This is a genomic window from Marinobacter pelagius, assembly GCF_900114925.1.
In the GTDB taxonomy this organism is placed as follows: Bacteria; Pseudomonadota; Gammaproteobacteria; order Pseudomonadales; family Oleiphilaceae; genus Marinobacter; species Marinobacter pelagius.
This window is the reverse complement of the sequence record NZ_FOUR01000001.1, coordinates 286,527-341,978: the sequence shown is the minus strand read 5'-3', so window position 1 is coordinate 341,978 and position 55,452 is coordinate 286,527. Positions and strand designations below refer to the sequence as shown.

General features: G+C 57.6%; 58 protein-coding genes and 1 pseudogene (2 of these 59 running past the window's edge). 42 read left to right on the top strand and 17 right to left on the bottom strand.

The annotated features are described in order from the left end of the window. A protein-coding gene (locus BM254_RS01570; protein WP_091997875.1) for a LysR family transcriptional regulator crosses the window boundary here: on the bottom strand, positions 1-666 show its 5' portion. The gene continues 249 nt to the left of window position 1, outside the view; 666 of the gene's 915 nt are visible here — the first part of the coding sequence; the start codon lies at positions 664-666; the stop codon falls past the left edge of the window. A gap of 164 nt (positions 667-830) precedes the next feature. Here BM254_RS01570 and BM254_RS01565 point away from each other — a divergent pair, with 164 nt between their 5' ends. From BM254_RS01565 to BM254_RS01460, 22 genes and pseudogenes are all read left to right on the top strand, one after another. Further along, positions 831-1,628, top strand: a complete 798-nt coding sequence (locus BM254_RS01565) for an SDR family NAD(P)-dependent oxidoreductase (protein ID WP_091997873.1) — start codon at positions 831-833, stop codon at positions 1,626-1,628. An 11-nt stretch (positions 1,629-1,639) separates the two neighbouring features. Next, positions 1,640-2,044 carry a tautomerase family protein gene (locus tag BM254_RS01560; RefSeq protein ID WP_091997872.1) on the top strand — a complete coding sequence of 135 codons (405 nt, stop codon included), beginning with the start codon at positions 1,640-1,642 and terminating at the stop codon, positions 2,042-2,044. A gap of 277 nt (positions 2,045-2,321) precedes the next feature. Next, positions 2,322-4,010: a DUF1302 domain-containing protein gene (locus BM254_RS01555; protein WP_175497183.1), complete on the top strand. Its 1,689-nt coding sequence runs from the start codon at positions 2,322-2,324 to the stop codon at positions 4,008-4,010. A gap of 36 nt (positions 4,011-4,046) precedes the next feature. Next, positions 4,047-5,399 carry a DUF1329 domain-containing protein gene (locus tag BM254_RS01550; protein ID WP_091997870.1) on the top strand — a complete coding sequence of 451 codons (1,353 nt, stop codon included), beginning with the start codon at positions 4,047-4,049 and terminating at the stop codon, positions 5,397-5,399. Positions 5,400-5,479: 80 nt separating this feature from the next. Continuing rightward, positions 5,480-6,577, top strand: coding sequence for a YCF48-related protein (locus BM254_RS01545; RefSeq protein WP_175497182.1), 1,098 nt, complete (start codon positions 5,480-5,482; stop codon positions 6,575-6,577). Positions 6,578-6,581: 4 nt separating this feature from the next. Further along, a complete protein-coding gene (locus BM254_RS01540; protein ID WP_091997866.1) occupies positions 6,582-8,984 on the top strand; it encodes an efflux RND transporter permease subunit in 2,403 nt (800 codons plus the stop codon). A gap of 142 nt (positions 8,985-9,126) precedes the next feature. After that, a complete protein-coding gene (locus BM254_RS01535) occupies positions 9,127-10,806 on the top strand; it encodes a sigma-54-dependent Fis family transcriptional regulator (protein WP_091997864.1) in 1,680 nt (559 codons plus the stop codon). A 553-nt stretch (positions 10,807-11,359) separates the two neighbouring features. Beyond that, positions 11,360-11,647: a phenol hydroxylase subunit gene (locus tag BM254_RS01530; protein WP_091997862.1), complete on the top strand. Its 288-nt coding sequence runs from the start codon at positions 11,360-11,362 to the stop codon at positions 11,645-11,647. A 55-nt stretch (positions 11,648-11,702) separates the two neighbouring features. Beyond that, a complete protein-coding gene (locus BM254_RS01525) occupies positions 11,703-12,695 on the top strand; it encodes an aromatic/alkene monooxygenase hydroxylase subunit beta (protein WP_091997860.1) in 993 nt (330 codons plus the stop codon). A 9-nt stretch (positions 12,696-12,704) separates the two neighbouring features. Next, the gene (locus BM254_RS01520) at positions 12,705-12,971 is read left to right on the top strand and encodes an MmoB/DmpM family protein (RefSeq protein ID WP_091997858.1); all 267 of its coding nucleotides are present in this window, start codon (positions 12,705-12,707) and stop codon (positions 12,969-12,971) included. Between the two features lie 16 nt (positions 12,972-12,987). Beyond that, positions 12,988-14,505, top strand: a complete 1,518-nt coding sequence (locus BM254_RS01515) for a YHS domain-containing protein (RefSeq protein WP_091997856.1) — start codon at positions 12,988-12,990, stop codon at positions 14,503-14,505. A gap of 70 nt (positions 14,506-14,575) precedes the next feature. Beyond that, positions 14,576-14,926 (top strand): phenol hydroxylase subunit P4, encoded by a 351-nt coding sequence (locus tag BM254_RS01510; RefSeq protein ID WP_091997854.1) that lies wholly within the window; start codon positions 14,576-14,578, stop codon positions 14,924-14,926. A gap of 16 nt (positions 14,927-14,942) precedes the next feature. After that, positions 14,943-16,004 (top strand): NADH:ubiquinone reductase (Na(+)-transporting) subunit F, encoded by a 1,062-nt coding sequence (locus BM254_RS01505; RefSeq protein WP_091997852.1) that lies wholly within the window; start codon positions 14,943-14,945, stop codon positions 16,002-16,004. 32 nt (positions 16,005-16,036) lie between these two features. Beyond that, positions 16,037-16,966, top strand: a complete 930-nt coding sequence (locus BM254_RS01500; protein WP_091997850.1) for a catechol 2,3-dioxygenase — start codon at positions 16,037-16,039, stop codon at positions 16,964-16,966. Between the two features lie 186 nt (positions 16,967-17,152). Next, positions 17,153-18,613, top strand: a complete 1,461-nt coding sequence (locus tag BM254_RS01495) for a 2-hydroxymuconic semialdehyde dehydrogenase (protein ID WP_091997847.1) — start codon at positions 17,153-17,155, stop codon at positions 18,611-18,613. 7 nt (positions 18,614-18,620) lie between these two features. Next, the gene (dmpE, locus tag BM254_RS01490) at positions 18,621-19,418 is read left to right on the top strand and encodes a 2-oxopent-4-enoate hydratase (RefSeq protein ID WP_091997845.1); all 798 of its coding nucleotides are present in this window, start codon (positions 18,621-18,623) and stop codon (positions 19,416-19,418) included. Next, positions 19,415-20,212 (top strand): 2-oxo-3-hexenedioate decarboxylase, encoded by a 798-nt coding sequence (dmpH, locus tag BM254_RS01485; RefSeq protein WP_091997842.1) that lies wholly within the window; start codon positions 19,415-19,417, stop codon positions 20,210-20,212. The genes dmpE and dmpH overlap by 4 nt, the downstream gene beginning before the upstream one ends. A 15-nt stretch (positions 20,213-20,227) precedes the next feature. Next, positions 20,228-20,458, top strand: a pseudogene (locus tag BM254_RS01480) (tautomerase family protein); the annotation flags it as partial. Positions 20,459-20,461: 3 nt separating this feature from the next. Beyond that, positions 20,462-21,376, top strand: coding sequence for an acetaldehyde dehydrogenase (acetylating) (locus BM254_RS01475; protein WP_091997838.1), 915 nt, complete (start codon positions 20,462-20,464; stop codon positions 21,374-21,376). Then, positions 21,376-22,440, top strand: a complete 1,065-nt coding sequence (gene dmpG, locus BM254_RS01470; RefSeq protein WP_245777332.1) for a 4-hydroxy-2-oxovalerate aldolase — start codon at positions 21,376-21,378, stop codon at positions 22,438-22,440. The genes BM254_RS01475 and dmpG overlap by 1 nt, the downstream gene beginning before the upstream one ends. 70 nt (positions 22,441-22,510) lie before the next feature. Next, a complete protein-coding gene (locus tag BM254_RS01465) occupies positions 22,511-23,446 on the top strand; it encodes a catechol 2,3-dioxygenase (RefSeq protein WP_091997835.1) in 936 nt (311 codons plus the stop codon). Positions 23,447-23,524: 78 nt separating this feature from the next. Then, positions 23,525-23,836, top strand: a complete 312-nt coding sequence (locus tag BM254_RS01460) for a 2Fe-2S iron-sulfur cluster-binding protein (RefSeq protein ID WP_091997833.1) — start codon at positions 23,525-23,527, stop codon at positions 23,834-23,836. A gap of 114 nt (positions 23,837-23,950) precedes the next feature. On the opposite strand, the gene BM254_RS01455 is transcribed toward BM254_RS01460, so the two are convergent. From BM254_RS01455 to BM254_RS01445, 3 genes are all read right to left on the bottom strand, one after another. Next, positions 23,951-24,997 carry a peptidoglycan -binding protein gene (locus BM254_RS01455; protein WP_091997830.1) on the bottom strand — a complete coding sequence of 349 codons (1,047 nt, stop codon included), beginning with the start codon at positions 24,995-24,997 and terminating at the stop codon, positions 23,951-23,953. Next, positions 24,994-25,722 carry a flagellar motor protein MotA gene (locus tag BM254_RS01450; protein ID WP_091997828.1) on the bottom strand — a complete coding sequence of 243 codons (729 nt, stop codon included), beginning with the start codon at positions 25,720-25,722 and terminating at the stop codon, positions 24,994-24,996. Before BM254_RS01450 ends, BM254_RS01455 begins: the two co-directional genes overlap by 4 nt. Positions 25,723-25,911: 189 nt before the next feature. Then, positions 25,912-26,595 carry a type 1 glutamine amidotransferase domain-containing protein gene (locus BM254_RS01445; protein ID WP_091997826.1) on the bottom strand — a complete coding sequence of 228 codons (684 nt, stop codon included), beginning with the start codon at positions 26,593-26,595 and terminating at the stop codon, positions 25,912-25,914. Positions 26,596-26,795: 200 nt separating this feature from the next. Here BM254_RS01445 and BM254_RS01440 point away from each other — a divergent pair, with 200 nt between their 5' ends. The 3 genes from BM254_RS01440 to BM254_RS01430 all read left to right on the top strand — a co-directional run bounded on the left by BM254_RS01440 (position 26,796) and on the right by BM254_RS01430 (position 29,685). Beyond that, on the top strand, positions 26,796-27,548 hold the full coding sequence (locus tag BM254_RS01440) for a substrate-binding periplasmic protein (protein ID WP_091997823.1): 753 nt from the start codon (positions 26,796-26,798) through the stop codon (positions 27,546-27,548). Further along, positions 27,545-28,927 (top strand): ribonuclease J, encoded by a 1,383-nt coding sequence (locus BM254_RS01435; RefSeq protein ID WP_091997820.1) that lies wholly within the window; start codon positions 27,545-27,547, stop codon positions 28,925-28,927. The genes BM254_RS01440 and BM254_RS01435 overlap by 4 nt, the downstream gene beginning before the upstream one ends. A 74-nt stretch (positions 28,928-29,001) precedes the next feature. Continuing rightward, entirely contained in the window at positions 29,002-29,685 is a 684-nt protein-coding gene (locus tag BM254_RS01430) for a cytochrome b/b6 domain-containing protein (RefSeq protein ID WP_091997817.1), read from the top strand. A 12-nt stretch (positions 29,686-29,697) separates the two neighbouring features. On the opposite strand, the gene BM254_RS01425 is transcribed toward BM254_RS01430, so the two are convergent. Further along, the gene (locus tag BM254_RS01425; RefSeq protein WP_091997815.1) at positions 29,698-30,162 is read right to left on the bottom strand and encodes a c-type cytochrome; all 465 of its coding nucleotides are present in this window, start codon (positions 30,160-30,162) and stop codon (positions 29,698-29,700) included. A 139-nt stretch (positions 30,163-30,301) separates the two neighbouring features. Here BM254_RS01425 and BM254_RS01420 point away from each other — a divergent pair, with 139 nt between their 5' ends. Beyond that, positions 30,302-30,730, top strand: a complete 429-nt coding sequence (locus BM254_RS01420; protein ID WP_091997812.1) for a hotdog fold thioesterase — start codon at positions 30,302-30,304, stop codon at positions 30,728-30,730. 5 nt (positions 30,731-30,735) lie between these two features. Here the strand turns inward: BM254_RS01420 and BM254_RS01415 are convergent, their stop codons facing one another. Further along, positions 30,736-32,070, bottom strand: a complete 1,335-nt coding sequence (locus BM254_RS01415; RefSeq protein ID WP_091997809.1) for a cyclic di-GMP phosphodiesterase — start codon at positions 32,068-32,070, stop codon at positions 30,736-30,738. Positions 32,071-32,193: 123 nt separating this feature from the next. Then, positions 32,194-32,925, bottom strand: a complete 732-nt coding sequence (locus tag BM254_RS01410; RefSeq protein WP_091997806.1) for a sulfite exporter TauE/SafE family protein — start codon at positions 32,923-32,925, stop codon at positions 32,194-32,196. Between BM254_RS01410 and BM254_RS01405 the strand changes: the two genes are divergently transcribed. The 3 genes from BM254_RS01405 (at position 32,879) to BM254_RS01395 (ending at position 34,615) form a co-directional block, all read left to right on the top strand. Further along, positions 32,879-33,451 carry a YchJ family metal-binding protein gene (locus BM254_RS01405; RefSeq protein WP_342714217.1) on the top strand — a complete coding sequence of 191 codons (573 nt, stop codon included), beginning with the start codon at positions 32,879-32,881 and terminating at the stop codon, positions 33,449-33,451. The two genes, BM254_RS01410 and BM254_RS01405, sit on opposite strands and share 47 nt — an antisense overlap. Positions 33,452-33,518: 67 nt before the next feature. Then, positions 33,519-34,409: an EamA family transporter RarD gene (gene rarD, locus BM254_RS01400; RefSeq protein ID WP_091997801.1), complete on the top strand. Its 891-nt coding sequence runs from the start codon at positions 33,519-33,521 to the stop codon at positions 34,407-34,409. Then, positions 34,406-34,615, top strand: coding sequence for a DUF3565 domain-containing protein (locus BM254_RS01395; RefSeq protein ID WP_091997799.1), 210 nt, complete (start codon positions 34,406-34,408; stop codon positions 34,613-34,615). Before rarD ends, BM254_RS01395 begins: the two co-directional genes overlap by 4 nt. Before the next feature lie 17 nt (positions 34,616-34,632). On the opposite strand, the gene BM254_RS01390 is transcribed toward BM254_RS01395, so the two are convergent. Continuing rightward, the gene (locus BM254_RS01390) at positions 34,633-35,001 is read right to left on the bottom strand and encodes a thiol-disulfide oxidoreductase DCC family protein (RefSeq protein WP_091997796.1); all 369 of its coding nucleotides are present in this window, start codon (positions 34,999-35,001) and stop codon (positions 34,633-34,635) included. Further along, a complete protein-coding gene (locus tag BM254_RS01385; protein ID WP_091999103.1) occupies positions 34,985-36,340 on the bottom strand; it encodes a CHAD domain-containing protein in 1,356 nt (451 codons plus the stop codon). The genes BM254_RS01390 and BM254_RS01385 overlap by 17 nt, the downstream gene beginning before the upstream one ends. A 172-nt stretch (positions 36,341-36,512) precedes the next feature. On the opposite strand from BM254_RS01385, the gene BM254_RS01380 reads away from it, so the two are divergent. The 9 genes from BM254_RS01380 (at position 36,513) to BM254_RS01340 (ending at position 45,536) form a co-directional block, all read left to right on the top strand. Then, positions 36,513-37,583, top strand: a complete 1,071-nt coding sequence (locus BM254_RS01380) for a TRAP transporter substrate-binding protein (protein ID WP_091997793.1) — start codon at positions 36,513-36,515, stop codon at positions 37,581-37,583. Between the two features lie 121 nt (positions 37,584-37,704). Then, a complete protein-coding gene (potA, locus tag BM254_RS01375; RefSeq protein ID WP_091997791.1) occupies positions 37,705-38,826 on the top strand; it encodes a spermidine/putrescine ABC transporter ATP-binding protein PotA in 1,122 nt (373 codons plus the stop codon). Then, positions 38,819-39,676 (top strand): spermidine/putrescine ABC transporter permease PotB, encoded by an 858-nt coding sequence (gene potB, locus BM254_RS01370; protein WP_091997789.1) that lies wholly within the window; start codon positions 38,819-38,821, stop codon positions 39,674-39,676. Before potA ends, potB begins: the two co-directional genes overlap by 8 nt. Further along, positions 39,676-40,446 carry a spermidine/putrescine ABC transporter permease PotC gene (potC, locus tag BM254_RS01365; RefSeq protein ID WP_091997787.1) on the top strand — a complete coding sequence of 257 codons (771 nt, stop codon included), beginning with the start codon at positions 39,676-39,678 and terminating at the stop codon, positions 40,444-40,446. The genes potB and potC overlap by 1 nt, the downstream gene beginning before the upstream one ends. Next, a complete protein-coding gene (locus BM254_RS01360; protein WP_091997785.1) occupies positions 40,443-41,483 on the top strand; it encodes an extracellular solute-binding protein in 1,041 nt (346 codons plus the stop codon). Before potC ends, BM254_RS01360 begins: the two co-directional genes overlap by 4 nt. 154 nt (positions 41,484-41,637) lie before the next feature. Further along, on the top strand, positions 41,638-42,717 hold the full coding sequence (locus tag BM254_RS01355; RefSeq protein WP_091997783.1) for an extracellular solute-binding protein: 1,080 nt from the start codon (positions 41,638-41,640) through the stop codon (positions 42,715-42,717). 5 nt (positions 42,718-42,722) lie between these two features. Beyond that, on the top strand, positions 42,723-43,817 hold the full coding sequence (locus BM254_RS01350; RefSeq protein ID WP_091997780.1) for an ABC transporter ATP-binding protein: 1,095 nt from the start codon (positions 42,723-42,725) through the stop codon (positions 43,815-43,817). Continuing rightward, on the top strand, positions 43,814-44,674 hold the full coding sequence (locus tag BM254_RS01345) for an ABC transporter permease (RefSeq protein ID WP_091997777.1): 861 nt from the start codon (positions 43,814-43,816) through the stop codon (positions 44,672-44,674). Before BM254_RS01350 ends, BM254_RS01345 begins: the two co-directional genes overlap by 4 nt. A gap of 4 nt (positions 44,675-44,678) precedes the next feature. Beyond that, positions 44,679-45,536, top strand: coding sequence for an ABC transporter permease (locus tag BM254_RS01340; protein WP_091997775.1), 858 nt, complete (start codon positions 44,679-44,681; stop codon positions 45,534-45,536). Positions 45,537-45,563: 27 nt separating this feature from the next. Here BM254_RS01340 and BM254_RS01335 read toward each other — a convergent pair whose 3' ends face one another. The 6 genes from BM254_RS01335 to BM254_RS01310 all read right to left on the bottom strand — a co-directional run bounded on the left by BM254_RS01335 (position 45,564) and on the right by BM254_RS01310 (position 50,315). Next, complete coding sequence (locus tag BM254_RS01335; RefSeq protein ID WP_091997772.1) at positions 45,564-46,007, bottom strand: universal stress protein; 444 nt, start codon at positions 46,005-46,007, stop codon at positions 45,564-45,566. A 33-nt stretch (positions 46,008-46,040) separates the two neighbouring features. After that, complete coding sequence (locus BM254_RS01330; protein WP_091997769.1) at positions 46,041-47,327, bottom strand: TRAP transporter large permease; 1,287 nt, start codon at positions 47,325-47,327, stop codon at positions 46,041-46,043. A gap of 34 nt (positions 47,328-47,361) precedes the next feature. Beyond that, positions 47,362-47,955 carry a TRAP transporter small permease gene (locus BM254_RS01325; RefSeq protein WP_091997767.1) on the bottom strand — a complete coding sequence of 198 codons (594 nt, stop codon included), beginning with the start codon at positions 47,953-47,955 and terminating at the stop codon, positions 47,362-47,364. Positions 47,956-48,059: 104 nt separating this feature from the next. Next, positions 48,060-49,088, bottom strand: a complete 1,029-nt coding sequence (locus BM254_RS01320; RefSeq protein ID WP_091997765.1) for a TRAP transporter substrate-binding protein — start codon at positions 49,086-49,088, stop codon at positions 48,060-48,062. Positions 49,089-49,323: 235 nt separating this feature from the next. Further along, positions 49,324-49,647 carry a high-potential iron-sulfur protein gene (locus tag BM254_RS01315; RefSeq protein ID WP_091997763.1) on the bottom strand — a complete coding sequence of 108 codons (324 nt, stop codon included), beginning with the start codon at positions 49,645-49,647 and terminating at the stop codon, positions 49,324-49,326. A gap of 128 nt (positions 49,648-49,775) precedes the next feature. Continuing rightward, positions 49,776-50,315, bottom strand: coding sequence for a YqiA/YcfP family alpha/beta fold hydrolase (locus BM254_RS01310; RefSeq protein ID WP_091997760.1), 540 nt, complete (start codon positions 50,313-50,315; stop codon positions 49,776-49,778). 134 nt (positions 50,316-50,449) lie between these two features. Here BM254_RS01310 and BM254_RS01305 point away from each other — a divergent pair, with 134 nt between their 5' ends. Further along, the gene (locus tag BM254_RS01305; protein ID WP_091999100.1) at positions 50,450-50,959 is read left to right on the top strand and encodes a glutathione peroxidase; all 510 of its coding nucleotides are present in this window, start codon (positions 50,450-50,452) and stop codon (positions 50,957-50,959) included. Here BM254_RS01305 and BM254_RS01300 read toward each other — a convergent pair. Both BM254_RS01300 and BM254_RS01295 read right to left on the bottom strand, forming a co-directional pair. Beyond that, a complete protein-coding gene (locus BM254_RS01300) occupies positions 50,926-51,945 on the bottom strand; it encodes an LLM class flavin-dependent oxidoreductase (RefSeq protein WP_091997757.1) in 1,020 nt (339 codons plus the stop codon). The two genes, BM254_RS01305 and BM254_RS01300, sit on opposite strands and share 34 nt — an antisense overlap. An 8-nt stretch (positions 51,946-51,953) precedes the next feature. Next, on the bottom strand, positions 51,954-52,583 hold the full coding sequence (locus tag BM254_RS01295; protein WP_091997755.1) for a metallophosphatase domain-containing protein: 630 nt from the start codon (positions 52,581-52,583) through the stop codon (positions 51,954-51,956). Between the two features lie 94 nt (positions 52,584-52,677). On the opposite strand from BM254_RS01295, the gene BM254_RS01290 reads away from it, so the two are divergent. The 3 genes in view from BM254_RS01290 to BM254_RS01280 are tightly spaced (at most 40 nt apart) and all read left to right on the top strand, a layout consistent with a single transcriptional unit that may run on beyond the window. Then, a complete protein-coding gene (locus tag BM254_RS01290) occupies positions 52,678-53,562 on the top strand; it encodes an Nmad3 family putative nucleotide modification protein (RefSeq protein WP_091997753.1) in 885 nt (294 codons plus the stop codon). After that, complete coding sequence (locus tag BM254_RS01285; protein ID WP_091997751.1) at positions 53,555-54,700, top strand: mechanosensitive ion channel family protein; 1,146 nt, start codon at positions 53,555-53,557, stop codon at positions 54,698-54,700. The genes BM254_RS01290 and BM254_RS01285 overlap by 8 nt, the downstream gene beginning before the upstream one ends. A gap of 40 nt (positions 54,701-54,740) precedes the next feature. Then, a protein-coding gene (locus BM254_RS01280) for a putative 4-mercaptohistidine N1-methyltransferase (RefSeq protein ID WP_091997747.1) crosses the window boundary here: on the top strand, positions 54,741-55,452 show its 5' portion. 47 nt of this gene lie beyond the right edge of the window; the window shows 712 of its 759 coding nt (coding positions 1-712); its start codon is at positions 54,741-54,743; the stop codon falls past the right edge of the window.

The following is a 55,452-nucleotide window of genomic DNA, read 5'->3' as shown; positions in this document are numbered from 1 at the left end:
TTCCTGAGTGATTTCAGGTGTGAAACCTGCCGCATAGCAGAGTGACATCACCTTATCGACAAAATTGGGGCGTGCGCTTGATGAGAACAGGACCATGGGGTAGTCGGCCAGTTCCCGAAGCTTGATGACGGACCGGGTTGCGAGGGGGCTGTTTTCGTTCACCGCCAGTAACAACCTTTCCCTGTTGACCAGTTCAGTTGTGATGTCGGGGAGGGGTTTGAGCATTCTGTTAAAGCCCACCGTGATTCTGTGCTGCCTCAGAGCCTGAATCTGTTCTTCTTTTTCCATCGTGTGCAGAACCACTTTCACCTCGGGATAGTCTTCTTTAAAGCGGCGCAAAACCCGGGGAATGGTGTCCAGAACCCCTGAGCCGAATACAGCCACATCCAGGCGGCCAAGCCTGCCCTGGCTGGCTCTCTGGGTTTTCTCTGATGCCTGCTGTACCAGCGAGAAAATATTCCGCGCTTCCTGTGCCAGTAATGTCCCTGCTTCCGTAAGCTCCATTCCCTTTGGTGTGCGGTTGAACAGTTGCACACCAAGTTCCTGCTCAAGCTGGTGGATTTGCCGAGTCAAAGGCGGCTGCGATATGTGCAGCAAAGCGGCTGCACGCCCAAGATTCCGTTCCTCGGCCACCGTCAAAAAATAGCGGAGCTTTCTCAGGTCCATGGTTTGAACACCTTTGTGGTCATGCAAAAAAGGTATGGATTGCTTTCTGTAACGGTATTAGACGGTATCTTTTTGGGTTTCTAGACTCAAGTCAAACAGGGCAGTCGTGTCTCCCTCGACACCGTGTTCACATCTCCCCGGCAATAAGCGAGAGCAAGGCGATAATGAGTGAGGTAAATGTGGTGGGTTATGCAGGAGGTCCGGAACGTGAAACGTCCGCCGAGACCGCCGTTGTTATTGGGGCTACAGGGGCCTTCGGTCGAGTGATCGTTTCGAAATTGCTGGATCGGGGGCTGGACGTCCTGGCTGTTGCCCGAAGCGAGTCCGCTCTTGGAACTCTTCAGGATGAATTGCCGGGTCTTCGTACCTGTTGCGCTGATGTGGCATCGAAAGAATCGATTGAATATATCTCCCGGGCGGTCAGGGGGCGGGTGAGGGCTGTTGTGCATGGACCGGGTGTTGGTGTTGCCGGCGGCATACTGGATGCGGATATCGATATCCTGAATGAGGCCGTCAACATCAAGGTTGGTGGTCTGCTGCGGGTGGTTCGCGCGACGGAAAAGTACATGACAAAAAACTCAAGAATTATCGCCATTGGTGGTCATTACGGTCTGGAGCCGACCGCTTATGCCGCTTCTGCCGGAGTGGCGAATGCAGCTCTGGTCAATGTCGTTCGTCAGCTCAGCCTGGGATATGGCGCCCGGGGAATTACAGCACATGTTGTTGCCCCTGGGCCCGCGGAGACGGAGCGTTTGCGAAATGTTGCAATTGCCCGGGCGCAGCAGGGTGGCGTGTCGGTCCAGCAAGTGCTGGATGAGATGTTGTCGGAATCATCGATTTCCCAATTTACGACGCCTGAGCAGGTAGCCTGGGCGGTTTCACTCCTGCTGGATGAGGAGGCTGGAGCCATGACGGGGGCCACGCTAATGCTCGATTCCGGACGTCGTCGCGGTTTGCCTTAGGGAGAACTCCTATGCCAGTCGTCAAGTTTCATGTTTCGGGCCCTCGCCATCCGGATCAGGTCGTCAGGAAGTTTCTGAGCGAGGCTTCGGAAAAATACGCCGGTGTTCTTGAGTGCCCCATGGACAGGGTTCGGGCGTTTTATGTATCTCATGCTGATACTGACGTGGCGACCATGGGACAGGTGCCGGGTCCACGTTCTGTGTTCTTCGAGTTCATCGTGCTCGAGGGCCGCTCGCTTGAACAACGGCAGAAGATCGCGCAGGAATTCAGCGAACTGATCGGGCGAGTCCTGGAAGTGGAGGTTGAATTGGTACGTGGGCATTGTATCCGTGTTGAACCTGAGGACTGGTGTATTGGCGGCCGATTTGCCAGTGACCTGCGAAAATCGGAAATTGAAAACCGAAAGCGCCAATAAACGCTAAAGCGAGTGTCTGCAATGGATTTCGGGCCAGGTAAATCCTTTATCCAACCTCAGTTGAGCCTTCACGGGGTCGCGATGGTCTTTTGACGAGTGGAGATTATCGACCTGATGCAAAGAGAGGCTTTAACCATATCAATACCAAAAAGGTATCAGGATGGCCACGAGATAGTATTGGAAGGTAATCATAGCGACGCTTAACGTTTACTCAGAGGCGGATTTCTGAAGTTGCCTCACCAAAAAAACAAAGACTCCCTTACTTGAGGAGAACAAGATGGCCGAGAACAACAAAACCCACAATCAAAAGCATTCAGTGCTGAAACGATGCACTCCCATCCTTTCAACGATCCTGGCCGGAATGGCACTAAGTGGCGGCGCTAATGCCATGACGATTGACAGTGGCAATCGTGACATACGGATGAGCTGGAACAACACGCTCAAGTACAGCGCAGCCTGGCGTGTCGAAGATCAGGATCCGGAAGTCGCTGATAATTCCATTGGTGTCCAGGCAAACACCAACGATGGCGACCTGAACTTTGACAAAGGTCTGATTTCAAACCGCGTCGATCTCCTCTCGGAGTTCAACTTCAATTACAAGCGTCGTTACGGCTTCCGGTTGAGTGGTGCTGCCTGGTATGACTCTGTCTACAACACTGAGCACGATAATCCCGGAGCCTTGGGTGGGGCGTTGTACAACCCGAGATCTGTCGATACCGATGAGTTTACCGATGAAACCGAGAAGCTTCATGGCCGGGATGCAGAGCTTCTGGATGCGTTCGCTTTCGGCAACATATACCTGGGCCAAAAGAGCCTGAATATGAAAGCGGGTCGCTTCACGCAGCTCTATGGTGAAAGTCTTTTCTTCGGATCCAACGGGGTGGCTGCTGGTCAGACATCCCTGGATCTCGTGAAAGCGCTGTCCGTTCCCAATTCCCGTTTTCAGGAAATTCTGCGTCCGATCAATCAGTTTTCTGCTCAGCTTCAACTTAGCCCCAAGGTTTCTTTGGGTGCTTACTACCAATTCGAGTGGCGTAAAACCCAGTTGCCGGCCTCTGGGAGCTATTTCAGTTTTGCCGACTTTGCTGACGAAGGTGGCGAGACAATCATTCTTGGCCCGGGCCAATCAGTGTTTCGTGGCAGTGACCAAAAAGCCAGTGACAGTGGCCAGTTTGGAGCCCAGCTCAAGTTCAAAGCCAGCGATTATGATTTTGGACTTTATGCAGCCCAGTACCACGACAAGATGCCTCAGTTTTATGTTCGCCCGGGCGTGAACGTTCAGGCGGGTAGCATCGGCGACTACGTCCTCACTTATGCCGAGGACATCAAGATGGTGGGGGCCAGTGTGAGCACGCTGATTGGCGAAGCGAATGTGGCAGCCGAGATTTCATTCCGTGATGACATGCCACTGGTTGCTTCCGGCAACACTGTGATCTTGCCAGGAAATACTACTGCAGATAACGGGGACAATGCGGCCTATCCCGTTGGTAGAACATTCCACGCCAACCTCTCGATGATCAACGTTTTTAACGAAAGTGCGCTTTGGGATGGCGCTTCCCTGTTGGCTGAGATGGCATTCAACCGACGCCTGAGTATTTCAGAGAACGGTGACCAACTGGATCCCAGCGCCACCCGTGATGCCACAGCTGTCCAGTTTCTTTTCACGCCTGAGTATTTCCAGGTTGCTCCGGGACTGGATCTGAAAACCCCGATTGGCGCCAGTTATGGAGTTGATGGCCGTTCTTCTGTCAATGGAGCTCTGTTCCCCTCAGAGCATGGCGGGAACGTGAGTCTTGGGATTACTGCTGATTACCAGAGAACCTGGCAGGCCGGGCTCAGCTACACCCATTACTACGGAGCGGCTGGTTCAATCATCAAATACGACACCGCCGTGCCGGAACTTTCCTATGAGAACTTTCACGGTGACCGGGATTTCGTTTCCCTCTCTATTCAACGCACATTCTGATGGTCGGTTACACGCAGGTGTAACGAGGAGTTTGTCATGAAAAAAAATAATATCGTAGCAGTCATCGCCTCTGTTCTGGCTTTGGGAGCGACAGATGCATATTCGGCTGTCTCTGCAGAAAAGGCTGAGAGTCTGAAAAATGAGCTGACCCCGGTTGGTGCAGAGCGCTCCGGAAATGCGGATGGAACCATTCCTGAATGGACGGGCGGCATTGTGGATCCGCTTCCCGGTAAACACATGGGGGATATTCCTGCCCAGATTTTCGAAGACGAAAAACCCCTCTACAAGGTGACCAGGTCCAACATGTCCGAGTATGGGGATTTGTTGTCGGAAGGGGTTAAAGCCTTATTGAATAAATATCCGGACACGTTCTACCTGAATGTATATCCCACGCACCGGACGGGCGCACATCCCCAGTCGGTCTATGACAATGCCTTGGCAAACGCGACTCGCTGTGAGACGGCTGACGGAGGTTATTCGCTGCAAGGATGTGCGGGGGGAACACCTTTCCCCATTCCACAATCGGGCGTCGAAGTGATGTGGAACTTCCTCCTGAGGACCGAGGCGCCTTCCATTGAATATACCTTCAGAAACATCGTCGGCAACTCGGATGGCTCTCACACACTGGCGACACGTAACGAAATTGCCTTCCAGTATCCCCAGTTCTATGAGGGTGTAACACCGGACAGTTGGAGCGGCGAGTACGCCATGTTCCGGTTCAATACTCTGGCACCTCCATTCAAGGCGGGTGAATCTCTCGTTATCAGGGATAGCATAGATCAGGACAAGTCCAGGCAGGCATGGCAGTACCTGCTCGGCCAGCGACGTGTCCGGCAGGCGCCAACCGTATCCTACGATACGCCGGATTTTGTGGCTTCAGGCGCAAACTACTTTGATGAAGTCCAAGGCTTCTTTGGTTCGCTGGATAGATTTGACTGGAAGCTGGTAGGTAAGCGGGAGATGCTCATTCCCTACAACAACAATGGTTTCATTGGCGCGAGTCTGGATGATGCCTACCTCGAGTATCACGCCAACCCTGAAGAAGTCAGGTGGGAGCGTCATCGTGTCTGGGAAATTGAGGCGAACGTGCGTGATGGCATGCGACATGCGGTTCCCAAGAGGACCTACTTCCTTGATGAGGATACATGGCTGATCGCCCTCGTTGACGGCTACGACTCGGAGGGGAACCTCTGGCGAGCGTCCATGACCACGCCCTTTGTTGTTCCAACCGTTCCGGCAACCATGCTCAAGACAACGCTGGTGTTTAACCTCCAGGCCAATACTTTGAGCATCATTCAGGCGCTGCAGGAAGAGTACCTGGAGGTCGTGCCGACCAAACCAGAAACCTACTTTACGGGCGACGCTGTCGCTGCCGAAGCCATGCGATGATCCTTGGCCGCAGGCACCCCTGGCTGGGTGCCTGCATCGGGTTTTGGCAAATGAAATGCTTAATACCGGGTGACGTAAAGATGAAAAAGACGGCTTCTGGATTCGTGGCGCATGGGGCGTTAATGCTGTCGGGCCTGCTGTTGATGCATGCTCCCCTGGGGTTGTGCGCGCAGGAGATCAGTGAGGTTTTGCCTGACCTGACAGAATTGCCTGCGATGCGTGTTGATGACGCCAACCACTCTGTTCAGTTGGCAGTGGCCAGAGCAGGAAATCGGCTGGTGTCTGTTGGAGAACAGGGCATCGTTTTGTTGTCCGATGATGATGGCCAGAGCTGGTCCCAGGCTTCCGGTGTTCCGGTGAGTGTAACGCTGACGGATGTTGAGTTCATCTCGCCGACAGAAGGCTGGGCCGTTGGTCATTCGGGCGTTGTACTGCGAACGGAAACCGCAGGTGAACAATGGGTAAAGGTGATGACCGGTCAGGAGATTGTGGCGACAATTAAGACGGCCGTCGAGTCTTTGCCCGAAAGTGAAGATATGGCCGATGTGCTCAAGCGGAACGCCAGCTACCTGACCGGGGACGAGCCTGTTCTGGATGTGCATTTTTCAGAAAATGGCGAAGGATGGCTTCTCGGCGCCTATGGTATTGCCCTCCATAGCCGGGATGCTGGTCAGACATGGGATTCCGCTTTTTCAATTACGGGCAATCCGAATTCCTATCATCTCTATCAATATATACCTGCTGATTCGCACGATGGTCTCATCGTCGGCGAGCGTGGACTGGTTTCGCGTTCAGCGGAGGAGTCCGGCGTATTTGAATCATCGCCTATTGACTATCAGGGCACGTTCTTTGGTGGTGTTGCGTCGGGTTCAGACCAGTTCGTTTTATTCGGATTGCGGGGGAACGTGTGGGCAGGCGCTGGGGATAGCTGGACACAGATTCCGACAGGCTCCCAGGCCTCGTTCAGTGCTGGAGTTCTGACACCAGTGGGCATTGTTCTCGGGGATGTGACAGGTCGTTTGTTCCTTAAGTCAGGCGATAGTGAACAAGTACGCGAGCTCGCTCAAGCCTCAGACGCGGCGATTACCGACCTGATTGTAAGCCCGGGAGGGCAGTTGGTTATGTCAACTGCCAGAGGACCAAAGCGTCTGGAACTTGATAGCACGGAGTTCAAATAATCAAATGAATATGAGCGTCGACAAGCCGAATCCCGACATCATTCGCCGACTTGAGGATTTTGATACCCGCTCCGGAAATGTCGTTGAGAGAATGTTGTTCAACAACCGCATGGTTGTCGTTCTGTTGTGCCTGGTGATTACACTGTTTCTGAGCTTCCAGGCCCGGAATCTCACCATGGATGCAGCCTTTCAGAAGATGATTCCAACGAATCATCCTTTCATCGTGAACTATCTCGAGAATCGCAGTGAGCTGGCTGGTATCGAGAACTCTCTGCGTATCGCGGTTGAAGCAAGGGAAGGCACCATTTTTGATCAGGAGTACCTGGAAACCTTACGAGAGCTTAGCGAGCAAGTATTCCTCTTGCCGGGTGTTGATCGGCCCTACATGAAGCATCTGTGGGCGCCAGCGGTTCGTTGGTCCGGTGTGACGGAAGTAGGGCTCGACGGTGGTCCGGTCATTCCCTCTGATTATGACGGTTCGGGAGAGAGCATAGACCAGGTGCGCGAGAACGTTGAACGCTCAGGGGAAATAGGGCAACTGGTCGCCGAGGACTATCGTTCCACAGTGATTTTCGTGCCCTTGCAGGAAACCAATAGTGTTACCGGCGAAAAAATCGACTATCACGAGTTAGGTCAGCAGCTTGAGATACTGCGAGACAACTATGAAGCCGATGGTGTAAATATTCACATTACCGGTTTTGCCAAAGTGACTGGTGATCTCATCAGTGGTATGCAGCAGGTACTGCTTTTTCTGGCATTGACGATTGCTATCTGCACACTGGTCCTTTTCTTCTATACCCGATGCCTGCGCAGCACCCTGTTGGTTGTTGCTTGTTCCATGGTGGCCGTCCTGTGGCTGCTCGGCTTGCTGAGCATTCTGGATTTTGGGCTCGACCCCTATTCGATACTGGTTCCGTTTCTGGTTTTTGCAATCGGGATGAGTCATGGTGCCCAAAAAATGAATGGCATCATGCAAGATATCGGACGGGGGACTCACCGTTTGGTAGCAGCGCGGCACACCTTCAGGCGCCTTTTCGTTGCAGGGTTAACTGCACTGGTTTCTGATGCTGTTGGCTTTGCGGTATTGATGGTCATTGATATTCCGGTTATCCAGGATCTTGCGGTGACCGCCAGTATAGGCGTTGCTGCGCTGATATTTACCAACCTTATTCTGTTGCCGATTCTGCTCTCATACACTGGCGTAAACGCGAAAGCAGCTGCTCGCAGTGTTCAGGCAGACATCGCTAACCAGAATGATAAAGACCATGCCAAGCACCCTGTGTGGGCGCTTCTGGACCGGTTTACAGAACGAAAGGTTGCCGGCATTACCATACTGGTGTTTGCGCTTCTTGGTGGCGTGGGGCTGTTCGTGGGAAGCAACGTGAAAATTGGCGACACTGGCATTGGTGCGCCGGAGCTCCGCGCCAATTCACAGTACAACCTTGATAATAAATTCATGGTGACCAACTATGCCGCGAGCAGCGATGTCTACGTGGTAATGGTTAAAACAGAGCAGTACGCATGTGCTCATTACGAAACACTTAAGGTGGTCGATGCTCTTGAACGGAGACTGAAACAGCTGCCGGGCGTTGAGTCGACACAATCGCTGGCCGGCCTCGCAAAGGTTGCCAACGTCGGGATGAACGAAGGCAGTATGAAGTGGTGGGGTATTCCAAACTCCCAGGGAATGCTGAATGCAATTGTTACCCGAGCTCCCCGGGAGATGTTCAATCAGGAATGTGATCTTTTGACGGTGTTCGCTTACCTCAAGGATCACAAGGCCGACACCCTGAATAGCGTGGTCGATGTCACCCAGGAGTTCTCGCAGAAATACAGCACCGACAAGATCCAGTTCCTGAATGCTGCAGGTAATGCGGGGATTGAAGCTGCCACGAACATAGTGGTCGAAAAAGCCAATTTCCAGATGCTTCTGTTGGTCTACACAGCGGTTATCCTGCTGGCTCTTGTGACCTTTCGGTCATGGCGTGCGGTTGTCTGTGCAGTCGTTCCGCTGATGATAACTTCGGCACTGTGCCAGGCCCTCATGGTATGGATGGATATAGGTATAAAAGTGGCCACGCTTCCTGTCATTGCCCTTGGTGTGGGCATTGGTGTCGACTATGCGCTCTATATCCTCTCGGTTACCCTGGCAAGACTCAAAGCTGGTGAGTCTCTTTCGGATGCCTACTATGGGGCCCTGCTGTTTACCGGAAAAGTAGTGATTCTGACAGGGGTTACTCTAGGCGTCGCGGTCATGACCTGGGGCTTCTCGCCGATCAAGTTCCAGGCGGACATGGGATTCCTGCTGGCATTCATGTTCATCTGGAACATGCTGGGTGCGCTCATTCTGCTGCCAGCGCTTGCCCGCTTCCTTCTGGTTCCTAGAATGAAAGCGGTGACAAGCTGAAACCATCGGTATACATTGATTTTACTCAAGGGGCCTGAAGGAGATTGGCCCCTTTATTACAAAAACAGGAGTAGATCCCGCCAGAATAATACTCAGACGAGGACGCTGGGCGAGGATTGATTCTCACGGCCTTGGGGAGACCATGTCTGCGCAAAAACTCATGGAGCAGTTCAATCTGCGGTCCCATCTTCGCTTCAACATTGAAGAAGGTAATATCTGGCTGGATGAGAACCGGATGCTGCTGCTGCATGCATCTGCCCTGGGTGCTTTGCGAAAGGAGCTGATCCAGTCATTGGGTTTGAAGCGGGCGAAAGGCCTGTTGTTGAGAATGGGCTTCGAATCCGGGCAACGGGATGCGGAATTGGCCAGGAAGCTCACGGGCACCGGTGAGCCTTTTGATGTATTCCGGGTTGGCCCGCAATTGCATGCCTTTGAGGGTCTGGTTAAGGCGACGATTACCGAGGCTGACATCGACTGGGATAAAGGCACCTTTTTCGGAACCGTGGATTGGCAGGGCTCATGGGAGGCGGAATCCCACATTCAGCTGTTCGGAATCGGGACGGAAGCCGCATGCTGGACTCTCGCTGGCTATGCCTCGGGATACGTAACACGGTTTTTCAACCGGTTTGTCGTTTTTCGGGAAGAGCTATGCCTGTGTTGCGGTGATGACAAATGTTCGATTGTCGGCAAGCCAGCCGAAGAATTGGACGACCAGGAATACGTCAAACTGTTCAAGCCGGACAATATCGATCTCGAGATTCGGGAACTCAAAGAAGAAGTATCCTCTCTGCGTGAAAGCCTGGGGCTTCAACGTGGCAGAGGCGACCTGGTTGGTGAGTCCCAGGCATTCAGGAGCGCTTTCAATCTTCTCGAGCGTGCCGCAGACAGCCCCATAAACGTCCTTTTACTTGGGGAAACCGGTGTCGGTAAGGAAGTTTTCGCCCATTGGCTCCACAAGCACAGTAGTCGGGCAGAACAGCCTTTTATCGCGGTCAACTGTTCTGCTATTCCCCATGACCTGATTGAGTCGGAGCTGTTTGGCGTTCGAAAGGGAGCATTCACGGGAGCGGAGGAGTCTCGTCGTGGCAGATTCGAGCGCGCTGATGGTGGCACCTTGTTTCTTGATGAGATTGGCGATCTGTCACCTTCAGCCCAGGTGAAATTATTGCGGGTTATCCAGACCGGCGAAGTGGAACGATTGGGTGATGACAAGACCATCAAGGTCAATGTCCGGCTGGTCGCTGCAACCAACGTTAACCTTCAGGACGCCATTGCCTCGGGAAAATTCCGTTCCGATCTCTATTACCGTCTCTCAACCTATCCCGTTCATATTCCTCCATTAAGGGACCGAAAATCGGACATTCCCTTGCTGGTTGACGCCATGATAGCCAAATACGCTCCGGTCTATTCCAAGAAGATCAGAGGCTTGTCCGAAAAAGCAGCCCACGGCCTTCTGGAATACGACTGGCCTGGCAATGTTCGTGAACTTGAAAATGTGATTGAAAGAGGTGTGTTACTTGCGCCTGACGGAGGATTTATCGAGTTGGATCACGTTTTCATTTCAGGGCTGGAGACCCAGGGAGGGGTGGAAGTTGGCAAGGAAGGAATCGTCAGTAGTCAGGCGTCGGAACAGGAGGTGCGTATGGCCGAAAAACTTCTGGAAGGCAGCTTTGATCTTGGCCGACACGAACTGATGCTGATGGATATGGCAGTTAAGAAAGCCGGAGGCAATCTAACCCATGCGGCGAAGTTGCTGGGAGTCTCCAGACGGCAACTGGCCTATAGATTAAAAAACAGCGTCGAGAAATCCCGGGAAAGATAAACTCCTGACGTTGAGTGGCAGGTCGGGAGGGCACAGCTTCCCGACGTGTCATGCAAGTTTCATTTCACTGGTACCCCACTAAATCCCCCGCAATTCTGCTTCTCTGTGGATATTTTCAAATCCGTATCAAGAGCCGCCCTCAGCGAGCTCTTGAGCAAGCCCATGCCCGAACGATATTGAATCGGGGGAGTCCCCCCCCTCTTCCTTTTCCCATTCTCGATGTCACACAAAGCGACGACACCTGATAAGTCCGGGTGTTCAAATTTGTAAGGCGGTCCTGGATGACGTTCGAAAATGTAAGGCGTTACGGGAGCTTATTTGCAGATGTGTGTTGAAAAGCCATTTAAAACAGTTGGTTGAGTAGTTGGCACGCCGGGTGCTTAGTACAAGGTTGATGATGATCAATTTCTGATTGTCATGGTCGGTGTCAGCAGCTGGCGCCGACATGAATAAACAAAAACAAGATGGCATCAAAATCCCCCCGCCCTGCACACCAGGGCAATTGATGTCACCACAAGTTCTGGCCCTGGGGCCAGCGGTTGAGGTGAAGCAAATGACAGAAGCCAGTTACCCGGCAGACATTCCCACTGCCCAGTTGGATACCGAGCGTCGCTTTGTCCGGATTACCGGGGAGCGCGCGGACGGATTTGTGGAGTTCGACTTCGCCGTTGGCGAGCCCGAGCTTTTCGTGGAAATGATTCTTTCGCGTCCCGCCTTTGAGGAATTCTGTGAAATGAACCAGGTGCAGACCATGGGGCCTGCAGAGGATGCAGGTCCGGAAGATCGAATGGCGGATTTCGCCTGGAACCTTCGTGATGCCACTGGCAAACGTTTCAGGTAATTACTGATTACTTTCAAGAATCTCAAGTAATAACAACAGCAGAGGACAACAATAAATGCAGATTGACCTGAGAACAGTAAGTATCGAGCCGGTCAGAAAAACCTTTGACCATCTGGCTCGCCGGTTCGGGGACAAGCCCGCATCCCGCTACCAGGAAGGCAGCTACGATATCCAGGCGGCGGAGAACCTTCATTACCGCCCGACCTGGGATCCGGATCAGGAGCTTTATGATCCCAACCTGTCACGCATCCGGATGAAAGACTGGTACGACCTGAAGGATCCCCGGCAGTTCTACTACAGCACCTACACGCTTGCCCGTTCCCGCCAGCAGGAAAACATGGAGGCCAATTTTGCCTTCGTCGAGGCCCGTGGCCTGCAGGACATGCTCGCCGATGAGCTCAAAGAAACTGCGCTGAGCCTTCTGGTGCCGCTGCGCCATGCAGCCTGGGGTGCAAACCAGAACAACACACTGGTGTGCGGTTACGGCTTTGGGGTGGTCTTCACCCAGCCTTGCATGTACCACGCCATGGATAACCTGGGCATCTCCCAGTACCTCTCCCGTATCGGTCTGCTGCTTGGCGGTACCGACGCACTGGGAAAAGGCAAGGACATCTGGATCAACGATCCTGCCTGGCAGTCGCTGCGTCGTTACGTTGAAGACAGCATGGTTATCCGAGATCCCTTTGAAGTGTTTGTACTGCAGAACGTAGTGCTGGACGGCCTGCTTTACCCCATTGTCTATGAGCGTCTGGTAGACACCTACCTCGCCTCGCAGGGTGGACAGGCGGTGGCCATGTTGACGCAGTTCATGACCAACTGGTTTACCGAATCGAAAAAGTGGACCACCGGAGTGTTGAAGGTTGCTGCCGCTGAGTCTCCCGAGAATGCGCAGGTTCTGGCTGACTGGATCAACCACTGGAGCGATCGGGCGGTTTCCGCACTGCTTCCCATTGTGAATTCTGTGGTGGATGAGCGAGTCGATGAGCTGGTGTCCGAAGAACTGGATGCCTTCCGCGCACGCATCGTCAAAACCGGCATTCCGCTTTAAGGAGAGATCATGTCCACCGTTTTTATTGCCTTTCAGACCAACGAAGAAACACGCCCGGTTATCGAAGCCATCGAACTGGATAACCCTTCAGCAACCGTGCACCAGGAACCGGCCATGGTGAAGATCGACGCGCCGGATGAGCTGGTGATTCGTCGGGAAACAATTGAGGACCAGATCGGCAGGGAATATGACCTGCAGGAACTGCAAGTCAACCTGATCACCATGTCTGGTCACCTCACTGAAGACGAAGACACGTTCACTCTGAGCTGGAAATAACGCCGAGGATAGAATTATGGATACCCCAGTAAACAAGAAAAAACTCAGCCTCAAAGAGAAGTACAGCTATCTGACCCGGGACCTTGCCTGGGAGCCGTCCTACCAGAAGAAAGAGGATCTGTTCCCGTACGCAACCTATGAAGGCATCAAGGTCCACGACTGGGAGAAGTGGGAAGACCCGTTCCGGTTGACCATGGATGCCTACTGGAAATACCAGGCTGAGAAAGAGCGCAAGTTCTACGCCATCATCGATGCGTTTGCCCAGAACAACGGCCACCTCAAGATTACCGACGCCCGCTATCTCTCTGCGCTGAAGATTTTCCTGCAGGCAATCAGCCCGGGTGAGTATGCTGCCCACAAAGGTTTCGCGCGTGCTGGGCGGGAATTCCCCGGTGTCGGCCCCCAGGTTGCCTGCCAGATGCAGGCCATTGACGAAATCCGTCATGCCCAGACACAGATCCACGCCATGTCGAACTACAACAAGTTCTACAGCGGCTTCCACGCGTTTGCCGACCAGCGCGATCGCATCTGGTACACCTCGGTAGCGCGGTCCTTCTTTGATGACGCGATGTCGGCCGGGCCGTTCGAGTTCATGATCGCCATCGGCTTCTCGTTCGAGTACGTGCTCACCAACCTGCTGTTTGTACCGTTCATGTCTGGTGCGGCCTATAACGGCGACATGTCGACCGTAACCTTTGGCTTCTCTGCTCAGTCCGACGAGGCGCGTCACATGACCCTCGGACTGGAATGCATCAAGTTCATGCTCGAGCAGGATCCGGCCAACGTGGAGATCGTGCAAAAGTGGATCGATAAGTGGTTCTGGCGCGGCTTCCGGGTGCTTGGCCTGGTCAGCACCATGATGGATTACATGCTGCCGAAACGCGTAATGTCATGGCGCGAAGCCTGGGATATCTACGGGGAGGAGAATGGTGGTGCGCTGTTCAACGATCTGGCCCGCTACGGTATCCGTCCGCCGAAAGGGTGGAAAGACGCCGGTGAAGCCGTAGATCACATGTCCCACCAGTTCATGCTGGCTTTATACCAGTGGAACTTTGGTACTGCATTCCATAGCTGGATTCCCAGTGATGAGGACATGGACTGGCTGTCGAAGAAGTACCCGGACACTTTTGACAAGTACTACCGTCCCCGCTGGGAACACATCAAAAAGATGGATGAGGCGGGTACCCCGTTCAACAATTTCGGTCTGGCAAAACTCTGTCAGACCTGCCAGTTACCGACTGTCTTCAGCGAGCCGGGCGATCCTTCAAGTCTGTGCCACCGGGAGACTGAATATAAAGGCGAAACCTACCAGTTCTGCTCCGACCACTGCTGTGACATCTTCAAAGAGGAACCCGAAAAGTTCATTCAGGCCTGGCTGCCTATGCCGGCGCTGTTCCAGGCACCTCTCAATGGTGATCTGGAGGCGTGGATGGAATGGGCTTGCCTGGAAAACGGATCCGATAACGGCGATTTCAAGGGATCGCACGACCAGGTCAGCTTCCAGAAGTGGCGCGAGATGACCACATCTAACTGACATTGAGGGCTGCCCGAGTCCGGGGTTCCGGATATCGGGCAGCCTGATAACAAAAACAAGGAGATATCTTATGTCTGTTGTTTCCAGAAAAGAATATATCGGTGTTCCCAGAGACCGCGTTGAGAACTTTAACGGCAACCAACTGGTTTATGTGGGCTGGGACAACCACCTGCTGTTTGCTTCGGCTTTCCTGCTATTTGTCTCTCCGGAGACCGTTTTCCGCGACATGGTGCAGAACAATGTCATCCCTTTGATCGGTGCCGATCCCGATGCTGAAAAAATCGACTGGGACTCGGTCACCTGGCTCAAGGGAAATCAGCCCTGGACGCCGAATTGGGATGAAACCCTTGCGGCTAATGGGATTGGCCACAAGATGCTGCTGCGTTTCAAAACGCCTTCCCTGAATAGCATTTGCGGTTGAACAGCGGGAGAGTGTGATGAGTTATGAACTGACGATTGAGCCATTAGGGCAGACCGTTGAGATTGAAGACGGTCAGACCATACTGGATGCTGCTTTGCGAGCGGGAATCTACCTGCCCCACGCATGCTGCCATGGCCTCTGTGCAACATGTAAAGTCCAGGTCGTCGACGGTGAGGTGGAGCACGGCGAGGTTTCTGACTTCGCACTGATGGATTTCGAGCGAGAAGAACAGAAGTGCCTGGCCTGTTGTGCAACCGCTGAAAGCGATCTGGTGATTGAGGCCGAGATTGAGGAGGATCCAGACGCCCGCAATCTGCCGGTGGAGGATTACCAATGTGTCGTCACACGGATAGAGGATCTGACGCCGACCATCAAAGGTATCTGGTTGCGCCCGAAATCAGGCGAGGGGATGGAGTTCCAGGCAGGCCAGTATATCAATCTTGCGTTGCCGGAAGACATCGGCCATCGGGCTTTTTCAATTGCCAATGCGCCGTCCAACTCCGGTGAAATCGAGCTTAACGTACGGATCGTTCAAGGCGGGCAAGGCACAACTTATCTCCATGAACAGCTGGCAGTGGGTGACGAGCTGACCGTGAGCGGGCCGTACGGTCGGTTCTTCGTGAAAAAATCCGCACACGTTCCGGTCATCTTCATGGCGGGTGGTTCCGGTCTTTCCAGTCCGAGATCCATGATTCTGGACCTTCTTGAGGAGGGCTTTGACCTTCCCATCACTCTTGTCTACGGCCAGCGTAACCAGGAAGAACTCTATTACCACGACGAGTTTCTGGAACTCGAAAAGCAGTACGAGAACTTCACCTACGTACCGGCGTTGTCCGATGAACCGGAAGATTCATCATGGCAAGGCTTTCGTGGGTACGTTCACGATGCGGCCAAAGAGCATTTCGGTAATGAATTCAGTGGTAACAAGGCTTATCTATGCGGTCCGCCCAGAATGATCGATTCCTGCATCTCCACCCTGATGCAGGGCCGGCTTTTCGAGCGTGACATCTACACGGAGAAATTTATCTCCGCAGCGGACGCCCAGCAGGTGAGAAGCCCGCTGTTCAAATCTATCTGAAAATAACGATAACACGCAGTGAGGTATTCAAAATGGCAATGACTGGAGTTTTACGCCCAGGACACGCTCAGGTTCGAGTACTTGAGCTCGACAAAGCAGTGACTTTTTACAGGGATGTGCTCGGACTGGTTGAAACCGGCAGGGATGATCAGGGCCGTGTTTATTTCAAATGCTGGGATGAACGCGACCACAACAGCTACATTCTTCGAGAGTCGGATCAGGCGGGCATCGATTTCTTCGGCTTCAAGGTGCTTGATGAAGCTACTCTCGATCAGCTGGAGAAAGACCTGAATGCTTACGGCATTGAAACCCGTCGTCTTCCGGCCGGCGACCTACTAGAGACTGGTGAAAGGGTCCGTTTCACTCTTCCGTCTGGTCATGAGATTGAGCTTTATGCGACCAAGACTGCTGTCGGAAATGGAATTCCGGCGGTTAATCCCGGACCCTGGTGTGCTGACTCCGAGCGCGGCATAGCCCCTGTCCGTTTGGACCACACACTGCTGTACGGCCCAAACATTGCTGAGGTCAAAAAGATCTTTGAGGATGTACTGGGCTTCTATCTGGTTGAGCGAGTTCTTGGAGAAGATGGTGAAAGCGAGGCGGCAATATGGCTGTCTTGTTCCCACAAAGTGCATGACATTGCCTTTGCGGAGTACCCGGAGCCGGGCAAACTGCATCATTGCTCCTTCCTGATGGAAAGTTGGGAGCGGGTATTGCGTGCCGGTGACATCATGTCGATGCATCAGGTGCCTGTGGACATCGGTCCGACACGTCACGGTGTGACGCGTGGCTGCACCATCTACGCATGGGATCCATCCGGTAACCGTTTCGAGACCTTTATGGGCGGTTACCAGCCATACCCGGACTATGAGCCTCTGACCTGGACCTTTGATAATTTTGGTCAGGGTCTGGACTACCCTCAGCGGAAACTGCATGAGACCTTCCTGACTGTTGTCAGCTGATACCTGGAGTCGCGACCCGGTTTGGGTCGCGAGCCTTCATTTCAATACCAAAAAGGTAATGATTGGCTTATAAAATGGTATTAGACGGTATGTATTTACAATCCTAGACTCGAAATAGGGTGGTACAACCGGATACCAAAGGCTCTTGAGACGGGGCATCTGACACAGGATTGAGCAGGAAATACTATGCGCCAGATAAACAACTTCATTAATGGCGAGTTTGTCGCTTCCAGCTCGGGGCAGCGCTTTGACAAACGCTCCCCGGTGGATAACCAGGTGATTGCAAGCATTGCCGAGGCCGGACAGGGAGAAGTCGATCAGGCCGTAACGGCTGCAAAAAACGCTCTGACGGGTGAATGGGGGCAGCTTGGCACCAATGATCGTGTTGACCTGTTGTACGGAGTTGCGGACGAGATAACTCGGAGATTCGATGACTTCGTCGCGGCCGAAATGGCCGATACAGGACAACCGCACCACGTAATGACCCATGCGTTCATTCCCCGTGGCGCAGCCAACTTCAAAGTATTTGCGGACATCATCAAAAACGTTCCCACTGAAACCTTCCACATGGATACCCCCGATGGCCGTGGCGCACTCAACTACGGGATGCGCGTACCTAAGGGTGTGATTGGCGTGGTTGCACCATGGAATGCGCCTTTCTTGCTGATGACCTGGAAAGTGGGGCCGGCGCTGGCCTGTGGCAACACCGTGGTGGTCAAACCGTCGGAAGAGACGCCGCTCACTGCCACGCTGCTCGGTGAAGTCATGAATAAGGTCGGGGTTCCAAAGGGCGTTTACAACGTTATCAACGGGTTTGGACCGGACTCGGCAGGTGAGTTTCTGACCCGTCATAAAGATGTGGATGCCATTACCTTCACCGGTGAGACCCGTACCGGTTCGACCATCATGAAGGCTGCATCCGATGGCATACGGGATGTTTCCTTTGAAATGGGCGGCAAAAACGCGGGTATCGTCTTTGCTGATTGTGACTTCGATAAGGCCATCGACGGTATTTTCCGTTCCGCGTTTCTGAATACCGGCCAGGTCTGCCTGGGGACCGAGCGTGTTTATGTTGAACGGCCAATCTTCGAGCGCTTTGTTGCCGCTCTGAAAGACAAAGTCGAAGGCGTGACATTGGGGCGGCCGACCGATAACGGTGTGAACTACGGCCCGCTGATCAGCCATGAGCATCGTGACAAGGTGCTGTCCTACTATGTCAAGGCCAAAGCGGACGGCGCTACCATCGTCACCGGCGGTGGTGTTCCGGATATGCCAGGGGAGCTGGCGGAAGGCTCTTGGGTGCAGCCCACCATCTGGACAGATCTACCGGAATCCTCTGCCGTGATTCAGGAAGAAATCTTCGGCCCCTGCTGCCACATTCGTCCGTTTGATTCCGAAGAGGAAGTGGTCGAGCTGGCCAACGCCTCTGATTATGGCCTTTCCACCACAATCTGGACCGAAAACCTTACTCGTGCCCACCGTGTTGCCGCGAAGGTGGATGTAGGCATTACATGGGTTAATAGCTGGTTCCTGCGCGATCTGCGCACAGCATTTGGTGGCTCGAAGCAATCAGGAATCGGCCGGGAGGGAGGAGTTCACTCCCTGGAGTTCTACACCGAGATGCGCAATGTCTGCATCAAGATGTGAGGCGAGTATGAATCAGGAAAAGATTGATCAATACGGTGATGAGCTCTATCAGGCATTTCTTGACCGGAAAACCATTGCGCCTTTCACCGAAAGGGATCCGGACATCACTCTGGAAGATGCCTACAAGATTCAACTGCGGTTCATTCAGCGTCGAGTGGATGCCGGTGAAGCCATTGTCGGCAAGAAAATAGGTGTGACCAGTAAGCCGGTTCAGGATTTTCTGGGTGTGTTCCAGCCGGATTTCGGGCAGTTGACTTCCAATATGGTGTACCAGGAAGGGGATGTGATTGATCTGGGCGGCCTGATCCAGCCGAAAGCCGAGGCCGAGTTGGCGTTTGTGCTCAAGGAAGACCTGCAGGGACCCGGTGTGACCGCCATGGATGTGATCCGTGCCACCGATTACGTAGCGCCCTGTTTCGAGATTGTCGATTCGCGGATCCGGGACTGGAAGATCCTCATTCAGGACACGGTCGCAGATAATGCTTCCTGCGGGGTTTACGTGATCGGATCCTGCAAGGCGGATCCTCGAGATGTCGATATCACGATGGCAGGCATGGTGTTGGAAAAGAACAGTGAGCTGTTCTCCACCGGAGTAGGGGCCGCAGTCCAGGGCTCCCCTGCCAACGCGGTTGCATGGCTTGCGAATACTCTGGGTGAGTTGGGCATCCCATTCAAGGCCGGTGAAGTGATCCTGTCAGGTTCCCAGTCCAATCTGGTGCCCGTTGTCGATGGTGATGAATTGGTATGCACGGTTGGCGGCATTGGTAGCTGCTCCGTTCGATTTGCCGGGAGGAGCGCTGTATGAGCATTACCTTGAATCGTGAGGATATCGTCCGTCTGTGCGAGCGGGTTGAGGGTGCGCAAACCAGAGCCTACGCCATTCCCAAACTGACCAACGAATACCCGGGCATGACCATTGAGGACGGCTATGCCGTGCAGTCGGAATTGCGCCGTCGATTTATCGAGCAAGGGCATACCCTGGTTGGCTGGAAGGCTGGCCTGACGTCAAAAGCCAAGATGGAACAGATGGGCGTGAACGTACCGTCGATCGGTTTCCTCACCGACAAGATGGCCAGACCGGAAAACTCGGTGATCTCAACCTCTGATCTGGTGCATCCGAGAGTTGAGTGTGAAGTCGCCTTCGTGACCAACAAGGATCTGGCTGGTCCGGGTGTGACTGCCGGAGACGTTATTGACGCAACTGACTATGTCTTGCCAGCCATCGAGATTATCGATTCCCGTTTTTCCGGTTTCAAATTCGACCTTGAAAGTGTGATTGCCGACAACGGCTCATCGGCACGTTATGTCGGTGGTGGCAGGGCGCGGCGCCCGAAAGACATCGATCTGCGGACGCTCGGGGTGGTGATGGAGAAAAACGGTGAGGTTGTCGGTATGGGCGCGTCAGCCGCCGTACTTGGTAATCCCGCTGAGGCTGTCGCCATGCTGGTCAACATTCTGCATGACCTTGGCGAGAGACTACCTGCCGGGAGTTTTGTCATGAGTGGCGGTATCACTGAGGCAGTTGCCGTCCAACCCGGGGACCACGTTATTGCCAGATATCAGGATCTCGGCAGCGTATCCATCCGGTTTGGTGAATAACAAGAAAGGGAGCAGAACATGCCCATTATCGAAATGCATCTTATGGAAGGTCGTACCACCGAGCAGAAATCCGGAGCGGCCAAAGCAATTACCGAAGCAATCACCACCAGCCTGGGGGTACGTGCAGAGTCTGTCCGGATTCTGATAACCGAACACCGGGGAGCGGAGTTTTACGTAGCGGGGGTTGCGCCCGCGCTCAAGGCTCAGTCAATTGCTGGTGCTGAATTGAAAAAGGCAGAGGATTGAACAATGCAGAAGATTAAATGTGCCTTGATCGGTTCAGGAAATATTGGCACTGACCTGATCTACAAGATCCAGCGCAGTGAGTACCTGGAGCCGGTCTGGATGGTGGGTATCGATCCAGAGTCGGAAGGGTTGAAGCGGGCTCAGGAAATGGGACTGAAAACGACCGCGGAAGGCGTTGATGGTCTGCTCCCCCATGTGGAAAAAGATGGCATCCAGATCGCCTTCGACGCAACCAGCGCCTACGTTCACGCAGAAAACAGTCGTAAATTGAATGCACTGGGTGTGCTGATGATTGACTTGACCCCGGCTGCCATCGGTCCTTTGTGTGTGCCTCCGGTTAATCTCAAAGAGCATACCGACAAATACGAAATGAATGTGAATATGATCTCCTGCGCCGGGCAGGCAACCATTCCCATCGTCAATGCTGTGGCTCAGGTGCAACCAGTGGATTATGCGGAGATCGTGGCCACTCTGGCTTCGCATTCAATCGGTCCGGGAACCCGGGCAAATCTGGACGAGTTTACCTACACCACCTCCAACGCACTGACCAAGGTGGGTGGCGCCCGACGGGGCAAGGCTCTGGCGGTGATCAATCCTGCCGAGCCTCCCATGATCATGCGTAACACTGTTTCTTGTCTCACCGATGAGACGCCAGATGAGCAGGCCATCACCAAATCTGTACTGGCCATGATCAAAGAAGTACAGAAGTACGTTCCTGGTTATCGCCTGGTCAACGGACCGGTGTTCGATGACAAGCGGGTTACAGTGTTTATGGAAGTTGAGGGGCTGGGTGATTACCTGCCGAAATACGCAGGCAATCTGGACATCATGACTGCCGCGGCAACCCGCACTGCGGAGATGTTCGCCCAGGAAATTATCGAGGGTACGTTCAAGCCCCGGCCCGTGGAGGTAGCGTAATGACCGATTCAATGATCACCGGCGATCTGAAAGGCCGGAAAGTAATTCTGCACGACATGTGCCTGCGTGACGGAATGCATGCCAAGCGTGAGCAGATTTCCGTTGAGCAAATGATCAAGGTGGCAACCGCGATGGATGACGCAGGTGTGCCGTACCTGCAGGTCACCCATGGAGCGGGCTTGGGCGGGAACTCCCTTCAGCACGGATTTGCGCTAGCCAGCAACGAAGAATATATCCATGCAGTATCTTCCAGGATGAAGCAGGCCAAGGTCTCGGTATTGCTGATCCCGGGCCTGGGCACAATGGACGAACTGCGCTCGGCGTATGAGGCCGGTGCCCGAAGCGTGCATGTTGCAACTCACTGCACAGAGGCTGATACCTCGCCCCAGCACATTGCCTGTGCCAGGGAACTGGGTATGGATTCCACAGGCTTTCTGATGATGGCCCACCTCAACGACCCGAAAGGGCTCGCGGAGCAGGGCAAACTGATGGAGTCCTACGGGGCCCACACCGTCTATATCACGGACTCCGCCGGCTACATGCTGCCGGCAGACGTCAAGGCCCGGGTACAGGCGCTTCGGGATGTACTCAAGCCCGAAACCGAGATCGGATTCCATGGTCATCACAACCTTGGCATGGGTATCGCCAACTCCATTGCGGCCATCGATGCCGGGGCTACACGAATCGATGGATCCGTGGCCGGCCTGGGCGCTGGTGCGGGCAATACGCCGCTGGAGGTGTTTGCCGCGGTGTGTGAGCGAATGGGCATCGAGACTGGCGTTGATGTATTCAAACTGACCGACGTAGCCGAGGAAATCATCGTACCGATGATGGATCACATTGTCCGGATTGACCGGGAATCTCTGGCACTGGGTTATGCCGGCGTTTATTCAACATTCCTGCTGCCGGCCAAACGCGCGGCAGAGCGCTACGGTGTTCCGGCAAGGGACATTCTGGTGGAGCTGGGCCGCAAGAAGATGATCGGTGGTCAGGAAGACATGATTGATGATACGGCCATGACCATGGCGAAGGAGCGAGGTTTGCTGAAAGCGGTGGCAAGTTAAGAGCCTGGCTTCAGGCTCTGTTTTTTCACCGGATATCAAGACACTCAATCACAAGAACAAGAGGTGGAACATGGCTCTTAGAGGAGTTCTCCGACTCGGAGAAATAGGTATACGTGTCCTCGACCTGGACCTGGCCCGCACCCATTACGTGGACCGCATGGGCCTCATCGAGGTTATGTGTGACGAAAAAGAACGAAAGATCTACTGCAAGGCGTGGGATGAGCACGACCACCACTCGGTGGTGCTACGTGAAGCGGATGAGGCAGGGCTGGATTATGTCGCGTTCAAGGTCTACGACGATCAAACCCTGACCGATTTGGAACCGAAGGTCGAAGCGTTCGGACTCGAGGTGGCGCACATTGACGCCGGGGTTTATCCCAAAAGTGGCCGCAGGCTCGAGTTTATCCTGCCTTCGGGGCACAGAATGCAGTTGTTTGCCGAGAAAGAGCAGATCGGCAATACCCTGGGTACCCGCAATCCGGGCGTGATGCCAGACGAAGGTGTGATTCGTGGGTTTCGTATCAATCGCCTCGATCACTGTTTGCTGGGTGGACCGAATATCGACGAATGTGGTCGCCTGTTCAAGGAAGTTTTTGATTTCGACCTCAGTGAACGCATCGAGGATGAGGAAAGTCGCGAATCGCTGGCACTGTTCCTTACGTGTTCCACCAAGCCCCATGACGTAGCGTTCGTTATCCAGCCAGAACCAGGACGATTCCACCATGTTTCATTTCTGCTGGAATCTGCGACTGATGTCATCCACGCCGCAGATCTGATTGGCAAGTACCGGATTCCCGTGGACGTAGGACCCAATCGCCACGGCGTTACCAGGGGCAACACAATCTATTACTTCGATCCTTCCGGTAACCGCAACGAAGTATTCTCGGGCGGTTACGTGCATTACCCGGATACCCCGACTCTGACCTGGGATACCTCCCAGATGGGGCCGGCCCAGTTCTCTCAGGATAACGTGCCAAGGGAAAGCTTTTTGACGGTCGTGACCTGAAGTGATGGTGAGGGACAGGCGTGTTTCGAAGGCGACTGTTCCACTCCTTTGATTACAAAAATATGAAGGAGGCTCGATATGCAGTATCGGGTACATCTTGAAGAACTGGAGCTTGATTTCACCTGCCGCCAGGACCAGAACGTACTGGAGTGCATGATCGGGGCCGGGAAAAAAGGTATTCAAGTAGGTTGTAGGGGCGGTGGATGTGGAGTCTGCCAGGTTGAAGTCCTTGAGGGAGAGTATGCTGCTCGACCGATGAGCAAGGCCCATATTGATGAAGAGGCTCTTGCTCAAAGACGGGTTCTGGCCTGCTGTATAAAGCCTCGAAGTGATTTGTTATTGAAAGTAGTTGGTAAGATCTCTAAGCCAATCCAGCGCAAGCATCCCTGAGCGGTTATGAACAGGTTCCTTTTCTACCATTTTTGCATCGGTTGTGTCCGCATTAGTTGATAGGACAATCAGCGATCTTAGGCCATGGATGGCGTCTTTTTCCAGAATTCACACTCACCGGTCCGTCAGCTTCAACTCAATCCGCCGGTTCTTCTGCAGCGCTTCCGGGCTGGTGCCTTCGGCCACCGGGAAAAACTCGCCAAAGCCGGCGGCGACCATGCGCCGCTCGGGTACCCCCTGGGCGGCCAGGTAGCGTACCACCGCCACCGCACGGGCGGTGGACAGCTCCCAGTTCGACGGGAATTTCGGTGTATTGATGGGCACGATGTCGGTGTGGCCATCAATTCGCAGGATCCAGTCGACATCCTCGGGGATCTTGCCGGCAACGTCGAGGAGCAGGTTCGCCAGTTTGTCGAGTTCGCCCTTGCCGTCTTCACCCAGTTCCGCCGAGCCTGAGGCAAACAGCAGTTCCGAAGGCAACAGGAAACGGTCGCCCACGATCCGGATGTTCTCGTTGCTGGCCAAGATGTCGCGGAGCCGCGCAAAAAACTCGGACTGGTACTGCTGCAGCTCGCTCACCCGCTCGGCGAGCAGGGCGTTCAGGCGCTGGCTGACCTTTGCCAGCTCCTCTTCTTTCTCCTCGGTCATCTGTTCCTGAAGCTCCAGCGCCGAGGCTATCTTCCGCAATTGTTCCCGAAGGGATGCAATCTGGTTGGACAGGCGCAGGATCATGGCCTGCTGGCTGGCGGACATCTCATCCTTCTCGTCGATGGACTCCTCCATGCTGGCCAGACGCTCGGCCTGGGCTTCGGCGGTGGCGGTCTGTTGCATCAGCTGTTCGCGGGTGGACTCCAGCCGGTCTACCAGCTCTTCGTTACGGGCCAGGCTGCTGCTGTAGTCATCCTGCAGCGTGATCATCTGCTCTTCCAGGGCCTCGGTCCTGCTCCGTTCCAGGCCCAGCAGCTCGGACAGCTCATCCAGCTGGGCGTTCAGGCGGGCGAGCTGGGTATCACGGTCAGACAGGGTCTGGGACAGGTAGAGCTGACTGACCACATAGACCAGCAGCATGAAGATCACCAGCATCAGCAGGGCGGACAGGGCATCCACATAGCCCGGCCAGATGTTGGTGCTGCTCCGGCTGCGGCGCTTGGATCCGATCATGACAGCTCTTTCTCGTCATCGACCCGGTCCACCAGATTGGTGACGCCGGTGAGCCACTCTTCCAGACCGTCGTAGAACCGGTTCTGGGCGTGGCCGGCCTGGATATCGAGGAAACCGAGGATCAGGGAACCGCCGAGTCCCAGCAGGGAAGAGCTGAAAGCCGTGCCCATGCCTTCCAGCGGCTTGAGCAGGCCGTCCTGCAGTTCCGCGAATACCTTGCCGAAATCCTCCTGGCTCATGTCCAGTCCGGTGATCACCTGGCCCACCGCATTGATGGTGCCCAGCAGACCCCAGAAGGTGCCCAGCAAGCCCAGGAACACCAGCAGGCTGATGAAATAGCGGGTGATCTCCCGCTGCTCATCCATGCGCGAGTGAATGCCGTCCAGCACCGTGCGCAGGGACAGGGTGGACAGGGTGAAGCGATCCCGTTTGGCATCTTCGCCCAGCTGCCGGGCCAGTGGTTTGAGCAGGCGGGGTTCCTGCACCACGGAAAGGCCGGCATGCCCGGTGCGGAACTGGGCAATCCAGCGCAGCTCCGGGAACAGTACAAACACCTGTCGGTAGGTCAGGGCGATGCCGACAATCAGAACGCCGACGATCAGCAGGTTGAAGACCCAGTTGGCCATGAAGGCGGTCATCAGCGGCTTGTGGATAAGAACACCAACGACCACAACCACGCCGAGGAACAGTGTCATCCAGAAAAGAGTGTGCTTGGGGTTGCTCATGACAAAGGCCAGTCTGCAGGAAGTTTCACAGAAACATAGCACAGGCTGGGTGATGTGTATTGGAGGAGCCGGAGACATTAAAAAGGGGTCAGATGAAAGCTTTCATCTGACCCCAGGTTCGGGTCGGGCTTCGGAGGTTGAAGTCGGGGTCAGATGAAGCATTTCATCAGACCCCAACGTCGCCGGCAATCAGCCTTCCTGCAACGCCTGCATCACCGCCTTGGCAGCCCCCTCGGAGGATGCCGGGTTCTGCCCGGTGATCAGCTTGCCGTCGACCACGATGTGCGGTGCCCAGTCATCACCCCGGGTGTATTCCCCGGCGTTTTCCTTGAGCATGTCCTCCACCAGGAAGGGAACGATGTTGGTCAGCTGCACCGCATCTTCCTCGGTGTTGGCGAAGCCGGTGACTTTCCGGCCGCCGACAAGGTTCTGCTCAGGCTTGATGAACACGTTCTTGAACACGGCCGGGGCGTGGCAGACTGCGCCAATCACCTTGTCCTGCTCATAGGCCGTCTTGATCAGGGCCACAGACTTCTCGTCGTTGGCCAGGTCCCACAGCGGGCCGTGGCCGCCGGGGTAGAAAATGGCGTCGTACTCGTTCATGTCGACGTCGCTCAGCTTCTTGGTGCTGGCGAGCATTTCCTTGGCGTGGGCGTCCTTCATGAAGCGCTCGGTGGTCTCGGTCAGTGCGCCTTCGGCCTCACTGTTCGGGTCCACCGGCGGTTGGCCGCCCTTGGGAGAAGCGATGGTGATGTCGGCACCGGCGTCCCTGAACACGTAGTAGGGCGCGGTGAACTCTTCGAGCCAGAAACCGGTCTTGTGGCCGGTGTCGCCCATTTGGTCGTGTGATGTCAGAACCATCAGGATCTTCATACAGGTCGGTACCTCTCGTTTCGGAATGAATGGCACGTTTTGTCCGATATACCTCAGGAAATGGCATCGGATCAGTCCGGATTCAACCGTGCATACGTAAATTCACGGGGGGTAGATCTGGAACGGCTATACTGAACGGTGATTAAAACCAATAGGTCTCAAGCTCTGGCGAGTGAGGCTTCGGGGAAAGGGCGCTGTTGATGGGACGTATCATTACTCTCCTGTTGGTGCTGGTGGCGTTGCCGGCCATGGCACAACAGGGCACAGAAACCGTCGAGCCGTTGGAGGTGACGGTGGGAGTGAATCACGCACCTCCCTACCGCATTATCGAAGCCGAAGTGAACAGTGGCCTCTACGTGGAAATCTTCGAGGAAATCGCGGATTTGCTCGGTTGGCAGGTGCATTACCGGGAAGCCCCCTTCCGCCGTGTCCTCCGGATGGTGACCCAGGGCGAGGTGGATATCATGCTTGGCCCGTTACGCACCGAAGCGCGGGACGCGCAGCTGGAATTCGTGGCGCCGGCCTTCCCGCCGGAACGCCGGCTGTTTTTCTATCTCAATGACAATCACCGGATTGAGCGATATTCGGACCTTTACGGAAAACGCATCGGGGTGCTTGAGGGCGCGCGCTATTTCAACCGATTCGACAGTGACGAGAATCTGATGAAAGAGCCGGCAACCCGCTATGAGAACCTGATGCTGATGATGGCCAGGGGCCGGGTCGATGTGGTGATCGCGCCGGAACTGGTGGGGCTGTACACTGTCAGGCAACTGGATCTGGCGGCCCGTGTGTCGCCGTTCTTCGTGCCGGGGGAGCGCTCGTGGATCGCGGTTGCCAAGGATTCCCCGGCCCTGGCCTATGCCGATGACATTCGTGCGGCCCTGAAACTGCTTGAAATGAACGGAACTCACGAGGCTCTGGTGCTGAAATACCTGGAAAACTCCCCGCAATGACCCCGGACCACAATGACCTCTGGTTTTTACCCCTTGGCGGCACCGGCGAAATCGGCATGAACCTGAACCTCTACGGTCACGATGGTCAGTGGCTGATGGTGGATTGCGGTGTCACCTTCCCGAAACCGGGCCGGATTGCCGCCGATGGCACCGTACATCACCGTGGCGAGCCGCCGGTACAGATGGCCGACCCGGCCTTTATCGCCGATCGTCGCGAACAGCTCGCAGGCCTGGTGATCACCCATGCCCACGAGGATCACGTCGGAGCGGTGCCTTACCTGTGGCCGATGCTGCAATGCCCGGTCTACACCAGCCGGTTCACCGCCGAGATCCTGCGCCGGAAGCTGGCGGAATTCGACCTGCTGCACCGGGTGCCCATCATCGAGGTCAATACCGGTGAGGAAAAGCAGATCGGTCCGTTCAGTGTGCAATGGCTGGCGCTGACCCATTCCATTCCTGATCCCAATGCCCTGATGATCCGTACACCCCAAGGCAACATCTTCCACAGCGGTGACTGGAAGCTGGATGACCAGCCCCTCGTTGGCCACGGCTACTCGCCCAGGACCTTCACCGATCTTGCCGAGGAAGGGGTGGCTGCCATGGTCTGCGATTCCACCAACGCCACGGTGAAGGGGCATTCCCTGTCCGAGGCGGCCCTGCACAAGGGGCTTCTGGACGCTGTGCGCAGCGCCGAAGGCCGTGTTGTGGTGACCTGCTTTGGCAGCAACATTGCCCGGCTGCATACCCTGGCGGGGATCGCCCGGGAGACCGGCCGTTACATGGGGCTGCTGGGGCGCTCCCTGATCAACATGAGTGGTGCCGCCAAGGCAGCGGGAATCTGGGACCGGGCCGATGAACTGATCAATCCGTCCCACCTAGGTTACCTGCCCCGGGAAGAGGTGCTGGCGGTGGCGACCGGCAGCCAGGGCGAGCCCAGGACCGCGCTTCGGCGGCTGGCGATGGGCAACCATCCGGACTTCGAGCTGGAGGCCGGTGATACCGTGATCTTCAGCGCACGGGCGATCCCGGGTAACGAGGAGGCCATTGCAGCGCTGATCTCGAGACTGAAGGAGCTGGGCGTCCGGGTGATCACCGCCGAAGACGCCGGCGTTCCCATCCACGCCTCCGGTCATCCGGCCCAGGAGGAACTGGAAACCATGTACCGATGGGTGAAACCCAACCTGGCGATTCCGGTCCATGGTGAGATGGAACACATGGAGACCAATGCGGATATTGCCCGGGCCTGCGGTGTGCCCCGGACCCTGGTGGGCCGCGACGGCGACCTGTTCATGATCCGGCCGGTGCCGGGTATTCGCCGCCAGGTTGTGGAAACCGGCCGGCTCGGCTGGGAGAAACAGGAATTGGTCCGGGTTTATTGACTCCCGTCCGGGAACTTAGCAAGCTTACCGGTGTCCACCAGACTTCGTTTTGCTGACAGGGAAAAGGTAAGCGCATGAAAACCATACAGCTCTGGGATCTGCCGATCCGGTTGTTCCACTGGTTGCTGGTCGTTGCGGTGGCAGGTGCCATTGCGACGGTGAAGCTGGGCGGGACCTGGATGGTGTGGCACGAGCGATTTGGCCTGATGGTGCTGGCACTTCTGAGCTTCCGGGTCGTGTGGGGGTTTGTGGGCAGCCGGCACGCCCAGTTTGCCAGCTTTGTCCGCGGGCCGTCGGCGGTTCGTCGTTATCTCAGAGGCGAGTGGCAGGGCGTGGGGCACAATCCTCTCGGAGCCCTGTCGGTGTTGGCGCTGATTGGCCTGTTCGCCTTGCAGGCGGTCACCGGTCTGTTTGCCACTGACGAGATTGCCTTCAATGGTCCCCTATACCGCGCGGTGTCCTCGGAGTGGAATGAACTGTTCACCCGCTGGCACAAACTGGCGGAATGGGTGCTGTACGGCCTGATTGCCCTGCATATCCTGGCGGTGCTGTATTACACCCACGTGCGCAAGGACAACCTGGTCAAGCCAATGATTACCGGTCGAAAAGAGGTGCCGGAGGGGCAGGGCGAAGACACCGGCATGGCCGGCATCAATGCCTTCCTGTTTGCCGTGGCGGTCTCCGCCGGGGTGATCTGGGTGGCGACGGGCGGGCTGCTGCCTCCGCCGCCACCTCCACCCCAGGATCTGGGGTGGTAAAGACCTGAGGGCTTACTCGGCCCGGTAGCGGTCGTGGCAGGCCTTACAGGCCTTGCCCACTTCACTGAACTGGCTTGCCAGGGCAGCCTTGTCACCGGTGGCGGCCACTTCCTTCAGCTTGGTGGCTTGCTGGGCGAAGTTGATGGCCACTTCCCGGGCCTTGTCCGGCTCGTCGAAAAAGTCCGGCTTCAGCTTGGTGTTGTCGTTCTGATCCATGCCGGTACCGGGGCCGAACAGCGCACCCAGACCGGAGTTGGCGACGGCAGCGACTGCGTTGGCGGCAGCCTGCATCTGGTCGGCATCATAGGCAACGCTCTCATCCACGGCCTGTGCCTTGATCTTGCCCATGTTCCAGGCGGCAAACTGGAATGCGGCCTGACGTTTCTCGATCTGCTCTTCCACGTCCAGTTGCGCCATGACCGGTGTGGTCAGTGCGGCCGCGAGTACAGTGGCGGAAAAAATACCAGCTTTCTTCATGAGTCAGTTCCCTCTCTCGTTGGTGTGACGGTCGAACAAAAATCTTCCTTAAAGGAATGGTGGTAAGCATGCTACCCGTATAGACTCTTTCCAGACAAACCCTCGCTGGAAAAGTTCAATTCAGGAGCAACATACCACCATGGCAATCTGGACCAGAACCCCGAATCTTGAGCAAATGATGGAAGCCAGCCGGAAAACGGCTGTTGGTCACATGGGCATTGAATACCTCGAAGTCGGTGACAATTACGTGAAGGGCCGCATGCCGGTGGATGAGCGAACGGTCCAGCCGTTCGGTATCCTGCATGGCGGTGCCTCGGTGGTGCTGGCGGAAACCCTGGGCAGCATGGCCGCCAACTGTTGCCTGAAGGATCCCGGTACCGTTGCCGTGGGTCTGGAAATCAACGCCAACCACATCCGTCCGGTCAGCAAGGGCTGGGTTTACGGAACCGCCACCGCCCTGCATATCGGAAGCGCCACCCAGGTCTGGGAAATCCGCATCGAGAACGAAGAGGGCAAAACCACCTGTATCTCACGCCTGACCATGGCGGTTACCAAGCGCCCGGGATAATCGGATTACGGGGCTGGTTGTGAAGGTTTGCTGGTGATCAGCCCCTGATCCACGAAGTCCTGCAAGACGATGTCGAAGCTGCCATCCGGCACTTCTTTCTTGATGCGATAGGTGTTGCCGGCGTGATCATCGGGTGAGGTCATCAGGTCGATCAGCCGGTAGGGTTCGAGCAGGGTTTTGTCTGCTTCCCGCACCAGCAGGACCTTGGGCTTGAGCTTCTGGCCGGGGCGGGTTTCCACCACGATGCCCACTTCGCCGTTGTGCATTTCCACGATCGAACCGGGTGGGTAGACACCGATCATCTGGATAAAGGCCTCGGCCAGTTCCTCGTCGAACTGGGTGCCCCGGTGGGTGTGGATAATCTCCAGCGCCTGCATGGAGGCCCGGCCCTTGTCGTAGATCCGGTTGCTGGTGATGGCGTCGTAGGTGTCCACCAGGCCGACCATTTTCGCAAACAGCGGAATCTGGTGGCTCTGCAGCCCGCGCGGGTAGCCGGAACCGTCCATCCGTTCATGGTGGCTGAAGGCTACGTCCACTGCCGTTGCCAAGGCATTGCTGGTGCCCATGAGGATGGTACGGCCGTGATTGGTATGTTCCCGCATGATGCTGAATTCGTCCGGGGTCAGGGCGCCGGGCTTGTTCAGGACCCGGTCCGGAATCCGGGTCTTGCCAACATCGTGCAGCAGCCCGCACAGGGCCAGGTTGCGGATTTCCCCTTCCAGCAGTCCCAGGTGCTTGCCAAACGCGGCAGAGAGGATCGACACGTTGATGCAATGCTCGGCGGTGTATTCGTCCTGATTCTTGATCTTGGTGAGCAGCAACAGGGCATTCTCGTTTCTCAGAACGCTGTCCACGCAACTGTTGACCACTTTCCGGGCATTGTTCAGATCCAGGGTGCGCCCCAGGCGAAGCCCGGCCATCAGGGATTTCGCGGTGTCTCTGGCCTCCTCGAAACGCATCACCGCCGGACCCATTTCCTCCGACATGCTCACCTTGTTGATGTAATTGACGCGCTTGCGGGGCAGTTTGCTCCGGGACGAGGCCGCCGGGGGGGGCTGCTGGGCCGGGTATTTCTTGCGCTTGCCGAACAGGCTGAAGCGTTTCCGGGCGGGTTGTTCCGATTGGGCTGCGGGTGCGGCCGCCTCGACGCGGCCTTCGATAAACACGAACTGGCATTGGGCCTGAAGGGCCTGAAGTTCGGACTTGTTCTGGATGACAAAGCCCTGCAGCAGGAAGTCGGTATCTTCCCACGGACGGTCCAGCCGGATCACGTGCATGCCGATTTCCAGGTCGGCAACGTCGATCCGGGTTTCAACGACTTCCTGGTGCCGTAGAGCCATGATGGAGTCCGCTTCTCTATTTATTCCTTTTTATTGCACCATTCTGGCCCTGATTGGTGAAAGTTTGGTCATTTGAAATGTAAAATCTCGTGAAACTTCCGGTTTCGGGGATATGTTTGGCCTTCAGAGCGACATCAGCCCCCGCACCAGTGCCGCCGTTCCCGCCACTGCGGCGATCCCCAGGATGATCGGTCTCAGCCCTTCAAAAGGCATGCGGTTTACCAGTTTTCCGGACAGCAGGAAGCCGATGAGAACCCCTGGAAAGGTGGCCGCGAACAGTCCCAGCTCCCGAATACCGAGATAGCCGGAAAGTGCCAGGGCGGTCAGACTGAAGAAACTGGCAACCAGAAAGAACGCGGACATATTCGCCCGCACCAGTGGGCCCTTCTCGTTCTGGTAGATCAGGGCAATCGGTGGCCCGCCGACGGCGGTAATGGTGCCCATGTAGGTGGAAGCGGCGCCGGCGACGGCGCTGTTGCGGGCATTGAGCCGGGGTTTGAGACCGCCCACGCTCAAGGCGACACCGGCCAGGATCAGGATGCCGAACACCAGTTCAAACCCTTTCGGGGAAATCAGTACCAGGGTAATGCCCGCCAGGATCATGCCGACAAATCCGCCGCCGATGGCAAAGCGCACCTGCTGGATTTCCAGGGCACCGCGGTTGCGGATCAGCATCAGGATGGTGAGCAGCGTCGCATTCAGCACCAGGGGCGCCGGCAACAGGACAGGGCTGATCAGGAACAGCAGGGGTGCGGACAGGGTGCCAATACCATATCCGGCAACCCCCTGAAGGCAGGCACCGGCGATAATGGCAAGGTTGGCCAGGACGAGCTGTGCCACGGAAAGGTCAAACAAGCCTTTTCATCCTTCTGAACTTGATACACTTTGGGGCTCCACAGCCAAACCGGAGCAAACCCACGAAATGATACCTGAGCAGTCAAACACCCTCTGCCCATGCGGCTCGGGCAAGACCTATGAACAATGCTGCGGCCCGTGGCACCGGGGTGAACCGGCGCCGTCGCCGGAGACGCTGATGCGGTCCCGGTATACGGCATTTGTCCAGGGGCGGGCGGATTATCTGCTTGCGACCTGGCATCCCGATACCCGTCCCCCGGAACTGGGCCTGGAAGGGTCGCCGGACTGGGTGAATCTTCAGATCCTCGAAAGCACGGAACAGGGTAGCAGGGGCAGGGTCCATTTTCGCGCTGTTTATCGTGCCGGTGACGGCTGGGGCTATCTGGAGGAAAACTCTGACTTTGTCCGGGAGGATGGCCGCTGGTATTACCTTTCCGGTCAGACCGAGGAAGGTCAGCTCAAACCCGGTCGAAACGAAGCTTGCCCCTGCGGCAGCGGGAAAAAATTCAAGGCCTGTTGCCGGTAAGCCGTTAGTTCAAGGGCGCTCATCATCCGCCTTGTGGTAGATTGACCGGCTGGATAATGAGGAACCTATGAAAGCAGCCACACCCGAGACGACCAAGGGCGTTCTCTACGGCCTCGCGGCCTATACCATGTGGGGGAGCTTCCCCCTGTATTTCGCCCTGTTCGAGGGGGTGCCGGCCTGGGAGGTCCTGATCCACCGGGTGATCTGGTCCTGCCTGTTCCTTGCCATCGTGATCACGCTCATGCAGCGCTGGCAACCGATAAGATCGGCCCTGGCCCGACCCCGCAAGCTGGGCCTCGTGCTCGGCTGCGCCGTGTTCATTGCCCTGAACTGGGGCGTGTATATCTACGCGGTGGAAACCCGCCATGTGCTCCAGGCCAGCCTTGGCTACTTCCTCACGCCCCTGGTGAACGTGGCCATGGGGATGCTGATTCTCCGGGAGACCATTACCCGCCTGCAGGCCATCGCGGTGGTGCTGGCTGCCGTAGCCATCCTGTACCAGTTGTTCCTGCTGGGCATCGTGCCCTGGATCACCCTGATTCTGGCCTTCAGTTTCGGCACCTATGGCCTGTTGCGGAAGAAAGTGGAACTGGACGGGCTCTCCGGCCTGTTCGTGGAAACACTCCTGCTGCTGCCCGTAGCCCTGCTGACCTGGACCTGGCTTGGTAGTGAAGGGGTTTCCCACTTCTCCGACAGCACCGGCATGATGCTGTTGTTGCTGTCGTCCGGTATCGTCACCGCCATCCCGCTGCTGGCGTTCGCCGGCGCCGCCCGCCGCCTGCGGCTGGCGACGGTAGGGTTCCTCATGTACATCAACCCGACCATCCAGTTCCTCATTGCCCTGTTTGTGTTCGAGGAGCCCCTCAGTGGTGAGAAGCTGGCCAGTTTTGTCATGATCTGGGTGGCGCTGGCCATCTATTCCTGGTCGGCCTGGAATGGGAGGAAGGCACCGCAATGAAACAGCCCATCACCGGTTATCACCGGGACGAAGAGAACCACTGGGTCGCCCAGCTTGCCTGCGGCCATAACCAGCATGTGCGCCATGACCCGCCCTGGGTGAACCGTCCCTGGGTTATCACCGAAGAGGGCCGTCGGTCCATGCTGGGTTTTGAGCTGGACTGCAAGAAATGCGATCAGGGCGCGCGGCCGGACGAGCAACCCTGATTCCGGAGTTTTGTCAGTCAGCCTGCGTCGCACTCTGCGCAGGCGTATTTGCGTTCGTAGCGGCGGTCAGCCCAGAGCTCGTATACCGGTGAGGCGATCTGGTAGATCCCCGGCCAGAGCAGGGGGTTGAAGAGAAAGCCGAACGGTGTATGAGACCAGGCACGTACGGTGGCGTGCAGGCCGGTAACCCATTCGCCGGTCCAGGTCATCAGGTGCAGCCGGCGCAGCAGCATCTCGTGGGGCGGCAGGATCAGGCTGCCATTGCGCTGCTGGTGGATATCCGCCAAAACCAGGTTACCTTTGTTCAGGCGCCTCAGCGCCCGGACCTCCCGGGCGCACAACGGGCACTGGCCATCGTAGAAGAGAGTGTCATACCGGGGCTCCATCGAGTCCTCCTAGCGCGAGTATCTGGCGTCGGGCGTCCGCTTTCTGCTGTTCCAGTCTCTCCTTCAGGCCATCGACGGCCCCCGGCAGCGTTTCCGGTGCCCGCATTCTGAAGGCTTTGACCAGCTCGACCTGCACGTGCAGGTCCTGGAACCGGCCATAGAGTTCCTGGCGGTACTTCAGAGCCTTGAGTGGCTGTTTCCAGCCCCTGGCATCCAGCTCCATCAGGTAGCGGATGCGCTTGAGCAGCTTCCGGAGCCGGTGAATGTCTTCATCCGGTGAGTTGTGGAGCAACTCGGCGGTACGCCTGTTGAACTCCCTTATACGGTTCTCTACCGCCTTCCGGATGTCTTTTGGTGTCAGCCGGCTGGCCAGTTTCCGGAACTGGCGGGAATGAATCTGATTTTCCCAGCGGTGCATGGCGTCCCGGTAGCGCATGCTCCCGAGCCGTTTGACGAGGGCATGGTGCTCCTGGTCTGCCTCGGTTTCTGCCCAGGTGCCGAGGGCAGTCTGCAGCTCGCTGTTGTGTTCACAGAGTGCCGGCAGGTCCTGCAGGAATACATGCAGGTCCCGGAGCCTGCTGGTGGCGCGTGCGTTGCGCTTGAGTTGCCTGATCGATTGGTGCAGGGATTTGTCTCCGCTGACTTCCTCCACCGATTCGGTAATAGCCCGGCTGCGCCGGATGGCAATACGGAACTGGTGCAGGAACTCATCATCCAGCCCTACCTTGACCCCCGGTTCCAGTTCCCGCATGCGCTGGAGCTGATGTGACAGGGCCTCGGGAATATCGCGGCCGGGCTCGTCGCCGGTGGTCCGGGCCCGTTTTTTCCGTTTGCGGTCGAACTGCTGGTAACTGAATTCCCTGGGCGTGAGGAAGGCTTCGAGCCGACCTTTGCCGGCGGCCATCTTGCGCCAGGGCTTGTCCGGTAATCGTATGTGCACAAAGCCGGCCGTGGGCAGGTTCGCGGGTGGATGCTTGAGCAGGTGCCCGGCCAGTTCCAGCAGGGCGGGGTTATGGCCGATGATGGTGACGGTCTCTTCCCCGTCGTCCAGGGCTTTGAGCCAGTGCAGGAGCCGTCGGTAGTCGAAGGTGTAAAGCTCGGGGCTGATGTGAACCCGGTTATCGGGAAATCCCTCCGGAACAACCCCTGCGAGGGTCTGCTGTGCCCTGACGGCATCGCTGGCATGGATGGTGCCGCCGAAGGCACCGCTGCGGACCAGTGCCCGGCCAAGCGGAGCGAGCTGGCTTTCGCCACGGCTGTTGAGCGGGCGCTGGTGATCGCTGAGGGCTTCATCCGCCCAGCTGGACTTGGCATGACGTATGAGAAAAAGGTGCTTCATGGAAAAGTCCGAATCCAAGGGAGTTCGATAATAGCCTAGTGCCTGTGTGGCATGATGTCGCAGAGCTTGCCGTTGATTTATGACAAAGATTGGCTCAAAGCTGTTAGCAGGCTATGATGGACATGGACCCGAAATACCATTTCATACCTATAAAAAAACGGAAGCCAACACCATGAATTTACGCAAGTCTTTCTTTGCCGCTGTGGCTGTTGCGGCGTCGGCCTTCAGCGCATCCGCGCTGGCACAGGAAACCTACACCCTGAGCCTGGCTCAGACCTGGGGACCGAATTCGCCGATCCTGGGGGAAACCACCGAGCACTTCGCTGATATGGTCGAATCCATGTCCGATGGCCGGCTGAAAGTCCGGGTGGATGCCGCCAACAAGCACAAGGCGCCCTTCGGCATTTTCGACCTGGTGCGCACCGGTCAGTACGACATGGGCCACACCGCCTCGTACTACTACAAGGGCACCATTCCCAACGCCATGTACTTCACCACCATTCCGTTCGGCCTGATCGCCCCGGAAATGTACGCCTGGTTCTACCACGGCGGTGGCATGGAACTCATGCAGAAGGTCTACGAGCCTCACGGTCTGCTGTCCTTCCCGGGTGGTAATACCGGCAACCAGATGGGTGGCTGGTTCCGCAAGGAAATCAATTCGCTGGAAGATCTCCAGGGTCTGAAGATGCGTACCCCGGGCTTTGCCGGCGAAGTCATGTCCGAGCTGGGTGTGGCGGTCACCAACCTGCCGCCGGGCGAGCTGTATACTGCTCTTGAACGTAACACCATTGACGCTCTTGAGTGGGTGGGCCCGGCCCTGGATTTCCCGATGGGCTTCCACCAGATCGCCAAGTACTACTACTCCGGCTGGCAGGAGCCGGGTGCCGAGGTGCAGTTCCTGATCAACAACAAGACCTGGGACAAGCTGCCTGCCGACCTGCAGAACATCCTGACGGTCGCCATGCGCACCGCAGCGTATGACATGTACATCCAGAGTGTGCATGAGAGCGGGATTGCCTGGGACAAGATGAAGGAAGACTACCCGGATGTGACCCACAAGGTGTTCCCGCCTGAGGTTATCGAGGCACTGCGCGAAACCACAGACCGTCTGCTCGCAGAAGCGGCGGAAAAGGATCCGCTGGCCAAGGAAATCATCACCTCCCAGCGTGACTACCTGAAGCAGGTACGCCCCTGGATCAACATCTCGGACAAGGCCTACCTGAACAGTGTTGCCGGCGAGTGATCGCCCAAAACGCTTAAGGTCCTGAAAACAAGGGGCGTCGGGGTTTCGGATTACCCCGACGCCCCTTTTTGTTTGCTACGCTTTCTGGAAAAATAGCGGGCTCACTTTCCGGGCAGGGCCGATGAAAAAGACACTGCTTTCTCTGAGTAATCTCACCAAACAGTTTGACGGCAAAACCGTTCTGGATTCCCTGAGCCTGGACATCTACGACGGGGAATTCATTACCCTCCTGGGTCCGTCAGGCTGTGGCAAAACCACCTTGCTGCGTTTGATGGCGGGCTTCGAGCATCCCGATGCCGGCACCATTACCCTGTCCGGGGAAGACCTGACCGGGACCCCGCCGGAACACCGCCCCCTCAATACCGTATTCCAGCATTACGCGTTGTTCCCGCACATGTCGGTGTTCGACAACGTTGCTTACGGCCTGAAAATGGAGAAGCGGCCGAAGGAGGAGATTCGTGAGCGCGTCGAGGAGGCGCTTGCGATGGTGCAGCTGCAGGACTACATGCGCCGCAAGCCCCATCAGCTGTCCGGTGGCCAACAGCAGCGTGTGGCCATTGCCCGGGCGGTGGTCAAGCGCCCGCGACTGCTGCTGCTGGATGAGCCGCTCTCGGCCCTGGATTACAAGCTGCGGCGCACCATGCAGGTAGAGCTTAAGCGGTTGCAGCGGGAGCTGGGCATCACCTTCGTGTTTGTCACCCATGACCAGGAAGAAGCCCTGTCCATGTCCGATCGGGTGGTGGTGCTCAAGGATGGGCTGGTCCAGCAACTGGGCACGCCCAGGGAAGTCTACGAGCGCCCGGCCAACCTGTTTACCGCGCGCTTCGTCGGTGAAACCAATTTCTTTCCGGGCGAAGTGGAGTCGATCCATGACGGCACCATCACGGTGGATGTGTTCGGCCTGAAACGGACCCTGCGCCGCCCGGATTTCCCGGTACGGGAAGGGCAGTCTTTGCATGTGCTGCTGCGGCCCGAGGATATTCGCGTGCTCGACCCGGCCGATGAGCAGGGCGTGGCCGGGAAGATTGTCGAGCGCAACTACAAGGGCAGCACCCTGGACTCGGTGATCCACCTGGAATACGGTACCGAAGTACTGGCCAGCGAGTTTTTTGACGAAGATGATCCCGCCTTCGATTACCGGTTGGGCGAACCGGTGAAGGTGAGCTGGGTCGATGGCTGGGAGTGGTTGCTCCCGGAGGAAGCGGATGAATCTGTCAATGAGGATGCACTGACCGATGCCTAGCATTACCCGGCAGCCGTTCAGGACGGCGGTGCTGGTGCTGGTGTGGGGCTGGTTGCTATTCCTGGTGCTGGCGCCGAACCTGCTGGTGGTGGGTGCCAGTGTGATGACCCGGGATCCGGGTACCTTCATCTCATTGCCCCTGAACCTGGATGCCTACCGGCAGCTGTTCGACCCGCTGTACCTGGAGGTCTTCCTGCATTCGCTCTACATGGCGGCGATGACGACCCTGGTCTGTCTGCTGATCGGCTATCCCTTTGCCTGGGCCCTGTCGAAACTGGGCAAGCAGCGCCAGTTGCTGCTGATTTTCCTGCTGATCGTGCCGTTCTGGACCAACTCGCTGGTGCGTACCTACGCCCTCAAGATGCTGCTGGCCACCAATGGCCTGATCAACAGTTCCCTGATGGGCCTGGGCTGGATCGATGAGCCACTCCAGATGCTCTACACCGAGGGCGCGGTGATCATCGGCCTGGTCTATCTGCTGCTCCCGTTCATGATCCTGCCGCTGTACTCGGTGTTTGACGACCTGCGCCAGGAATTGCTTCTTGCCTCCCATGACCTGGGCGCCGGCCGCTTTGCCACCTTCATCCACGTGATCGTACCGCTGACCCTGCCGGGGGTTCTGGCGGGCGTTATGCTGGTGCTGTTGCCGGCCATGGGGCTGTTCTTCGTGCCTGACATCCTTGGCGGATCGCGGAATTTGCTGGTGGGTAACGTTATCAAGAACCAATTCCTGGATGCCCGGAACTGGCCGTTCGGTGCGGCTGCCAGCATTGTCCTGACCATCACCATGGCCATCCTGATGTTGGCCCACCGCCTGAGCAAGCAACGCATCGGCGAGGAGGGCGCGTGATGACCCGGTGGTTGCCAAGAGCCTATCTGGTACTGGTCTATCTCCTGCTGTACATCCCGATCGGTGTGCTGGTGGTGTTCTCTTTCAATGATTCCCGTAGCGGCTATACCTGGGGCGGGCTGAGCCTGCGCTGGTACCAGTCCCTGTTCAACAACAACGCCATGGTGGAGGCCATGTGGAACTCCCTGTGGCTGGCGCTCTCGGCGGCCACCGTGTCCACCGTTATCGGGGCCCTGACGGCCCTGGCACTGCACCGCTACCGGTTCCGGGGCAAGAAGGTGCTCAACGGCATGCTGTTCGTGGTGATGATGTCGCCGGAAATCGTGCTGGCAATCTCGCTGCTGGCGCTGTTCCTGCTGGTGGGCATCCAGCTTGGCTATGTGTCACTGCTGCTGGCCCATGTCACCTTCTGCCTGCCGTTTGTGGTGATTACCGTGATGGCCCGGCTGAGCGGCTTCGACGAGAGCCTGCCCGAGGCGGCCCGGGACCTTGGCGCTTCCGATTTCACCATGACCCGGACGGTACTGATTCCGGTCATCATGCCGGCGTTACTGGCGGGCTGGCTGCTGGGGTTTACACTGTCACTGGACGATGTGGTGGTCAGCACCTTTGTCAGTGGCCCCAGTTATGAAATTCTGCCCCTGCGCATCTACTCCATGGTTCGGGTGGGGCTCAAGCCCGAGGTGAATGCCCTGGGCACACTGTTGCTGGTGTTTTCACTGGTTATGCTGATGTTGTCGCAATGGATTCTTACAAGGAGCAAACGATGAAGAAACTCGCACTGGCCGGCCTGCTGGCTGTGGGCCTGACTGGCTGCAGTTCCGAGGAGCCGAAGGTTCTCAACCTGTATAACTGGTCCGAATACATGCCGCAGGAAGTGCTGACGCGCTTCGAGGAAGAGACCGGCATCCAGGTGGTCTACACCACTTACGACAGCAACGAAGCCATGTATGCCAAGCTCAAGCTGCTGGATGACAGCGCCGCCTATGACCTGGCCGTGCCTTCCACCTACTACGTGAGCAAGATGCGCCAGGAAGACCTGCTGCTGCCCATCGACCGCAGCAAGATCGAGGGCTTCGACAAGCTCGATCCGGAGCTGGTCAACCTCGACATCGACCCGGACAACAAATTCAGTATTCCGTACCTGTGGGGCACCACCGGCCTGGCCGTGGACACCGACGATGTTGAAGGCGAGCCGGTGACCGCCTGGGCCGACCTGTGGGATGAGCGTTTCGAAGGCCGGGTGATGCTCACCAACGACATGCGGGAAGTCTTCCACGTCGGCCTGCGGGTGCTGGGCTACTCCGGTAACAGCACCGATCCGCAGCAGATCGAGGAAGCCTACGAGAAGCTCACCGAGCTGATGCCCTCCGTGCGTACCTTCAATTCCGATGCCCCCCGGGTGCCCTACCTGGAAGGTGAGACCGATGTCGGCATGATCTGGAACGGCGAAGCGGTGATGGCCGAGGAGACCATGCCGTCACTGGAGTACGTCTATCCGGAAGAGGGCATCATCGCCTGGCTGGACAGCTTCGTGATTCCCAAGAACGCCAAGAACCCGGAGGCCGCCCACCAGTTCATCAGCTTTGTGCTGCAGCCGGAAATCTCCGCACTGATCAGTGAGGAGATCGGCTACGCCACCCCGAACCTGGCTGCCCGTGAGATGCTGCCGGATGACGTGGCCAATAACCGCGCCAGCTACCCGACACCTGAGGACATGACCAATGCCGAGTTCCAGGTGGATATCGGAGACGAGGCGCTGCAGGTGTACGCCAAGTACTGGGAGATGCTCAAGTCCGGGCGGTGATGTCAGCCCGTACACCAATGAATCCGGAACGGAGGCCTCGGCCTCCGTTTTTTGTGAATGGGGTTTCACAAAACTGACATACATGGTCTATACCTTCCTGATAACAACTGGTTAGCAAACTTGTTACTTACCGTTATCAGGAGATACAAAGATCATGGGATCGCGCACCGCAAGGACATCCGCACTGCTTGGCTCCACCTTCCTGGCTGCTGTCACTTTTTCCGGCAGCCTGCTCGCTGAAGAGCTGCGACTGATTACCTGGGGCGGTTATGCCCCGGATGATGTGGTGGCCCAGTTCGAGGAAGAGACCGGAATCGATGTGAAGGTCACCCTCTCCAACAACGAAGACATGATCTCCAAACTGCGGGCCACCGGTGGTGCCGGCTTTGACCTGGCCCAACCCAGCCAGGACCGGATCATCGGTGTTCAGCGCCAGTTCAATATCTACAAGCCCATCGATTTCACCCGCGTCAACACGGATCAGCTGCAGCCCTCCATGGTCAAGGCGACCCAGGACTCCACCGAGCTCGATGGCAAATTCTACGGTGTGCCTTCGGTCTGGGGTACCAGCGGGCTGATCGTCCACAGCTCGGTGGCAGATACGGTCACCGATTACACCGACCTGTGCGACCCGGCGGTGGCCGGCAAGGTCAGTTACCGTCTCAAGCGCCCGACCCTGATCGGTTTTGCCTTTGCCATGGGCATGGATCCCTTTGAAGCCTATAACGACCGTGACGAGTACGAGTCGATCCTGGCGAAAGTGGAAGACAAGCTGATCGACTGCAAGAGCAACGTGAAGACCTACTGGACCGGTGGTGACCAGCTGCTGGCGCTGTTGCGCACCGGTGAGGTGACCGCGGCCATGGCCTGGGATGCCGGCGGCTGGAAACTGAATGCAGAGAACCCGGATATCCGTTTCGTGGCCCCGGACTCCGGTGCCCTGGGCTGGATCGATACGTTTGCCATTCCCCGCCGCAGTGAAAACGAGGAAGCCGCCTACAAGTGGATCAACTTCGTGATGCAGCCGGAAATCGCCGCCCGGATCACCAACGCCTCGGGTAACTTCACTGCTTCCAAAGGTGCGGACGAGTTTGTCCGTGCGGAGCTGCGGGATGCCTACCGGGCCAGCTTCAATGACCAGGCGATCAACAACATCAAGTGGTATCCGCCGGTACCTCCCGGATTGGAGACCGTGGAAGGGCAGGTACTGGACCGCGTCCAGGCAGCGAACTGATCTCCATGGGGATCGAGTCCGACCTGTTCTGCTCGAACCTGGTCCGCCGCTTTGGCAGCAATGCCGCGGTGGACCATGTTTCCCTTGACGTGCCTGCGGGCACGTTTTTCTCGATTCTGGGCCCCTCGGGCTGCGGCAAGACCACCTTGCTGCGGCTGCTGGCGGGTTTTGACCGGCCCGATGAGGGCGATATCCATATCCGCGGCGCCCGCATGAACGATGTGCCTCCCAACCGGCGCCCGGTCAACATGGTGTTCCAGCATCTGGCCCTGTTTCCGACCATGTCGGTGGGAGACAACATCGGTTATGGCCTGAAGCGCCAGAAAGTGCCGGCCGCAGAGCGGCGCACGCGGATCGCCCGGGTGCTGGAGCAGGTGGGCCTGCCCGGCATGGAAAACCGGAACCCGGGTGAACTCTCCGGGGGGCAGCGCCAGCGCGTAGCTTTGGCCCGCTGCCTGGTGCTGGAGCCGACCCTGCTGTTGCTGGACGAACCCCTGGGGGCCCTGGATCTGAAACTGCGGGAGCAGATGAAGATCGAACTGAAACATCTGCAGAAGGCCTTCGGCACCACTTTCGTGTACATCACCCACGACCAGTCCGAGGCCATGGTGATGTCAGACCAGGTCGCCGTGATGAAGGATGGCCGGTTTGACCAGGTGGCCCCGCCGGAAGAACTATACCGGGAACCGGCCACCCCCTTTGTGGCCGGGTTTGTCGGAGATAACAATCGCCTCACCGGCGAGCTTGTAGCAGTGCAGGACGGGCTGGCGGAACTCCGGCTGGACGATGGCAGTATGGTTCGTGGCCGGCTCGGTCAGAGTTCGCCGCCCATCGGTGAGCGGGCGGACCTGTTCATTCGCCCGGAATCCCTGGTACTGGGAGGAGACGCGCTGAGGCCCGATTACTCGGCGCTCCGGGCTTCGGTGACCGCCACCCTGTTTGATGGCGCCAACAGTCGTCTTGAGGCCGACAGCGCCGGCCAGACCCTGTATGCCCGGTTGCCCCAGGATGGCTCGGCACCCCGATTGCGGGAAGGTGCCGGTGTCCAGCTGGCGTGGGACCCGATGCTGGCACGGGTGTTTGCCCCGGGGGCCGTATGAACGCCAGTGCCGGTCGCCTGTCTCTTTGGTTGCTGCTCACACCCTTCCTGCTGTGGATTGTGCTGCTGGTGCTGGTGCCCCACCTGCAGATGCTTCGGGTCTCCTTCCAGGTCCGGGAGAGCTGGGACACGCTGGCCTGGGGGCTGGAGCAGTACCAGAACTTCTTTACCGAGTCCTATTACTGGCGCACCTTTGTCCGAACCGGCGTGATGTCGTTGTTCACCACGTTTCTCACCCTGCTGATTGCCTTTCCCATCGCCTGGTACATCGCGAGGCTGGCGCGGGGCCGTGCCAAGGGATTGTTGTTTCTGGCGTGCCTGGTGCCCTTCTGGGCCAGTGAGCTGGTGCGTACCTACGGCTGGATGATCCTGCTGCGGGAGAGTGGTCTGTTCAGTTCCTGGTTGCAGGCCCTGGGCTGGGCGGATGGCCCGGTGGAAATGCTCTACAACGATGTGGCGGTGATCATCGGCCTGGTCTACAACGGCTTGCTGTTCATGGTGGTGCCCCTGGTCACCACCCTGGATGGCATGGACGAGAACCTGGTGGAAGCCGGTTACGACCTCGGGGGCAACCACCTGACCGTGCTCCGCGAGGTGGTGGTGCCCTGGGCAATGCCGGGCATTGTCTCCGGCTGCATCGTGGTGTTCATGCTGACCCTCGGCAGCTACCTGACGCCCATCCTGATGGGTGGCAAGGACAGTGCCTGGTTCACTGAGCAGATCTTTACCCAGTTCATCACCCGTTTTAACTGGGAACAGGGCGCAGCCCTCGGTGTTTTGCTGCTGGTGCTGTCGTCATTGATCGTCTGGCTGGGCCTGAAACTCTCCGGCCAGTCCCTGCGCAAGGTCATGGGGTGACGGCATGATCCGGTCCGTTCCCCGCTCCCGCTGGTTTGATGGCCTGTACCTGGCCTACCTGGTGGCATTTTTCGTCTACCTGGCCCTGCCACTGACGGTGACGGCGGTGTTTGCGTTCAACGATGCCCCGTTTCCGTCTCTGCCCTGGAAGGGCTTTACCCTGGACTGGTACCTGGCGGACGGTTCTGGTGGTCGCACCGGTCTGTTCCACGATGACACCCTGTTATCCGCGCTGTGGGTGAGTACCAAGATCGCCTTCTGGGTCACGGTTGGCAGTGTTGCCCTGGGATGCGTCAACGCGGTGCTGTTCGAACGGCTGGAATTCCGCGGCAAGGAATTCCTATACCTGCTGATGCTGCTGCCGCTGGTGATTCCGGGGGTAATTCTGGGGGTTTCGATCCTGGTGTTCTACAGCGGTATGGCCAATGATGCCTCCCGGCTTTGGGGTATCGAGTTGGATGTGTTCCGGCCGGGGATGACGCTGGTGGTGATGGGGCAGGTGACCTTCATTGCCACGCTTGCCACCCTGGTGATCGCTGCCCGCCTGCGCAAGTTTGACCGGCAACTGGAAGAGGCTGCGCTGAACCTGGGCGCCACACCCGTGGTGGCCTGGTTCACGGTGACTCTGCCCTGGCTGATGCCGTCCATCTTCGGGGCAGCGGCGATGGCGTTCCTGATGTCGTTCGAGAACTTCAACACCACGGTAATGCTCACCGGCAGCGATACGCCGCTGACCGTGGCCCTGTTCAATCGGTTGCGGGAAGGATCGACACCGGTACTGAATGCGGTGGCGCTATTGCTGATGGTGGGCTCTGCGTTGTTGGCAGTGATGGCGATGGGAAGGTCCCGGGATAACGCCTGATGGCGCTATCCCGGACGGGATGAGGTGTCAGACCACCAGAACCGGGCACTTGGCGTGGGACGCCACCCGGTGGGACACACTGCCCAGGAACATGCCGTCCTTGTCGCTGTTGGTGCCCTTGGTGCCGACCACGATCAGGTCCGCTTCCTTGTCCTGGGCGAACTTGATGATCACCCGGGAGGGTCGTCCGGCCTTCACAAAGCCCCGCACCTTGGTCGCACCGTGCTCCTTCGCCAGCTCCTTGGCATGATTCACTACTTCCTTCGCGTACTCCGAGAGCACCTTGTCCGGGATGTCCATGTCGGCTGGCCGGCCGATCGACAGTGAGGCCTCGAACAGGCTGTGATGCTTGTACACGCAGAGGATGTATATCTCGGCCTCGGGAATCAGTTTCTGGAGATCGATGGCCTTGTCTAACGCCTTGAGTGAGGTTTTGGAGCCGTCCACCGCGACCAGGATTCTTTTGAACATGAGTTTCTCCTTAAGGACCCTTGAGTCTCTCCATTAATCCCTGAACGCCACGTCCCGCAGGAACAGGGCAATATCCGGGAACGCGATAATCAGGCCGGCGGCGGCCACCAGCATGAAGATGAACGGTGGTGTTCCCCGAATCACCTCCAGGTAGGGCCGTTTGAAGATCGCGATAGCGGTGAAGATGTCACAGCCAAACGGCGGTGTGGCTGAACCGATGGCTACCTGCAGCGTGATCAGTACACCCACCAGAACCGGGTCCAGACCGGTGGATTGGATGGCCGGGGCAAAAATCGGAGTCAGCACCAGGATCACCACAATGGGGTCCACGAACATACAGGCAATGAAGAACGCCACACAGATGGCAATCAGCACGCCCACCGGGCCGGCTTCGTTGACGCCGACGGCTTCCAGAATGGTTTGCGGAATCTGGGCGAAGGAGATGATCCAGGAGAAGCCGTTACCGACTGCAACCAGGATGAACACCACGGCGGTGATCAGGCCAGTGGACTTGGCGATCCGGTAAATATCGGCCAGTTTCAGCGAACGGAATACCACGAACTCCAGCAGGAAGGCATAGAGTACGCAGACTGCCGCCGCTTCGGTCGGGCTGAAGATGCCCCCGTAAATGCCGCCGACAATGATGACCGGGAAGAACAGCGGCCAGAGGGCGTCGCGCACGGACAGTGCCCGTTGTTTCCAGGTGGCTTTCTCTTCCGTGGGCACGTTGTTCTTGTAGGCATAGATCAGGCAGTAGACCGAGAACATGAACAGGATCAGTATGCCCGGTCCGATGCCGGCAATGAACAGCTCGGCAATGGAGGTTTCGGAGATAACGCCGTAGATGATCATGCCGATACTCGGCGGGATCAGGAAGGCGATGTCACTGGCGTTGATGATCAGTGCCAGGGTAAACGGATCCGAGTAGCCTGCTTTCAGCATCTTCGGACGCAGCGGGGAGCCCACCGCCACCACGGTGGCCTGGGTTGAACCGGAGACCGCACCGAACAGTGTGCAGGAGGTTGCCGTACTGATCGCAAGGCCACCCTTCACATGGCCGATAAACGCCATGACCATGTTAATCAGCCGATCCGCGGACTGACCCCGGGTCATGATATCCGCGGCCAGAATGAACATCGGTACCGCAATCAACGACGCCGGCCGGATGCCCCCCATCATCTGCTGGATGAAGGTACCCATCTGGCCGAAGCCGTCAAACATCATTACAAAGCCGACCACCGCGCCGGTAATCAGCGGAACCATCATCGGGAAGCCAAGCAGCAACAACCCGATCATGATCACCATCATTATAGTTGCCATGATTTTTATCCTTACCTGAGTTCAGCTGCGGGGTTCATACTTCCGATTCGGTGTCGGCGTAACCATCAACAACGCCAGTGGAAAGATAGACATCCTTGCTGGTGAAGTTCTTGATGGCGGTGAGGAAATACTGGATACCGGTGATGGCAAAACCTACCGGAGCCCAGATGTAGATCCACCAGATCTCAAATCCCAGAGCCGGCAGGATCCGGCCACGGCTATAAAGCGTCTCGATGTAACCGTAGGAGTGGTAGCAGAGGAAAAACATTACCACCGAGGTGAACAGGGCAATGATGATCATCAGCACCTTCCGCCCCTTGGTAGGGATCGCATCGTAGACGGCGGACATGCGGATGTGGCGACCGTGGCGGGCCGCGTAACCGATGCCGGCAAAGGTGATCAGGATGATGAGAATTCGGTTGATTTCTCCGGAGAAGAAAAGGCCTTCGCCGAAGACAAATCGCGCGATCACGTTCACGCAGGTATTGACGGCCATCAGGATAACGCCCAGGGCAAGCATGACTGCTTCAATCTTGCTTATCCAGACATCAATGGTTCCCAGAAACCCGGGCAGGCCTGACTCGTAGGAGCCGGTGTCATCTTCAAGATCCGGGGAATTCTCGGACATGGGGTGCGCTCCAGAACATTCTGCTCCCGGCCGGAAGGGGGACGGCGGGGCGTGATTAAAACCAGGTCCCGCCGGCAGGGGCCGGCGGGACTGTTTCCTTCAGATCAATCGTTCTGAACTTCTTTCAGGTCTTCCTTGAACTGGTTCAGCAGCTCTTTGCCGCGCTCGCCAGTCATCTCGATGAACTTCTCTTCCACCTGCGGCGCACGGGCCTTGAAGGCTTCGATCTGTTCGTCGTTCAGGCGGGTAACGGTGACTTCGTCGCTCTTGGATGTGATCTTTTCCAGGGCTTCGTCAGCCAGACCATCGATGTGTACGATGATCTCTTCAAAGGCATAGTCTGCCGCATCCTGGACCAGCTTTTTGTCCTCGTCAGACAGGCCGTTGTAGAAGTTCTGGTTGGCCATCATGGCGGTGGTGAACCAGCCGTGACCGGTGAATACCAGGTTCGGGGAGACCTCGTACAGACCGCCGGACTCGATCCAGAAGATCGGGTTTTCCTGACCCTGGATCATGTTGGTCTGCAGGGCACCGTACACTTCGCCCCAGGGCAGCGGGGTCGGAGTCGCGCCGAAGGCGGAATAGGTCTCGGACAGAAGCGGGTTGGTCATGACCCGGATCTTCTTGTTGTTGAAGCCTTCCGGAGAGGTGACCGGCTCATCAACGGTAACGACCATTTCGCCTTCCGGATACATTTTCAGCAGTTCCAGGCCTTTCTCGGAGTAGAGCTCCGGGAAGTCCTGATTGATCGCTTCACTCTTACGGAAGAACTCGATCACGGTATCCATGTCGGTGGGCATGAGATACGGGATGAAGAAGATCTGGGCTTCCGGGATCAGGGAGCCGGTGAAACCGGGGGACTGGTTTACGAAGTTCAGGATACCGGCCTGGGTCTGTTCCATGATGTCGTCAGACTCGCCCAGCTCGCCGAAGCGGTAAACCTGCAGGGTGTGGTCCGAGTTTTCTTCGATGTATTCCTTGAACTTGTAAGCGAATACGTCCTGAACGTCGCCTTCGTATTCTTCATGGGCATAGCGCCAGTTGGCGGCATTTACAGCGTTTGCTGCGGTCAGTCCGGCAAAGGCCAGGGCTGAAATACCAGCCAGTTTCCTGAATTTACTCTTGCTGCTCATCGGGTTGTCTCCGCTCGTTATTTTACGTTAATCCATTGTTACGTTTATAAAGACTGGCAAAACAAAGTCGTTTTCGCAAGAAAATGACCAAAATCAGGATTTCACGGCGACACATTTATGTCAGATTGCAAGTGCATGAAATTCCAGTCGATTCATTGCAGGGCAAAGGCTGTGAGGCATTGAAAGGAGGGTTTGGGTGATGGCGGGCGGCCCTGGGGCCGCCCTGGTGGAAGTGTCAGCCTCCCGGTACCCAGGTACTGCACCAGCCATTCTTGTTGACCAGTACGTCGCTGAACTCGGGGTGACGGCAAGTACCCCAGCCGCCTGACTCCTCACCGGCCCAGAAGGCACAGGTGGAGCACTTGTTGCCGTCCTTGTACTTCGGATGGTCACTGGTGGTTGCGTCGTTGACGTAATCCATCGCATGCCCGTCTTCCGCCTTTGCTTTTTCTGCATGAGCGGCGGGGCTGTGGACAGCAATGCGTGCCAGCGGTACAGCGGCTGCACCAAGGGCGGCCGTGCGCAGGAATACCCGTCGACTCTTGTTGAAATCGCTCATTGGTAACTCCTCTCTCATTCAGGATTTGGTGCCCTGCCATGAAATCGACCTGCATCAGGCAAAGGCGAGGGCAGCAGGCATACCCTAGCAAAGACATTCGATCCTGCACGGAAATCGGATGACCCGGATCAATTGTTGCCGGGTTTTAACCCTGCGTTAAGGAGAAAGGCCCGGAATTCCCGGGTGACACGGTCAACGCTGTTTTCCAGCCGGTGACCGTCAGGGAGGACGAGTGTGGGCAGGCTCTGTTCCCGTGCCAGATCAATCACGGGCATGGGTAGGACCACGTCATCGTGCCAGCCCAGGATAAGCTGGCAAAAGGTTGCCCGGATCTCCGGCCGGCTCTCGGGATACTTCGCAAGTGCCAGAGCGGGCGCCAGCAGGAAGCAGCCCAGCACCGGCGTCAGCTCGCTGGTACGGGCGCATACCCAGCCACCCATGCTGGAGCCTGCCAGAATGGTCCGGGCCGGATCGGCACCGGCATCCTTCATGGCCTTTTGCATCTGGGCCAGCCGCTCTGCCGGATCCCTGGTGCTGCGGTGATCAACAGCCTCTGCCTGTACGTCAGCAAACTCCTCAGTGACCCGTTTCATCACCTGGATCTTGGTGCCACCAGGGCCGCTTTCCAGACCATGGGAGAGGAAGACAAAAAAGCGTTGGTCGGCCATGATGAATACTCCGTGACGGGGTTGCAGAATGCGGGCGGTGCGTGAACGTTTATGGCCCGGGGCCCGTATAACAGGGACCAGTGAAAAGGAGTCTATCAATGCGATGCTTGAGTGTGCAGCGTCTGTTGCTGCTGATGGCGTTATTTGTGTCCATGCCGGTCCTGGCACAGGAGTGCCCGGCATTTCTCGATCATGAGCAGCGCAAGCTGCATTCCAGGGATAGCGTGAACCTTTGCGACCTTGCCGCGGGCAAGCCCCTGCTGGTGGTCAACACCGCCAGCCGGTGCGGATATACCGGTCAGTTCGAAGGGCTGGAAGCACTGCACCAGCGATATGCAGACAAGGGCCTGGTGGTGGTTGGTTTCGCCAGTGACGACTTCCGCCAGGAAGCGGACAGCGAGGAAGAGGCAGCGAATGTGTGCTTCGTCAATTTCGGTGTCACTTTCACCATGATCGCACCGGGGCCGGTGACCGGCGCCGGCGCCAACCCGGTGTTCCGGGAGCTGAACCGTCAAAGCCAGCCACCCCGGTGGAACTTCACCAAGTACGTGGTGAACCGGGATGGTGACGTGGTGGCCAGTTTTCCGAGCCGCGTTCGCCCCGACGACCCTCAGTTGATTGAGGCGGTGGAATCGGTGCTCTGATCCCGGGTAGCCGCCAGGATGTCCAGCGCGTGGCGGCGCTTTGCCGGGTCGTAGATGTCCACCGTAAACATCAGCTCGTCCACCTCGACCGTCGCCAGCAGTTCGTCCAGCTGCTGGCGGATCGCGGCAGTATCCCCCAGCAGTTGCAGCCCGAGGAAATCCCGGACACTGGCTTCCTCGCCGGCATTCCACAGGCCATCCATGGTGTCCACCGGAGGTTTCATCCACAGCGGCTGGCCCCGGAACAGCGCCAGGATTCTCTGGTAGCTGGTGGTCGCCAGGAAGCGCGCTTCTTCCACGGAATCCGCAGGTACCGCCGGTACGGCGAGCATGGCATAGGGCTCGGCAAGCTGATCCGAAGGCCGGAAATTGTCCCGGTAGACCCTCAATGCTTCCCGGTACAGTCGCGGAGCAAAATGACCGGCAAAGGCATAGGGCAGACCGCGCATGGCCGCCAGTTGGGCGCTGTACAGACTGGAGCCCAGCAGCCAGATCGGCACATTGGTGCCCGCACCGGGAATGGCCTTTACCGGCTGGCCGGGCTGTAACGGTCCCAGCAGGGTCTGCAGGCGAGCGACGTCTTCCGGGAACTGTTCGGCGCCCAGGCCGTCCCGGCGCAGCGCCCGGGCGGTGACCGGATCGGTGCCCGGAGCGCGTCCCAGGCCCAGATCGATCCGGCCCGGATAAAGCGATTCCAGGGTTCCGAACTGCTCGGCAATCACCAGAGGCGGGTGGTTGGGCAGCATCACGCCACCGGAGCCCACGCGGATGGTAGAGGTCTTGCCCGCAATGTGGCCGATCAGTACCGAGGTCGCCGAGCTGGAGATGCCGTCCATGTTGTGGTGTTCCGCCAGCCAGAACCGCCTGAATCCGAGCTTCTCGGCGTGTTGGGCATAGGCGACGCTGTTCGCCAGCGTGGTGCCCACGGAGTCGCCTTCGCGGACCGAGGCGAGTTCCAGCAGGGAATAGTCGGGATGTTTGGACATGGTGCTCCTCAAAGGTCCAGAACGACAGGCAGGTTTAACGGCTTGTAGCTACCGGTGCAGGTGCTGGCGTTCACGTGCAGGCAGTTGCCCACCTGTTTCTGGCCATAGCTTTCATGGATGTGCCCGAAAATGTGGAGCCGGGGCGGCCGGGATTCAAGCACCCGGGCCAATTCCTCGCAGCCGACAGAGATGTCACCCGTGCCGCTGGGTACGGTGTCCAGGATGCCGGCGGCCGGGCCATGGGTGATCAGTACATCCAGTTTCTCGGGAATTCGCTCCCAGCGTTCGGCCAGCTCGGGCCCCCGCTCCAGGTTGAACGCCCAGTTGAAGAAAACCGGGGTCCAGGGGCTGCCCCAGAAGTTCAGGCCTTCCAGCTCCAGGCCGCTGTCCTGAAGGTAATGGGCGTGGGTCAGCAGCACCCGGGACTCTTCCGGTTCGTCTTGGAAACACCAGTCATGATTGCCGGCAATCAGGATCTTGTGCCGGTGGGGCAGGCTGCCGAACCAGTCGTTCAGGTCCTCAAGATCATCCAGCGTGCCCTGGCCCAGACAGTCGCCGGCGTGGATCAACAGGTCGCCGTCGGGCACTTTTACCTGGCGATGCATGCCGTGGGTGTCGGAAATACAGACAATTTTCATGGTGGTCTCCCATTGGCGGCCTGTCGGGGCGCATTGGACAACAATCTACGATAGCATTTTCCTCTGCCCAAACCCCATTGATCCAGGAGTGCGCGTGCGACTGATCCTGAGCCGGAAAGGCTTTGATTCCTCTGCCGGGGGCTGTCCCAGCCCGGTGTTGCCCGATGGTTCCCTCTGTGTCCTGCCGATTCCCGACCCGCTGTCGCAAATCCGTTATGACGACGTGTCTTTCGGGCCGCGCCGTCTGGGCAAGATTGCCCGGGACCTTTCCGGTGGACGGGTGCGGGGTGGTTCCGGGGCGCACCTGGATCCGGACCTGGTGGCCGGAGCCCTTCCGCGTCAGCCGGGATGGCGGCCCCTGCTCGGCCAGACAGGTTCTGCCCAGGGGCATCTGAGCAATCAGGGTGTGGGTGAGGGCGATCTGTTTCTGTTTTTTGGCGTATTCCGAAGGGCTGAGATGGTGCGCCGTCGCTGGCGCTTTATTCCCGGTACCCGGCCCTTCCATGCCATCTGGGGCTGGTTGCACGTTGGCCAGGTGTTGACTGTGGATGATCTGGCGCCGGAGACCTTGCCCTGGGCCCGGTACCACCCGCATTTTTACCGCGGACCGGATCCGGGCAACACCCTGTACCTGGCGTCGGACGGCTGGAGGTTGCCGGAACATGGCTCCCTGATGCAGGGAAGTGGCGTGTTCCCGCGGCTTGAGGAGCAGTTGTTGCTGACCGACCCACAGGCCCGGCTGGCCACACGATGGCGCCTGCCCGGGGAATTTTTTCCTGTCGGGGGCAAACCGGCGCTAAGCTATCATTCAAACCCGGATCGCTGGCGCCTGGATCCACCCTGGTGTTATTTGACCAGTGCAGCGCGGGGGCAGGAGTTCGTGCTGGACCTGGATGCCTACCCCGAATTGCTGCCCTGGCTGGCCCGGCTGATCGGGACAGGCGTCGGCACTGATAACAAGGAAGCGGGCAATGGCTGAGACTTTTACCGGGGCTGTGGTCGAGCAGCTCAAGAAAAACCTCGGGGATACCGTCGATGCGCTCGGTGGCGGGGAACTGGATTGGGGAGCATTTGCGATCCACGCTTTCAGCCAGTTGCTGATATCGGTGTTCTATGTCGCCCTGTTCGTTGGCGTCTACCTGGTTGTGATCGGCCTGATCCGGCTGGTGGTTGGCAAGCGCCGGGCCGCTCATCCGTTGTTCGGCCATGTGCGCACCGGGGTGCGCTACCTCATGGGCCTTGGCGCGTTACTGGTGATTCTGGCCCAGTTCGGGGCGGGCGCCGCGTTCCTGGCAGCGATGGCGAAGGCCGGCCTGATGGCGCTCGGTTTCTTCGTGGCCTGGCTGGTGCTTGGCCGCCTGATCCGGGAGACGATGACCCGCTACCGGATGGATCCCTCGATCCGGCAGCTGGTGGAGAACCTGTTCTCGGTGCTGGCGGTCACTTTTGCGGTGGTCACGGTGGTTGCCCAATTCGGATTCGACGTGGTCTCGATCGTGGCCGGACTGGGTATCGTCGGTATCGCGGTGGGTTTTGCCGCCCAGTCCACGCTGTCCAACTTTATCGCCGGTATCACCCTGCTGATCGAGCGGCCTTTTCGCATCGGGGACTGGGTGACGATCAACGGCCAGGATGGCAAGGTGGTGAAGATCGCCCTGCGTACCACCTGGCTGCGGACCCGGGACAACATTTTCACCATGATTCCCAACGACAGCGTGGCGTCCTCCGATATCATCAATTACAGCGCCGAGGGCGCGACACGATTGAACATTCCGGTGGGCATCGCCTACAAGGAGTCGGCAAAAGCGGCCCGGGAAGTCATCATGCCGGTCTTGCGCGCGCACCCGGAAGCATTGCAGTCGGCGGGCATGGAGCCCAGGGTGCTGATGGAGAGTCTGGGGGATTCCTCGGTCAACCTGAAAGCACAGGTGTGGATCACGCCGGACAACCTGGACGTTCAGCCCAGGATCATGGCCGAGATTCTCGAGCAGATCAAAGAGGCACTGGATGCCGCCGGTATCGAGATACCTTTCCCGCACCTGCAACTGTTTATTGACGACGCCAAGGGGCTGAAACCGGTAGTGGAACCCCTGTACCCGAAACTGGCGGGCGACTGATTCGCTGTCATCACGGCAGGATCGGCCCTGGAACGAGGATATGCACGTGAACGAGCCCAGCGGCTATTACGAGAACGACACCACACTGGCGCAGTACCTGGAATTCCACTTTGGTGAATCCTGGCACGGCGAGCCGAACTTCCCCCAGGAACTGGCGCGGCTGTGTTTCGATGCGATGAACGGCCGGGATCACGGCAAGGCTCTGGATCTGGGCTGTGCCTGCGGCCGGGCCACCTTCGAGCTGGCCACCCGCTTTGACCACGTCGACGGTGTCGATTTTTCCGAGAGTTTTGTCAGCTCTGCGGCGGAAATGGCGAAGCAGAAGCAGATGCGCTACGCCCGGCCGGAAGAGGGCGAACTGGTGAGTTACCAGGAGCGGACCCTGGCGTCTCTGGGGCTCGAGGATACGGTTGGCAGGGTAGCGTTCCATCAGGGTGATGCCTGTGATCTCAATCCCCGGTTCACCGGCTACGACCTGGTGCTGGCGGCCAACCTGATCGATCGCCTGTACCAGCCGTCAAAGTTCCTCACCACCATCCACGAGCGCATCACTGACAACGGCCTGCTGGTCATTGCCTCCCCGTACACCTGGCTGGAGGAATACACGCCCCGGGAGGCCTGGGTCGGTGGATTCCGCAAGGACGGCGAGGACTACACCACCCTTGACGGCCTGCAGGATATGCTGGCGCCCCATTTCCGGCTGCTGGTGGATCCCCACAGTGTGCCGTTTGTGATCCGGGAGACCCGGAACA

Bases quoted from the DNA above. Each gene is read 5' to 3' on its own strand.
- BM254_RS01565 (WP_091997873.1), top strand. From the start codon at position 831: ATGAGTGAGGTAAATGTGGTGGGTTATGCAGGAGGTCCGGAACGTGAA.
- BM254_RS01560 (WP_091997872.1), top strand. From the start codon at position 1,640: ATGCCAGTCGTCAAGTTTCATGTTTCGGGCCCTCGCCATCCGGATCAG.
- BM254_RS01555 (WP_175497183.1), top strand. From the start codon at position 2,322: ATGGCCGAGAACAACAAAACCCACAATCAAAAGCATTCAGTGCTGAAA.
- BM254_RS01550 (WP_091997870.1), top strand. From the start codon at position 4,047: ATGAAAAAAAATAATATCGTAGCAGTCATCGCCTCTGTTCTGGCTTTG.
- BM254_RS01545 (WP_175497182.1), top strand. From the start codon at position 5,480: ATGAAAAAGACGGCTTCTGGATTCGTGGCGCATGGGGCGTTAATGCTG.
- BM254_RS01540 (WP_091997866.1), top strand. From the start codon at position 6,582: ATGAATATGAGCGTCGACAAGCCGAATCCCGACATCATTCGCCGACTT.
- BM254_RS01535 (WP_091997864.1), top strand. From the start codon at position 9,127: ATGTCTGCGCAAAAACTCATGGAGCAGTTCAATCTGCGGTCCCATCTT.
- BM254_RS01530 (WP_091997862.1), top strand. From the start codon at position 11,360: ATGACAGAAGCCAGTTACCCGGCAGACATTCCCACTGCCCAGTTGGAT.
- BM254_RS01525 (WP_091997860.1), top strand. From the start codon at position 11,703: ATGCAGATTGACCTGAGAACAGTAAGTATCGAGCCGGTCAGAAAAACC.
- BM254_RS01520 (WP_091997858.1), top strand. From the start codon at position 12,705: ATGTCCACCGTTTTTATTGCCTTTCAGACCAACGAAGAAACACGCCCG.
- BM254_RS01515 (WP_091997856.1), top strand. From the start codon at position 12,988: ATGGATACCCCAGTAAACAAGAAAAAACTCAGCCTCAAAGAGAAGTAC.
- BM254_RS01510 (WP_091997854.1), top strand. From the start codon at position 14,576: ATGTCTGTTGTTTCCAGAAAAGAATATATCGGTGTTCCCAGAGACCGC.
- BM254_RS01505 (WP_091997852.1), top strand. From the start codon at position 14,943: ATGAGTTATGAACTGACGATTGAGCCATTAGGGCAGACCGTTGAGATT.
- BM254_RS01500 (WP_091997850.1), top strand. From the start codon at position 16,037: ATGGCAATGACTGGAGTTTTACGCCCAGGACACGCTCAGGTTCGAGTA.
- BM254_RS01495 (WP_091997847.1), top strand. From the start codon at position 17,153: ATGCGCCAGATAAACAACTTCATTAATGGCGAGTTTGTCGCTTCCAGC.
- dmpE (WP_091997845.1), top strand. From the start codon at position 18,621: ATGAATCAGGAAAAGATTGATCAATACGGTGATGAGCTCTATCAGGCA.
- dmpH (WP_091997842.1), top strand. From the start codon at position 19,415: ATGAGCATTACCTTGAATCGTGAGGATATCGTCCGTCTGTGCGAGCGG.
- BM254_RS01475 (WP_091997838.1), top strand. From the start codon at position 20,462: ATGCAGAAGATTAAATGTGCCTTGATCGGTTCAGGAAATATTGGCACT.
- dmpG (WP_245777332.1), top strand. From the start codon at position 21,376: ATGACCGATTCAATGATCACCGGCGATCTGAAAGGCCGGAAAGTAATT.
- BM254_RS01465 (WP_091997835.1), top strand. From the start codon at position 22,511: ATGGCTCTTAGAGGAGTTCTCCGACTCGGAGAAATAGGTATACGTGTC.
- BM254_RS01460 (WP_091997833.1), top strand. From the start codon at position 23,525: ATGCAGTATCGGGTACATCTTGAAGAACTGGAGCTTGATTTCACCTGC.
- BM254_RS01455 (WP_091997830.1), bottom strand. From the start codon at position 24,997: ATGATCGGATCCAAGCGCCGCAGCCGGAGCAGCACCAACATCTGGCCG.
- BM254_RS01450 (WP_091997828.1), bottom strand. From the start codon at position 25,722: ATGAGCAACCCCAAGCACACTCTTTTCTGGATGACACTGTTCCTCGGC.
- BM254_RS01445 (WP_091997826.1), bottom strand. From the start codon at position 26,595: ATGAAGATCCTGATGGTTCTGACATCACACGACCAAATGGGCGACACC.
- BM254_RS01440 (WP_091997823.1), top strand. From the start codon at position 26,796: ATGGGACGTATCATTACTCTCCTGTTGGTGCTGGTGGCGTTGCCGGCC.
- BM254_RS01435 (WP_091997820.1), top strand. From the start codon at position 27,545: ATGACCCCGGACCACAATGACCTCTGGTTTTTACCCCTTGGCGGCACC.
- BM254_RS01430 (WP_091997817.1), top strand. From the start codon at position 29,002: ATGAAAACCATACAGCTCTGGGATCTGCCGATCCGGTTGTTCCACTGG.
- BM254_RS01425 (WP_091997815.1), bottom strand. From the start codon at position 30,162: ATGAAGAAAGCTGGTATTTTTTCCGCCACTGTACTCGCGGCCGCACTG.
- BM254_RS01420 (WP_091997812.1), top strand. From the start codon at position 30,302: ATGGCAATCTGGACCAGAACCCCGAATCTTGAGCAAATGATGGAAGCC.
- BM254_RS01415 (WP_091997809.1), bottom strand. From the start codon at position 32,070: ATGGCTCTACGGCACCAGGAAGTCGTTGAAACCCGGATCGACGTTGCC.
- BM254_RS01405 (WP_342714217.1), top strand. From the start codon at position 32,879: ATGGCAAGGTTGGCCAGGACGAGCTGTGCCACGGAAAGGTCAAACAAG.
- rarD (WP_091997801.1), top strand. From the start codon at position 33,519: ATGAAAGCAGCCACACCCGAGACGACCAAGGGCGTTCTCTACGGCCTC.
- BM254_RS01395 (WP_091997799.1), top strand. From the start codon at position 34,406: ATGAAACAGCCCATCACCGGTTATCACCGGGACGAAGAGAACCACTGG.
- BM254_RS01390 (WP_091997796.1), bottom strand. From the start codon at position 35,001: ATGGAGCCCCGGTATGACACTCTCTTCTACGATGGCCAGTGCCCGTTG.
- BM254_RS01385 (WP_091999103.1), bottom strand. From the start codon at position 36,340: ATGAAGCACCTTTTTCTCATACGTCATGCCAAGTCCAGCTGGGCGGAT.
- BM254_RS01380 (WP_091997793.1), top strand. From the start codon at position 36,513: ATGAATTTACGCAAGTCTTTCTTTGCCGCTGTGGCTGTTGCGGCGTCG.
- potA (WP_091997791.1), top strand. From the start codon at position 37,705: ATGAAAAAGACACTGCTTTCTCTGAGTAATCTCACCAAACAGTTTGAC.
- potB (WP_091997789.1), top strand. From the start codon at position 38,819: ATGCCTAGCATTACCCGGCAGCCGTTCAGGACGGCGGTGCTGGTGCTG.
- potC (WP_091997787.1), top strand. From the start codon at position 39,676: ATGACCCGGTGGTTGCCAAGAGCCTATCTGGTACTGGTCTATCTCCTG.
- BM254_RS01360 (WP_091997785.1), top strand. From the start codon at position 40,443: ATGAAGAAACTCGCACTGGCCGGCCTGCTGGCTGTGGGCCTGACTGGC.
- BM254_RS01355 (WP_091997783.1), top strand. From the start codon at position 41,638: ATGGGATCGCGCACCGCAAGGACATCCGCACTGCTTGGCTCCACCTTC.
- BM254_RS01350 (WP_091997780.1), top strand. From the start codon at position 42,723: ATGGGGATCGAGTCCGACCTGTTCTGCTCGAACCTGGTCCGCCGCTTT.
- BM254_RS01345 (WP_091997777.1), top strand. From the start codon at position 43,814: ATGAACGCCAGTGCCGGTCGCCTGTCTCTTTGGTTGCTGCTCACACCC.
- BM254_RS01340 (WP_091997775.1), top strand. From the start codon at position 44,679: ATGATCCGGTCCGTTCCCCGCTCCCGCTGGTTTGATGGCCTGTACCTG.
- BM254_RS01335 (WP_091997772.1), bottom strand. From the start codon at position 46,007: ATGTTCAAAAGAATCCTGGTCGCGGTGGACGGCTCCAAAACCTCACTC.
- BM254_RS01330 (WP_091997769.1), bottom strand. From the start codon at position 47,327: ATGGCAACTATAATGATGGTGATCATGATCGGGTTGTTGCTGCTTGGC.
- BM254_RS01325 (WP_091997767.1), bottom strand. From the start codon at position 47,955: ATGTCCGAGAATTCCCCGGATCTTGAAGATGACACCGGCTCCTACGAG.
- BM254_RS01320 (WP_091997765.1), bottom strand. From the start codon at position 49,088: ATGAGCAGCAAGAGTAAATTCAGGAAACTGGCTGGTATTTCAGCCCTG.
- BM254_RS01315 (WP_091997763.1), bottom strand. From the start codon at position 49,647: ATGAGCGATTTCAACAAGAGTCGACGGGTATTCCTGCGCACGGCCGCC.
- BM254_RS01310 (WP_091997760.1), bottom strand. From the start codon at position 50,315: ATGGCCGACCAACGCTTTTTTGTCTTCCTCTCCCATGGTCTGGAAAGC.
- BM254_RS01305 (WP_091999100.1), top strand. From the start codon at position 50,450: ATGGCGTTATTTGTGTCCATGCCGGTCCTGGCACAGGAGTGCCCGGCA.
- BM254_RS01300 (WP_091997757.1), bottom strand. From the start codon at position 51,945: ATGTCCAAACATCCCGACTATTCCCTGCTGGAACTCGCCTCGGTCCGC.
- BM254_RS01295 (WP_091997755.1), bottom strand. From the start codon at position 52,583: ATGAAAATTGTCTGTATTTCCGACACCCACGGCATGCATCGCCAGGTA.
- BM254_RS01285 (WP_091997751.1), top strand. From the start codon at position 53,555: ATGGCTGAGACTTTTACCGGGGCTGTGGTCGAGCAGCTCAAGAAAAAC.